Annotated in this window: 53 protein-coding genes; 18 read left to right on the top strand and 35 right to left on the bottom strand. The window is 44.5% G+C overall.

What is annotated here, in order from left to right:
* Nucleotides 1-160: 160 nt before the first annotated feature.
* Nucleotides 161-1,630 carry a sodium-dependent transporter gene (locus tag HW45_RS22760; protein ID WP_038229986.1) on the top strand — a complete coding sequence of 490 codons (1,470 nt, stop codon included), beginning with the start codon at nt 161-163 and terminating at the stop codon, nt 1,628-1,630.
* 1 nt (nt 1,631) lies between these two features.
* Nucleotides 1,632-1,724: a MetS family NSS transporter small subunit gene (locus HW45_RS29380; RefSeq protein WP_006075081.1), complete on the top strand. Its 93-nt coding sequence runs from the start codon at nt 1,632-1,634 to the stop codon at nt 1,722-1,724.
* A gap of 63 nt (nt 1,725-1,787) precedes the next feature.
* Here HW45_RS29380 and HW45_RS28475 read toward each other — a convergent pair whose 3' ends face one another.
* From HW45_RS28475 to yceD, 15 genes are all read right to left on the bottom strand, one after another.
* Complete coding sequence (locus tag HW45_RS28475) at nt 1,788-2,333, bottom strand: hypothetical protein (protein WP_051868304.1); 546 nt, start codon at nt 2,331-2,333, stop codon at nt 1,788-1,790.
* Between the two features lie 207 nt (nt 2,334-2,540).
* On the bottom strand, nt 2,541-3,974 hold the full coding sequence (ptsG, locus tag HW45_RS22750; protein WP_038229985.1) for a PTS glucose transporter subunit IIBC: 1,434 nt from the start codon (nt 3,972-3,974) through the stop codon (nt 2,541-2,543).
* A gap of 454 nt (nt 3,975-4,428) precedes the next feature.
* Nucleotides 4,429-5,196, bottom strand: coding sequence for a TatD family hydrolase (locus HW45_RS22745; protein WP_038229984.1), 768 nt, complete (start codon nt 5,194-5,196; stop codon nt 4,429-4,431).
* Between the two features lie 91 nt (nt 5,197-5,287).
* Nucleotides 5,288-6,244 (bottom strand): DNA polymerase III subunit delta', encoded by a 957-nt coding sequence (gene holB / locus HW45_RS22740; protein ID WP_038229982.1) that lies wholly within the window; start codon nt 6,242-6,244, stop codon nt 5,288-5,290.
* 3 nt (nt 6,245-6,247) lie between these two features.
* Entirely contained in the window at nt 6,248-6,886 is a 639-nt protein-coding gene (tmk, locus tag HW45_RS22735) for a dTMP kinase (protein ID WP_038229980.1), read from the bottom strand.
* Nucleotides 6,883-7,899, bottom strand: a complete 1,017-nt coding sequence (gene mltG / locus HW45_RS22730; protein ID WP_038229979.1) for an endolytic transglycosylase MltG — start codon at nt 7,897-7,899, stop codon at nt 6,883-6,885. The genes tmk and mltG overlap by 4 nt, the downstream gene beginning before the upstream one ends.
* Entirely contained in the window at nt 7,896-8,699 is an 804-nt protein-coding gene (gene pabC, locus HW45_RS22725) for an aminodeoxychorismate lyase (RefSeq protein ID WP_038229977.1), read from the bottom strand. Before pabC ends, mltG begins: the two co-directional genes overlap by 4 nt.
* Nucleotides 8,700-8,780: 81 nt before the next feature.
* Entirely contained in the window at nt 8,781-10,022 is a 1,242-nt protein-coding gene (gene fabF / locus HW45_RS22720; protein ID WP_006075090.1) for a beta-ketoacyl-ACP synthase II, read from the bottom strand.
* A 94-nt stretch (nt 10,023-10,116) separates the two neighbouring features.
* On the bottom strand, nt 10,117-10,350 hold the full coding sequence (gene acpP, locus HW45_RS22715) for an acyl carrier protein (RefSeq protein WP_004406112.1): 234 nt from the start codon (nt 10,348-10,350) through the stop codon (nt 10,117-10,119).
* Between the two features lie 162 nt (nt 10,351-10,512).
* Entirely contained in the window at nt 10,513-11,247 is a 735-nt protein-coding gene (fabG, locus tag HW45_RS22710; protein ID WP_038230175.1) for a 3-oxoacyl-ACP reductase FabG, read from the bottom strand.
* Between the two features lie 16 nt (nt 11,248-11,263).
* Nucleotides 11,264-12,187 carry an ACP S-malonyltransferase gene (gene fabD, locus HW45_RS22705; RefSeq protein WP_038229975.1) on the bottom strand — a complete coding sequence of 308 codons (924 nt, stop codon included), beginning with the start codon at nt 12,185-12,187 and terminating at the stop codon, nt 11,264-11,266.
* A 56-nt stretch (nt 12,188-12,243) separates the two neighbouring features.
* Nucleotides 12,244-13,194 (bottom strand): beta-ketoacyl-ACP synthase III, encoded by a 951-nt coding sequence (locus tag HW45_RS22700; protein ID WP_038229973.1) that lies wholly within the window; start codon nt 13,192-13,194, stop codon nt 12,244-12,246.
* A 5-nt stretch (nt 13,195-13,199) separates the two neighbouring features.
* A complete protein-coding gene (plsX, locus tag HW45_RS22695) occupies nt 13,200-14,225 on the bottom strand; it encodes a phosphate acyltransferase PlsX (RefSeq protein ID WP_031493498.1) in 1,026 nt (341 codons plus the stop codon).
* A gap of 9 nt (nt 14,226-14,234) precedes the next feature.
* On the bottom strand, nt 14,235-14,405 hold the full coding sequence (rpmF, locus tag HW45_RS22690; RefSeq protein WP_031493499.1) for a 50S ribosomal protein L32: 171 nt from the start codon (nt 14,403-14,405) through the stop codon (nt 14,235-14,237).
* A gap of 43 nt (nt 14,406-14,448) precedes the next feature.
* The gene (yceD, locus tag HW45_RS22685; protein WP_031493500.1) at nt 14,449-14,976 is read right to left on the bottom strand and encodes a 23S rRNA accumulation protein YceD; all 528 of its coding nucleotides are present in this window, start codon (nt 14,974-14,976) and stop codon (nt 14,449-14,451) included.
* A 135-nt stretch (nt 14,977-15,111) separates the two neighbouring features.
* On the opposite strand from yceD, the gene HW45_RS22680 reads away from it, so the two are divergent.
* Nucleotides 15,112-15,696, top strand: a complete 585-nt coding sequence (locus HW45_RS22680) for a Maf family protein (protein ID WP_038229972.1) — start codon at nt 15,112-15,114, stop codon at nt 15,694-15,696.
* Between the two features lie 57 nt (nt 15,697-15,753).
* On the opposite strand, the gene rluC is transcribed toward HW45_RS22680, so the two are convergent.
* Entirely contained in the window at nt 15,754-16,701 is a 948-nt protein-coding gene (gene rluC, locus HW45_RS22675) for a 23S rRNA pseudouridine(955/2504/2580) synthase RluC (protein ID WP_006075500.1), read from the bottom strand.
* A gap of 617 nt (nt 16,702-17,318) precedes the next feature.
* On the opposite strand from rluC, the gene rne reads away from it, so the two are divergent.
* Complete coding sequence (gene rne, locus HW45_RS22670) at nt 17,319-20,282, top strand: ribonuclease E (RefSeq protein ID WP_038230174.1); 2,964 nt, start codon at nt 17,319-17,321, stop codon at nt 20,280-20,282.
* A 327-nt stretch (nt 20,283-20,609) separates the two neighbouring features.
* Nucleotides 20,610-22,169, top strand: coding sequence for a SulP family inorganic anion transporter (locus HW45_RS22665; protein WP_038229971.1), 1,560 nt, complete (start codon nt 20,610-20,612; stop codon nt 22,167-22,169).
* A 38-nt stretch (nt 22,170-22,207) separates the two neighbouring features.
* On the opposite strand, the gene HW45_RS22660 is transcribed toward HW45_RS22665, so the two are convergent.
* Nucleotides 22,208-22,492, bottom strand: coding sequence for a YeaC family protein (locus HW45_RS22660; protein WP_038229970.1), 285 nt, complete (start codon nt 22,490-22,492; stop codon nt 22,208-22,210).
* Nucleotides 22,493-22,634: 142 nt separating this feature from the next.
* On the opposite strand from HW45_RS22660, the gene HW45_RS22655 reads away from it, so the two are divergent.
* Entirely contained in the window at nt 22,635-23,450 is an 816-nt protein-coding gene (locus HW45_RS22655) for a DUF2989 domain-containing protein (RefSeq protein ID WP_038229969.1), read from the top strand.
* 83 nt (nt 23,451-23,533) lie between these two features.
* On the opposite strand, the gene msrB is transcribed toward HW45_RS22655, so the two are convergent.
* Nucleotides 23,534-23,935 (bottom strand): peptide-methionine (R)-S-oxide reductase MsrB, encoded by a 402-nt coding sequence (gene msrB / locus HW45_RS22650; protein ID WP_038230172.1) that lies wholly within the window; start codon nt 23,933-23,935, stop codon nt 23,534-23,536.
* A 362-nt stretch (nt 23,936-24,297) separates the two neighbouring features.
* Between msrB and gap the strand changes: the two genes are divergently transcribed.
* From gap to HW45_RS22620, 6 genes are all read left to right on the top strand, one after another.
* Nucleotides 24,298-25,293: a type I glyceraldehyde-3-phosphate dehydrogenase gene (gene gap / locus HW45_RS22645; protein ID WP_004748683.1), complete on the top strand. Its 996-nt coding sequence runs from the start codon at nt 24,298-24,300 to the stop codon at nt 25,291-25,293.
* Between the two features lie 144 nt (nt 25,294-25,437).
* The gene (locus HW45_RS22640) at nt 25,438-26,322 is read left to right on the top strand and encodes a D-hexose-6-phosphate mutarotase (protein WP_038229968.1); all 885 of its coding nucleotides are present in this window, start codon (nt 25,438-25,440) and stop codon (nt 26,320-26,322) included.
* 70 nt (nt 26,323-26,392) lie between these two features.
* Nucleotides 26,393-27,205 carry a 23S rRNA (guanine(745)-N(1))-methyltransferase gene (gene rlmA / locus HW45_RS22635; RefSeq protein ID WP_038229966.1) on the top strand — a complete coding sequence of 271 codons (813 nt, stop codon included), beginning with the start codon at nt 26,393-26,395 and terminating at the stop codon, nt 27,203-27,205.
* A gap of 104 nt (nt 27,206-27,309) precedes the next feature.
* Nucleotides 27,310-28,260, top strand: a complete 951-nt coding sequence (locus HW45_RS22630) for a ChaN family lipoprotein (RefSeq protein WP_038229964.1) — start codon at nt 27,310-27,312, stop codon at nt 28,258-28,260.
* 142 nt (nt 28,261-28,402) lie between these two features.
* Entirely contained in the window at nt 28,403-28,768 is a 366-nt protein-coding gene (locus tag HW45_RS22625; protein WP_038229962.1) for a hypothetical protein, read from the top strand.
* Nucleotides 28,769-28,859: 91 nt separating this feature from the next.
* A complete protein-coding gene (locus HW45_RS22620) occupies nt 28,860-30,734 on the top strand; it encodes a BCCT family transporter (protein ID WP_038229960.1) in 1,875 nt (624 codons plus the stop codon).
* 37 nt (nt 30,735-30,771) lie between these two features.
* Here the strand turns inward: HW45_RS22620 and HW45_RS22615 are convergent, their stop codons facing one another.
* Nucleotides 30,772-31,209 carry a YcgN family cysteine cluster protein gene (locus HW45_RS22615; RefSeq protein ID WP_038229959.1) on the bottom strand — a complete coding sequence of 146 codons (438 nt, stop codon included), beginning with the start codon at nt 31,207-31,209 and terminating at the stop codon, nt 30,772-30,774.
* 159 nt (nt 31,210-31,368) lie between these two features.
* Here HW45_RS22615 and HW45_RS29070 point away from each other — a divergent pair, with 159 nt between their 5' ends.
* The gene (locus HW45_RS29070; RefSeq protein ID WP_081875882.1) at nt 31,369-31,617 is read left to right on the top strand and encodes a YkgJ family cysteine cluster protein; all 249 of its coding nucleotides are present in this window, start codon (nt 31,369-31,371) and stop codon (nt 31,615-31,617) included.
* Between the two features lie 65 nt (nt 31,618-31,682).
* Nucleotides 31,683-32,390 (top strand): aquaporin Z, encoded by a 708-nt coding sequence (aqpZ, locus tag HW45_RS22610; RefSeq protein WP_327196426.1) that lies wholly within the window; start codon nt 31,683-31,685, stop codon nt 32,388-32,390.
* Nucleotides 32,391-32,460: 70 nt separating this feature from the next.
* On the opposite strand, the gene recR is transcribed toward aqpZ, so the two are convergent.
* The 6 genes from recR to HW45_RS22575 form a co-directional block, all read right to left on the bottom strand.
* Nucleotides 32,461-33,060 (bottom strand): recombination mediator RecR, encoded by a 600-nt coding sequence (gene recR, locus HW45_RS22605; RefSeq protein ID WP_038229955.1) that lies wholly within the window; start codon nt 33,058-33,060, stop codon nt 32,461-32,463.
* Nucleotides 33,061-33,082: 22 nt separating this feature from the next.
* On the bottom strand, nt 33,083-33,412 hold the full coding sequence (locus HW45_RS22600) for a YbaB/EbfC family nucleoid-associated protein (protein ID WP_006071316.1): 330 nt from the start codon (nt 33,410-33,412) through the stop codon (nt 33,083-33,085).
* Between the two features lie 110 nt (nt 33,413-33,522).
* Nucleotides 33,523-35,706, bottom strand: a complete 2,184-nt coding sequence (gene dnaX, locus HW45_RS22595; protein ID WP_038229953.1) for a DNA polymerase III subunit gamma/tau — start codon at nt 35,704-35,706, stop codon at nt 33,523-33,525.
* 13 nt (nt 35,707-35,719) lie between these two features.
* The gene (gene apt / locus HW45_RS22590) at nt 35,720-36,265 is read right to left on the bottom strand and encodes an adenine phosphoribosyltransferase (RefSeq protein WP_006071318.1); all 546 of its coding nucleotides are present in this window, start codon (nt 36,263-36,265) and stop codon (nt 35,720-35,722) included.
* A gap of 133 nt (nt 36,266-36,398) precedes the next feature.
* Nucleotides 36,399-36,806, bottom strand: coding sequence for a YbaN family protein (locus tag HW45_RS22585; RefSeq protein ID WP_235225528.1), 408 nt, complete (start codon nt 36,804-36,806; stop codon nt 36,399-36,401).
* A 280-nt stretch (nt 36,807-37,086) separates the two neighbouring features.
* Nucleotides 37,087-38,190 carry a response regulator gene (locus tag HW45_RS22575; RefSeq protein WP_038229949.1) on the bottom strand — a complete coding sequence of 368 codons (1,104 nt, stop codon included), beginning with the start codon at nt 38,188-38,190 and terminating at the stop codon, nt 37,087-37,089.
* A 354-nt stretch (nt 38,191-38,544) separates the two neighbouring features.
* Here HW45_RS22575 and HW45_RS22565 point away from each other — a divergent pair, with 354 nt between their 5' ends.
* Nucleotides 38,545-39,420, top strand: a complete 876-nt coding sequence (locus HW45_RS22565; protein ID WP_006071322.1) for a LysR family transcriptional regulator — start codon at nt 38,545-38,547, stop codon at nt 39,418-39,420.
* Between the two features lie 78 nt (nt 39,421-39,498).
* Here the strand turns inward: HW45_RS22565 and purF are convergent, their stop codons facing one another.
* From purF to fabB, 10 genes are all read right to left on the bottom strand, one after another.
* On the bottom strand, nt 39,499-41,007 hold the full coding sequence (gene purF / locus HW45_RS22560) for an amidophosphoribosyltransferase (protein WP_006071323.1): 1,509 nt from the start codon (nt 41,005-41,007) through the stop codon (nt 39,499-39,501).
* Between the two features lie 36 nt (nt 41,008-41,043).
* On the bottom strand, nt 41,044-41,532 hold the full coding sequence (locus tag HW45_RS22555; RefSeq protein WP_006071324.1) for a CvpA family protein: 489 nt from the start codon (nt 41,530-41,532) through the stop codon (nt 41,044-41,046).
* Nucleotides 41,533-41,593: 61 nt separating this feature from the next.
* Nucleotides 41,594-42,157, bottom strand: a complete 564-nt coding sequence (locus HW45_RS22550; RefSeq protein ID WP_038229946.1) for an SPOR domain-containing protein — start codon at nt 42,155-42,157, stop codon at nt 41,594-41,596.
* An 18-nt stretch (nt 42,158-42,175) separates the two neighbouring features.
* Nucleotides 42,176-43,456: a bifunctional tetrahydrofolate synthase/dihydrofolate synthase gene (gene folC / locus HW45_RS22545; RefSeq protein WP_038229945.1), complete on the bottom strand. Its 1,281-nt coding sequence runs from the start codon at nt 43,454-43,456 to the stop codon at nt 42,176-42,178.
* Nucleotides 43,457-43,498: 42 nt separating this feature from the next.
* A complete protein-coding gene (gene accD / locus HW45_RS22540; RefSeq protein ID WP_006071327.1) occupies nt 43,499-44,425 on the bottom strand; it encodes an acetyl-CoA carboxylase, carboxyltransferase subunit beta in 927 nt (308 codons plus the stop codon).
* 178 nt (nt 44,426-44,603) lie between these two features.
* On the bottom strand, nt 44,604-45,407 hold the full coding sequence (gene truA / locus HW45_RS22535) for a tRNA pseudouridine(38-40) synthase TruA (protein WP_038229944.1): 804 nt from the start codon (nt 45,405-45,407) through the stop codon (nt 44,604-44,606).
* A gap of 150 nt (nt 45,408-45,557) precedes the next feature.
* Nucleotides 45,558-49,712, bottom strand: a complete 4,155-nt coding sequence (locus HW45_RS22530; protein ID WP_038229941.1) for a FimV/HubP family polar landmark protein — start codon at nt 49,710-49,712, stop codon at nt 45,558-45,560.
* 196 nt (nt 49,713-49,908) lie between these two features.
* Complete coding sequence (locus HW45_RS22525; protein WP_038229939.1) at nt 49,909-50,922, bottom strand: aspartate-semialdehyde dehydrogenase; 1,014 nt, start codon at nt 50,920-50,922, stop codon at nt 49,909-49,911.
* Entirely contained in the window at nt 50,906-52,051 is a 1,146-nt protein-coding gene (locus HW45_RS22520; protein WP_038229936.1) for a 4-phosphoerythronate dehydrogenase, read from the bottom strand. Before HW45_RS22520 ends, HW45_RS22525 begins: the two co-directional genes overlap by 17 nt.
* A gap of 232 nt (nt 52,052-52,283) precedes the next feature.
* The gene (fabB, locus tag HW45_RS22515) at nt 52,284-53,495 is read right to left on the bottom strand and encodes a beta-ketoacyl-ACP synthase I (RefSeq protein ID WP_006071332.1); all 1,212 of its coding nucleotides are present in this window, start codon (nt 53,493-53,495) and stop codon (nt 52,284-52,286) included.
* Between the two features lie 175 nt (nt 53,496-53,670).
* Here fabB and mnmC point away from each other — a divergent pair, with 175 nt between their 5' ends.
* The 3 genes from mnmC to HW45_RS22500 all read left to right on the top strand — a co-directional run.
* A complete protein-coding gene (gene mnmC / locus HW45_RS22510; RefSeq protein ID WP_038229934.1) occupies nt 53,671-55,680 on the top strand; it encodes a bifunctional tRNA (5-methylaminomethyl-2-thiouridine)(34)-methyltransferase MnmD/FAD-dependent 5-carboxymethylaminomethyl-2-thiouridine(34) oxidoreductase MnmC in 2,010 nt (669 codons plus the stop codon).
* 179 nt (nt 55,681-55,859) lie between these two features.
* Nucleotides 55,860-56,921, top strand: a complete 1,062-nt coding sequence (locus tag HW45_RS22505; protein WP_051868302.1) for an ABC transporter substrate-binding protein — start codon at nt 55,860-55,862, stop codon at nt 56,919-56,921.
* 7 nt (nt 56,922-56,928) lie between these two features.
* A partial coding sequence (locus tag HW45_RS22500) for a hypothetical protein (RefSeq protein WP_160171231.1) occupies nt 56,929-57,671 on the top strand: 743 nt, incomplete at its 3' end.

The following is a 57,671-nucleotide window of genomic DNA, read 5'->3' as shown; positions in this document are numbered from 1 at the left end:
ATTTCAATCAATTTTTGTAGAATAATATTCAAAATAACAACCGATTTATAAAATATATTATTTGAAAATTTATCAATAAGCAGAAACTTACATTCCAGAATAATATTTGGATTTAAGTATAGATGAGGCCATGTAGAAGATTCACTAAAAGGAGTTAATTATGAAACGTGAACAGTGGGGATCTCGAGCGGGATTCATACTTGCAGCGGTAGGTTCAGCCATTGGACTTGGTAATATCTGGCGTTTCCCTTATATGGCTTATGAAAATGGCGGTGGCGCGTTCTTTATTCCCTATTTGTTCGCCATGATTACCGCTGGTATTCCCTTTATGATCTTAGAGTTCAGTATGGGTCAAAAGTATCGCGGTTCTGCGCCAGCAACCTTGGCTAAAATCAACAGCAAGTTTGAATGGCTGGGTTGGTTTCAAGTGGGTGTCGCCGCGACCATCGCCGTTTACTATGTAGCGGTTATTGGATGGGCTATTTCATACTTCGGTATGTCTTTCACGCAAAGTTGGGGAACCGATACCAATGCATTTTTCTTCAGTGAATACTTACAGCTTGGAGACAACTCTCCAAGTAACCTCGGTGCTATTCAATGGAAAATAGCAGGGTCGATGCTTATTGCTTGGGCCATTACATATGCGGCAATTGCAGGCGGCGTTAAATCTGGTATTGAGCGTGCAGCGAAAATCATGATGCCAGTACTGTTTATCATGGTATTACTGCTGATCGGTCGTATGATTTTCCTTCCAGGCGCACTGGATGGCGTCAACTATATGTTTGAACCTGACTTCAGCAAGATTTGGGATGTAAAAGTTTGGGCAGCCGCCTATGGGCAGATCTTCTTCACGTTGAGCATTGGCTTTGCCATCATGCTCGCCTACTCCAGTTACTTACCCGAGAAGTCAGATATCACCAATAATGCGTTTATGACCGTCCTTATTAACTGCGGCTTCTCAATCCTAGCAGGTATCATGATTTTCTCTGTTTTAGGCTATATGGCGCAAGAACAAGGTAAACCTTTGACTGAAGTCGTTACCGCAGGGGTTGGTCTTGCATTTGTAACTTTACCAGCAGCGATTAACTTACTACCAGCTCCATATATCCTAGGGCCACTTTTCTTCTTTGCACTTGTCATTGCAGGTTTAAGCTCACACATTTCTATTATGGAAGCAGTGACATCTGCCGTCATCGACAAGCTAAAGTGGCGTAGAAATAAAGCGGCAAGCGTTATCTGTGGTGCAGGCTTAGTTATCTCTATGGCCTTCGCCACTAATGGAGGTCTACTACTGCTTGACCTTGTCGACCATTTCGCAAATAACGTTGGTATCGTAGCAAGCTGCCTAATCGAAATTATCCTTATGGCTTGGTTGCTGAAAATTGCTGATGTACGAGACTATGTCAATCAAATATCTGACTTCACTATTGGTACTTGGTTCGACGTATGTCTTCGATTCATTACTCCTGTCATCCTAGCAATTATCGTCGCCACGAAGTTTAAGACTCTCTTTACCGAAGGCTACGGTGGTTACGACCAATCGGATCTGCTTTTGTTAGGATGGGGACTTATGGGGCTACTCGTTGTGGTCGGAATTGTGATTAATTTAACCAGTAAGAAAGAGGCTTAGTATGACAGTCAGCGCAATCTTTATGATGGTTTTAGGGCTTGGTATCACATGGGGTGGTGCATCCTACTGCATTAAGAAAGCCATGGATAAATAACCCAAAATTTCTTTTTAAACAAAAATGCCAGCATCTAAATGCTGGCATTTTTTTATGTTCAATTTAGAAGCTGTATCTAACACCGATACCCGCCCCAATACCTAACTTCAAATCACTATTATCAAACATCAGATTTGGAGTTAATTGAGCGTAAGCGTCCCAACTCCGTGCAAAAGGGAGCTCTACGCCGAGTGCCACGCGCGGTCCAAACTTATCAGAACGTTGAATTTGACCACCGACGCCAGCAAACCAGCTAAAAGGTACGTCTCCACCAAATTGTCCACGACTAAAGATATAGTCAGCAGCAACGCCATCGTTACCTACGGCAAAGTTAACGGTATTATTGATTTGACCAACAATACTTAATCCTTGGTCAAACCCCATCCCAATTTTGAAGCCCGAGTTCCCGCCGCTACTGCGAGATGAGCTTCTAGGCTGGTTAGATTTTTGACTGCTTTGTGCAGGCTTACTTGCCGCAGGAGCCGCAGTTTGGTTTTCTTCAACAATTTGCCATTGCTCTTCGCCGCCAGCAGTGTTGCTTGCAAATGTTGCGAATGACGAAATGGTAGCCATGGCGAATACCACTACCAAAGGAAATTTAATTTTCATAGGTTTGCTCTCTGATTGATCATGCCTGCTCTTCTGTTTAACTGAGAGCTTGTGTCTTCTGGCATGTAAGTTGGAATAACGGCATTCTAGAGAGGCAAGTTGTCCGAATGTCATGACGAGGAAAACAGAGAGCAAGAATTTCCACTCCATACGATCAAAAAAAGGGAAGCAAATGCTTCCCTTTTCAATTGTTATTGAACGTGTTGATTAGCCGTGGTTACGAATCCACTCGTCCATATCTGTTTTCAGGTTATCTGACTTAGTACCGAAGATAGCTTGAACACCACCAGATACTACAACCACACCTGCTGCACCAAGTTGCTTAAGCTTGTCTTGGTCGACGATTTCAGTGTCAGCTACCGCTACACGTAGACGAGTAATACATGCGTCTAAGCCTGTGATGTTAGCTTTACCACCGAATGCCGCAACTAGTTCACCAGCCATTTCGTTACCAGAAACTGCTGCAGTTGCATCTTCAGACTCGTCTTCACGACCTGGAGTCTTAAGGTCCATTGCAGTGATAACGGTACGGAATACAAAGTAGTAGATTGCCGCGTAAACTAGACCAACACCAATCATCAGACCCATCTTCTGAGCGTGGCCAGAAAGAACTAGGAAGTCGATTAGACCGTGTGAGAATGAAGTACCATGCACAAAGCCTAGAGTGTTAGCAACAACGTATGCAGAGCCAGCTAGTAGAGCATGGATTGCATATAGTACTGGAGCAACGAATAGGAATGAGAATTCGATTGGCTCAGTAATACCTGTTAGGAACGATGTTAGTGCTGCAGAAGCCATGATACCCATAACTTTTGCACGGTTCTCCGGTTTAGCACAGTGTGCAATAGCGATTGCAGCAGCTGGTAGACCGAACATCTTGAACATGTAACCACCCGCTAGCTGACCGAAGCCATTACCAGCAGCACGAGATGCATCGTCTGCAACTAGGTAACAAGTTAGTACGCCGTTTTGAGTTTCGCCCGCTGCGTTTACACAAGTACCTGCTTCGAAGAAGAATGGTACGTTCCAAACGTGGTGTAGACCGAATGGGATTAGAGAACGCTCAACAACACCGTAAATACCGAATGCTAGTTGTGGGTTTTGCTCAGCAGCCCAGTGAGAGAATGCACCGATTGCAGAGCCGATTGGTGGCCATACGATAGACAGTACGATACCTAGTGCGATTGCAGTGAAACCAGTGATGATTGGCACAGCACGCTTACCAGCGAAGAAGCCAAGGTATTCTGGAAGCTGAATTTTGAAGAAACGGTTGAATGCCCAAGCAGCCACACCACCGACGAGGATACCACCTAGTACACCTGTATCGATTTTTTCAACACCCATTACGCCAGCCATAACGCTTAACGTAGCAGTCATGATGCCGTAACCAACGATTGCAGCAAGACCTGCAACACCATCGTTGTTAGTGAAGCCTAGTGCAACACCCACAGCGAATAGAAGAGCCATTTGGCCAAATACCGAACCACCAGCTTGTTCCATTAGATTAGAAACAACATCTGGGATGAAGCCAAGGTTGGCAGCACCTACCCCAAGTAGAATACCTGCAACTGGTAGTACTGACACTGGTAGCATCAGAGACTTACCAACTTTTTGCAGGTTAGCAAAAAGGTTCTTAAACATGTTTATGCTCCTGATAAAGTTATTAGTTTATGGGCTCTAACGGCACACCCCCGTAGCCTTAAATGTTAGCACCCATAGAAAATGTAACCACGAATTGAATTATATTTTCTGCCTCTAAATATATATTGATGCTCCTCATGGTTTCTACACACTTACGAAATTTAGTTTCAAAACTACGTTTGGATCACAGTTCATCGGCCAAAATGTAATGCTTTACAATTAAATTAAGTAATTGTTTTTATTAATATTAATATTGTCATCAATTAATTTTACGCAGTGAATAAAATACACTCCTAAGTTATTTTACGTAACATAATTACAGTTTGTGCAGACTCACTACTTTTTCCTCAACAGATTTGGTGAACATTAACTTTTTTTGACTTTTTCAATTTTAGAAAACAAAAAAGACGCAATGTGCGCCTTTTTTAATCATTCTTAGTGGCAAACTTATTTTTTATCGCAAAAATAGATTGTGGTAGTTTTGGGTTGTTTTTTCACCGACTTCTTTAAGTGAGACCCCTTTTAACTGTGCTATGTATGCTGCAACTTCAACTACATAAGCCGGATGATTCTCTTTCCCTCGATGAGGAACTGGAGCTAGGTAAGGCGAATCCGTTTCAATAAGTAATCGCTCTAAAGGTAGCTGTTTTACCACCTCTTTAAGCTCTTTGGCTTGTCTAAAAGTGACAATCCCAGAGATAGAGATGTAGAAGCCTAACTCCATCGCTGCTTGAGCAAATGGCAAATCTTCTGTAAAACAATGTATGACACCACCACACTTGTCAGCTAAACCATTTTTCAGAATAGCTAAAGTGTCTTCACGTGCGTTTCTAGTATGAATAATCAGAGGCTTATTAACCTCAACCGCTACCTCGACCTGTTGCTCAAATCGGGCTTTCTGAAGGGCGGCTGTTTCCGGTTGATAGTGGTAATCCAGCCCTGTTTCACCAATAGCCACCACTCGGTTATGTGAGGCATATTGCTTAAACAGCTCAAGAGAAAAGTCACTCTCAACGTCTAATGGATGGACGCCACATGACGCCATAACCTCTGAATACGGTTCGATTAACTCCAACATCTTTGGAAAGGAACCTAATGTCACACCAACTGATAACAACTTCTCGACATTCGCTGCTTTCGCTTTCTGAATGACATCTTGAATGTCCAAATGGACATCGTCATAGTCGAGTTTGTCTAGGTGGCAGTGGGAATCTACAAACATAATTTTCTAACTTAAATTTGATAATGATTAACGAGCTTTCGCATTAGCCAACGCCGTTCAAAGTAATATAACGCAATGACTAATTCTAGACTTAGTTCAACCCATAAAGCCAATCAGCCACGAGTAATTCAATGTTAAGGCCAGGGAAGGAACGTAATTGCTCCCTCAGCGCCTGCAGCGACTGAGCATGCGTATATAGGCTTTCGTAACTGTACACTTCAGCAATTTGACTCGCTTCAGGTAAAGAGGTCTGAATATCAATACCTAAGGAAGATTTTTGAGCACAGCTAAGAAGTAACCATAACCAATTGAGCTGGGTAGAAAGCTCGCTACTATTCTTCGTTAACTTTGTAATAAATTCATTCGTATCTAAACCATCACTACGAATAAAACCGATGAAGGCTCCAATTAACGCTTGATACTCTTTGTCTTGTCCCGACTCTACAAACTGACGCGTCGAAATAGGTTCAAAATGGCAAAGTAGTGCCGAATGACGAGGAACGGACTTTCCTATCTCTTGGCTAACCCAGTCAATACACATTTGTTCGGAAGGCGATGAAACATGCCAAACTTCACAACGACTTCTGATCGTTGGCAGCAATAACTTGGTGTTCTCAGTCGACAAAATAAATAAACATTGCGACGGAGGCTCTTCGAGTGTTTTTAACAGCGCATTAGCGGCCGAGGCATTCATACGATCGGCTTGAGGAATAACAATAACTCGATAGTGACCAAACTGAGAAGACTCTAATGCCCACTTGTTTGCTTGTCGTATCTGCTCAACGGATAATGATTTCTTATCTTTCTCGGGAAGCACATAGTGAACATCAGGATGTCCACTAGCCTTAAGTAAATCGCAACAATGGCAGAAACCGCAAGGTTCAGACTTGTCGTTTTGACACATCAACCCTGCAACGTATCGTTCAATCATTGATTCCGGAGCTAAGCCTACCTTAGCTTGAATCAACATCGCTCCGGGCACGTGCTGGCGTTCAAGGTTATCCTTAAGCTTCGACCAAGTTGGTACTAACCATGGATAGACTTGCATAGATTACCCTTTTTGCTTTGCTAACCAAGTACGCACAGCTTGCTGGATCGAGTGCTGTACGTCTTCAATCTTCTGGCTCGCGTCAATAATGGCAACTGACTCATCATTAGTCGCCATTTCAAGATAGCGCTCACGGGTACGCTCAAAGAAACTAATGTCCATTTTTTCGATTCGGTCGAGTTCACCTCGTCCACGTGCACGCTCAAGACCTAGACGTGGGTCGATGTCCAGATACAAAGTAAAATCTGGCTTGAATTCACCAATGGCAATATGCTTTAGGGAAGTCATCACAGCCTGATCAATTTCACGACCACCGCCTTGGTATGCTTGCGAAGACATGTCATGTCTATCACCAATTACCCAAGCACCTTTTGCTAACGCCGGCTTGATCACTGTCTCTACCAACTGGATACGTGATGCATACATTAACAGTAACTCAGCGCGGTCTTGCAGCGGCTCGCCTTCATGTTCTTCTTTGACCAAGGCTCGCATTTTTTCTGCTAGGACAGTCCCTCCAGGTTCGCGTGTATTAACAATGTCCTGAATGCCAGCTGCATCCAACTCAGCTCGCAACGTACTGATCGCAGTGCTTTTCCCTGCACCTTCTAGTCCTTCAATAACGATAAATTTTGCTTGGCTCATTTTTTACTTCTTAATTGTCTTAAGTATTGTTGGACCGCTCTATTGTGGTCTCGTAGATTTTTAGAAAATACATGTCCACCTGTACCGCTCGCAACAAAGTACAAGTAATTACTATCTTCTGGATTTACTGCAGCTAGGATAGACGCTTTGCCTGGCATAGCAATTGGCGTAGGTGGCAAGCCATTGATGACATAAGTATTATATGGCGTTGCTTCTCGGAGATCTTTCTTTCTAATATTGCCATCATAACGATCGCCCATTCCGTAAATAACGGTAGGATCGGTTTGAAGTCGCATACGCTTATTGAGTCGATTCACGAAGACGGACGCCACTCGCTCTCTTTCTGATGGTACAGACGTTTCTTTTTCAATGATTGAAGCGAGTATTAGCGCCTCATAGCTATTCTTTAAAGGTAATTTGTCTTGTCGAGCGTCCCAACTCTGCTCTAGGATAATGTTCAGCTTTCGATGAGCACGCTTCAAGATGTCTAAATCGCTATCACCAACAGAATAATGATAGGTCTCAGCGAGAAAAAGCCCTTCTAGCTTTTCACGTTCAATACCCAATTGCTGCGCAATTTCAGCTTCTGTTAACATATCAGTCTCATGCTCAAGATATTCTGCTTGTTTGAACTGCTCTCGCCACTCTTTGAAAGTAGACCCTTCGATAAAAGTGATCGCGAGTTGATATTCTTTGCCATCAATGATTGCGTTGAGTGCTTGCTCAAACGTCATCCCAGGTAGGACTTCGAAGGTACCCACTTTTATTTGAGTCAAGTTCGGGTGAAAACGACGAACAAGAGATGCAAACTGAGTAGGCTTAATCCACTGGTCGTCTACAAATGTTGAGATAACCGTATTGAGATTATTACCACGCTCCACGGTAACAAGATGTGGTTGTTCAATATTCAACGGCTGAGCAATAAATTCGTTTACGCTCTGTTTAACATATAAAAAGCCACCTAAAGCAATTGCTCCTAAAACAACCACTGTAAACAAAAACTTCTTTATCACTGACCTAACTTCTCCTGAATACGTCTTGTCATGTTTCCAATAGGGAATTGAGCATCCTGAATTTTGGTTACGGGCGCAACCCCTAAAATACAATTGCTAACGAATATCTCATCTGCGGACATCAATGTGTTGAGCTTGAACGAGTCGATTAAGATTGGCAGCTCGTCTTGATTTACTACTCGTAAAACTTCTTCACGCATAACACCTTCTACTCCGGCCATATCAAGACTTGGCGTGTGAAGCACACCATCCTTAAACCAAAAGATATTTGCCATTGTGGTTTCGATTACGTTGCCGTTAATATCCAACACGATGCCGTCCATACGGTCACTATGTTCAACTTGTTCCTTTGCAAGGATTTGCTCCAGACGATTGTTATGCTTTAATCCCGCCAGCAACGGGTTTAACCCCAATGCGACATCGCAAAGTGACAGTTCAAGGCCGACCTGACGTAATTCGATATAACCAACAGGGAAATCGAACTGGCTTAGAGTAATCAAGGGGCCCCGATTTACGCTAGGGCTATAACCTCGCCCTCCTTCACCACGGCTTACATGTATTTTGATGCCGGCCAGTGCTTTGCGTGAAACAACTCGCTCAAGTTCAGCCTTCATCTGCTGCCAATCTACGGGTGCCATCTTCAGACGAAGTAGCGCCCGTTCCATTCGCTTCACATGCTGATCCCACAACTGCAGTTTGCCTGACTTAGTCAGAATCGTTGTAAAGCAACCGTCACCATATTGAAAACTTCTGTCCGTAACTGAAACATGGTCGACTTGATTTCCATCACGCCAAAACATAGTTCTTCCTTTAAAAACAAAACGGCTTAATGCTAAGCATCAAGCCGTTTGAATACAAGTGTCTTGTACGATTACCGCGGGTTACATCTTTTTGAAAATCAATGAACCGTTAGTACCGCCAAATCCAAATGAGTTACAAAGTGCATATTCCATGTCAACTTTGCGTGCAGTATGTGGAACTAGGTCTACATCGCACTCAGGGTCTGGATTATCTAGGTTAATCGTTGGTGGGACAATTTGATCTACCAAAGACATTATAGTGATGATCGCTTCCGCTGAACCAGCTGCGCCTAGTAAGTGGCCTGTCATCGATTTTGTCGATGATACTAGCACTTTCTTCGCACCTTCTTCGCCAAGAGCGCGTTTAATGCCTTTGATCTCAGCTACGTCACCAGCTGGTGTTGAGGTACCGTGAGCGTTCACATAACCGATTTGTTCACCAGTAATGCCTGCATCACGAAGTGCAGCTTCCATAGCCAAAGCGCCGCCAGAACCATCTTCACTTGGTGAAGTCATATGGTAAGCGTCGCCACTCATACCAAAACCAACAAGCTCGGCATAAATTTTCGCACCACGTGCTTTAGCATGCTCATACTCTTCAAGAACGATCATGCCTGCACCGTCACCCAGTACGAAGCCATCGCGGTCAACATCCCAAGGACGTGACGCTTTTTGTGGTTCATCGTTACGGGTAGATAGCGCTTTAGCTGCACCAAAACCCGCCATACCAAGTGGAGTTGAAGCTTTTTCTGCACCACCCGCTACCATTGCTTCAGCGTCACCATACGCAATCATACGTGCAGCATGACCGATATTGTGAAGGCCAGTCGTACATGCAGTAGAGATTGCGATGTTAGGACCACGAAGACCAGCAAGAATAGAAAGTTGGCCAGCAACCATGTTTACGATAGTCGAAGGTACAAAGAAAGGGCTTACACGACGAGGGCCTTTCGTTACCAACGCTTGATGTCCCGCTTCGATTAGGTCAAGACCACCAATACCAGAACCAATAGCTACACCGACACGGTGTTGGTTTTCTGGTGTGACTTCTAGACCAGAGTCTTTGAGAGCGTGCATGCCTGCTACGATGCCGTATTGGATAAACAAATCCATTTTCTTAGCATCTTTTTTAGACACGTATTCACTACCATCAAAGTCTTTTACTAAGCCAGCGAAACGAGTTGAAAAATCGGTTGTATCGAAATGTTCAATATTTACGATACCACTCTTACCCTCCAAAAGGGCTTTCCATGAAGATTCTACGGTGTTGCCTACCGGTGACAACATACCCATGCCAGTGACAACAACACGACGCTTGGACACGATTTTATTCTCCGGGATATTTGTGATTCTATTTGAAAGGATAGAAGACGTTTAAAAAAACACAGGCGGCCAGAAGGCCGCCTGGAAAGAGATATTACTGAGCGCTGTTTACGTAGTCGATAGCAGCTTGAACAGTAGTGATCTTCTCAGCTTCTTCATCAGGAATCTCAGTGTCGAATTCCTCTTCTAGAGCCATTACTAGCTCAACTGTATCTAGAGAATCTGCACCTAGATCGTCAACGAAAGAAGCTTCGTTCTTAACTTCTGCTTCGTCTACACCTAGCTGTTCAACAATGATTTTCTTTACGCGTTCTTCGATGTTGCTCATTTTTCTTTTCCTTTACAGATTTCGCTTTATGCGATGTTTCCGTAGTTTATTCGAACTATTGAAAGTTGCAAGGGGGTCCTTGCTGGTCAAACCACAATTTTAGCGAATTTAACCGAAATTCAGCACATTTTTGACTTAAATCATGCACAAATGTTGCACAGATCAAACCATGTACATGCCACCATTTACGTGAAGTGTCTCACCTGTGATGTATGCCGCTTCTGGCGATGCAAGGAATGCAACAGCAGATGCAATTTCACGAGGGTCACCTAAACGACCAGCAGGTACGTTGGCTAGTGTAGCAGCTCGTTGCTCATCATTCAGTGCTTTTGTCATATCTGTTTCGATAAAACCTGGTGCAACTGTGTTCACGGTCACACCGCGAGATGCAACTTCACGTGCCATTGACTTAGTAAAACCAATTACGCCTGCTTTCGCTGCCGCGTAGTTCGTTTGACCTGCGTTACCCATAGTACCAACAACAGAACCTACGTTGATGATGCGACCTTGACGCTTCTTCATCATACCGCGTAGTACTGCTTTAGACAGACGGAAGATAGACGTTAGGTTAGTGTCCATGATATCTGTCCACTCGTCGTCCTTCATACGCATAAGAAGGTTGTCGCGTGTGATACCAGCGTTGTTTACAAGAATGTCGATCGCACCAAAATCAGCGTTGATCTGCTTTAGTACTGCTTCGATTGAGTCGGTATCTGTCACGTTTAGTGCCAAACCTTTACCATTCTCACCTAAATACTCGCTGATCGCCGCAGCACCACTTTCAGATGTTGCTGTACCGATTACTGTTGCACCGCGCTCTACCAATAGCTCAGCAATTGAGCGACCGATACCACGGCTAGCACCTGTTACTAAGGCAATTTTGCCTTCAAGGTTCATCATTATCGCGTTCCTTTTATTTTACCGCTTCAAGTGACGCAGCATCGTTAACTGCTGCAGCACTCAATGTCTTAACGATTCGCTTCGTTAGACCTGTTAGTACTTTACCAGGACCAAGTTCCAGCAATTTCTCTACGCCTTGTTCGCTCATTTTCTCAACACCTTCAGTCCAACGAACTGGACTGTAAAGTTGACGAACTAATGCATCTTTGATTTTCGCAGGGTCAGTTTCAGCGGCAACATCAACATTGTTAATCACTGATATTTCTGGCGTATTAAATTCAAGCGCGTCTAGAGCAACTGCGAGTTTATCGGCAGCAGGCTTCATCAGTGCGCAGTGAGATGGTACTGACACAGGTAAAGGCAGAGCACGTTTTGCACCTGCTTCTTTACAAAGTGCACCAGCACGTTCTACTGCCGCTTTATTACCGGCGATAACTACTTGACCTGGAGAATTAAAGTTAACTGGAGAAACAACTTCACCTTGAGCAGCTTCTTCGCAAGCCTTCGCAATAGACTCATCATCAAGACCGATGATTGCATACATTGCACCAACACCAGCTGGTACTGCTTCTTGCATTAATTGACCGCGAAGCTCAACCAGTTTGATCGCTTCTTTAAAATCGATAACACCAGCACAAACTAATGCAGAGTACTCACCAAGACTGTGACCAGCCAAAAGAGCAGGCTGTTCTAGTCCTTGCTCCTGCCATACACGCCAAATAGCAACTGAAGAGGCTAGCAATGCTGGCTGTGTACGGTGAGTTTGGTTTAGATCTTCAGCAGGGCCATTCTGAACAAGTGCCCATAAGTCATAACCTAGCGCTTCGGATGCTTCAGCAAATGTTGCTTTAACTACATCATATTGCTCGCCAAGTTCTGCAAGCATTCCAACTGTTTGTGAACCCTGACCAGGGAACACGATTGCAAAATTACTCATCGTTATTTCCTTAAACAACGCAATCTAAATTAGTATTGGTTTGGATTTTGCTGGGATTAGAAGCGAACAAGCGCCGATCCCCAAGTAAATCCACCACCAAAGGCTTCTAGCAACAGATTTTGTCCACGTTTAATGCGGCCATCACGCACTGCTTCATCTAGTGCAGTAGGAACTGTTGCCGCAGAGGTATTACCGTGACGATCAAGGGTAACCACCACTTGATCCATCGACATACCAAGCTTTTTAGCTGTTGCTGAAATAATTCGATAGTTCGCTTGATGCGGAACAAGCCAGTCTAGTTCTGACTTATCCATATCATTTGCCGCTAATGTGTCTTTGACCAGCTTTGACAATTGTGTCACCGCAACCTTAAAGACTTCATTGCCTGACATATTTAGCCATTTATCCAGTTCACCACCGCGTACTGGCATCTCAAGACTTAACAAGTCTCCAAATCGACCATCAGCGTATAGGTGAGTAGAAATAATGCCAGGTTCTTCGCTAGCACCCAGTACGACTGCGCCTGCAGCGTCGCCGAACAGAATAATAGTAGAACGATCAATATCTTCAACTGTCTTCGATAAGCAATCAGAGCCGATAACTAAAACATTTTTAGCCATACCAGAGCGAATATGCTGATCGGCGACTGAGAGTGCATAAACGAAACCAGTACATGCTGCCGCCATATCAAATGCGGGACAACCTTTAATACCAAGTTTTGCTTGAACTTGACATGCGGATGATGGGAAAGCATGGCTACTGCTGGTCGTTGCTACGATAATGAGATCAATGTCATCTTTATCGATACCAGCCATTTCGATAGCTTTTATCGAAGCTTCGTAGCCCATATCTGCAACAGTTTCGTCTTCTGCGGCAATTCGTCGCTCTTTGATACCTGTGCGAGTTACGATCCATTCATCTGTCGTATCTACCATTTTCTCTAGATCCGCGTTAGTACGGACCTGAGATGGCAGGTAGCTGCCTGTACCTAAAATTTTGCTATACATGAAGACTAATACTGCCTCTCGAGTAACACTGCTTCTAGACGATCGCTGATTTGGTTCGGGACTTGGCGTTTAACCTCGTGAACCGCTTCGCCTATTGCATGAACAAGTGCTGAAATATCAGCACTTCCGTGGCTTTTTATGACAATGCCGCGCAATCCTAACAAACTTGCCCCGTTATACTGGTCGGGGTTCAGTGTTTTCACCTCAGTTATGAGATCGGAAAACAATATTCTTGCTATCCATCCTTTCCATGTAGAGGCGGTTAGTTTTGCTTTTAGTTTATCTAAAATGAGTTGAGCCGTTCCTTCGCACGCTTTCAACGCTGTGTTTCCAACAAATCCATCGCAAACAACAACATCAGCAGCGTCGTGTAACAACTCATTACCTTCGACGAAACCAATATAGTTTATAGATTGCGTTTGGGTAAGCATTTCAGCGCAACGTTTCACAAGATCGTTGCCTTTTATTTCTTCAGCGCCAATATTTAGAATGGCAACTTTTGGTTTTCTGCCCAAATGCTGTTCTGCTAGTGCACTGCCCATGACCGCAAACTGAAAGAGAGAATCTGCATCGACCGATGCATTGGCACCTAAGTCGAGCATCCAGGTCTTGCTGCCCGATACCGTCGGCAACGCAGTGACTAAAGCAGGCCTATCAATACCTGGTAATAGTTTCAGTCTGAAGCGAGATAACGCCATTAATGCGCCAGTATTACCGCTGCTTACGCAAGCATCAGCGTTTTCTGACTCAACGAGATCAATCGCAATACGCATTGAGGTATCGTGACTGTTTCTAAGCGCAAAGGAAGGCTTTTCTGAATTCGAGATGACTCGGTCACTATGCATTACCTCTAAACGGGTACTGCGTTGGTAACCTAGTTGATTGAGTTGTGTATTTATCGACGGTTCGTCGCCGACAAGAACCACTTTTAGCTCTGGGAAAAGCGACAGTGCCTGCACGGCGGCAGGCACTGTTACGGAAGGACCGAAATCCCCGCCCATTGCATCAAGTGCAACGGTTATATTATGCAAAGGTCAACCTTACTTGTTGATAACCTTTTTGCCACGGTAGTAACCGTCAGCAGTCACATTGTGACGTAGGTGAGTTTCACCTGAAGTTGCGTCTACAGATAGTGCAGCTGAAGTTAGCGCATCATGTGAACGACGCATGCCACGCATAGAACGTGACTTCTTGCTTTTTTGTACGGCCATGGACCCTACTCCTATGTTAGTAATTTAAACGTCAGTAACTGTGTTACTCACGCTTTAAGCTCTTTAAAACATCAAATGGATTTGGCTTATCTTCTGGAACCTCTTCCGGAATATCTCCAAAAACCATGTTGTTTGAGTCAACGCTACAATCTGCTATATCGTGCATTGCGACTTGAGGCAGGTTTAAGATGAACTCGTCTTCAACTAATTGTATGAGATCGACCTCACCGTACTCATTAAGATCTACCAAATCGTAATCTTCCGGTGCATCCTCTTCACTTTTCTCACTATAGTAAGGAGTGTAAGTGAATTGGACTTCACACAGGTGTGTGAAAATCTCATTACAACGCTGACATTCCAAATCAACTTCGATGTTAGCTTTACCAGAGATAACAACGAGTCGCTGTTCATCATGCCCAAAGGACAATGTCACTTCAGCATCGCGTTTTACGCTACTAACTGACTCGCTCAGACGCTTAAAAAGACTTACTTGGATGATGCCATCAAAGTCCAATCTTTTCTGTGCTGTCTTACCCGGGTCAACAGTTCGCGGTATTTTTACCTTTTGCATAGGGCGCGAATATTATCTTCCAAAACGGATTTAGTCAAAGAAAAAGGCTAAAAAGTTGTACTTTTTTTGCCTACAGATTAAGAATCTAACATTATGTCTAGAATCTGCAATTATGATAAGAAAAACTGTCCAAAAATGAAAACAATTCGACTCATTTTAGCCTCAACGTCTCCGTACCGTGCGGAGCTTCTATCCAAATTAGGTTTAGACTTTGAAGCTATTGCACCAAACGTTGAAGAAACAGCACAAGAGCACGAAACGGCAACGGAGCTGGTTCAGCGGCTTGCATTGGAAAAAGCGAGTGCCTTAAAAAACGAAAAAGACGCTGTCATTATCGGCAGCGATCAAGTTTGCGTCATCGATGGCAAAATTATTGGCAAACCGTTGACTCGCAGCAATGCGATACACCAGCTCCAGCAGCAAAGTGGAAAAACTGTTCGGTTCTATACTGGACTGGCAGTCTACAACACCAAGACTCAGCAATCGGAGACCGTTATTGATACTTTTGATGTGACGTTTCGAAAATTAACGACCACTCAAATCGAGCGTTATGTCGATATGGAGCAACCACTATACTGTGCTGGAAGTTTTAAGAGCGAAGGGCTCGGTATCACGTTATTTAGTCAACTCGATGGTAAAGATCCAAATACTTTAGTCGGACTACCTCTCATTGACCTTGTCACTCTATTAGCGAAACAAGGCATTTCTCCACTCGCTTAAAGACAAAAACGGAGTGCATCTGGATCGAAGCACTCCGCTCTAGTTATAGCTTTTAGGTTATACGCCTGCTTTTAGCTTTTTAATCGCTTGCTGCAACTTTGGTTCCATCTCAGCATGTATTTCCATTTTTTCATCATTCGCTGGATGCATGAAGACAATGTTTGCGGCATGCAGGAACAAACGGTCTAGACCTACTTTCGCTGTATAAGCATCAAATCGGCGGTCACCATAGCGATCATCCCATGCTATCGGATGGCCCGTGTATTGAGTGTGAACTCGAATTTGGTGGGTACGCCCGGTAATTGGGCTTGCTTGAATCAACGTTGCCTGCTCAAAAGACTCCAGTACCTTAAAGCGAGTTTCTGAAGGTTTTCCATTAGGGTTAACTCTAACAATACTATTCACTTCATTCTTTAGCAGCGGCGCTTTTACTACTCGGCAACTAGGCTTCCATTTCCCCATTACTAGGGCAAAGTAATACTTTTGCACCGTCTTCTCACGAAACTGTGCTTGCAAATGACGCAAAGCAGACCGTTTCTTCGCAACCAAAAGAATACCCGAAGTATCGCGATCTATGCGGTGTACTAATTCTAAGAAGCGCGCTTGTGGACGTAACGCCCTTAAAGCTTCAATCGCACCAAACTTCAAACCACTTCCACCATGAACCGCAATTCCAGATGGCTTGTTTAAGATGAGCATGTGGTCGTCTTCATAAATAATTTGCGACTCAAGCTCTGCCACTTTATTCAACTTTGTGCTGATCGGCGCTTCTTCTTGCTTCTCTTCTATTGTGACAGGAGGTATACGGACGCTATCCCCTGCTTGAAGCTTGTATTCTGCTTTGACACGCTTTTTGTTTACCCGTACCTCACCCTTGCGCACGATTCGGTACACAACACTCTTAGGAATGTTTTTCAATTGGTTGCGCAAAAAGTTATCGATGCGCTGACCAGCCATATCGTCGTCAATATCGACAAATTGGACTTTAGTTCTAATTTCACTCATTTCGCTATTATAACATTCAAAGCTGCAAGAAAATAACGCTTTCTATTGGTAATTTTGTCGATGAGATAGTGGAAAAACCATCAACAACACGCTCTCAGCCATTGTCTGAACAAGCTGTGGATAGAAATCAACCAGTTTGAACCAGCTTTTACGCGCCCTGAGATATTATTGCTTAAAATCAGCACATTAAACGTACATTGCCTAGGAATAATCAGAATTTTTTCTGTGGTTTATACTAAAGCTGATTGCTGATAATTCGCTGCGCTGCTATAGTTCACAGCTGCAATAGGTAATTAAAATCGATTTATGATTTGTCGATATTATCTTTGAGCAATTTTAACTATGAGTAGAACGCTTAGTTTTGAGACGCAGCAACTGGCATAAGACGTTGATCGCTAAGACTTCCTTGTCACCTACTCACGTAATCGTGTTGAGTATCACCGCCACATATGCGGAGCACACAGCGAAAGTCCTGTGTGAAGACTGTAGTGCCCAAGAGCATCCCTTCCAGCCGGGAGGCTGCATTTTACAAAGCCATGGGATCCGGCACCACGACTTACGAAAACTGTGACAAGAGCAATGATGAAAACAAAGAAAATACAACGAGAATTTCTGTAATGAAAAGAATGTTAATCAACGCAACTCAAAAAGAAGAGTTGCGTGTCGCTTTGGTCGATGGCCAGCGACTATTCGATCTTGATATCGAAAGTCCAGGTCACGAATCTAAAAAAGCGAATATCTACAAAGGACGTATCACTCGAGTTGAGCCTAGCCTAGAGGCCGCTTTTGTTGACTACGGTGCCGAACGCCACGGTTTCCTCCCTCTCAAAGAAATTGCACGCGAATACTTCCCTGAAGGCTACACCTACCAAGGTCGCCCAAGCATCAAAGATGTCTTGAGTGAAGGCCAAGAAGTGATCGTGCAAGTTGAGAAAGAAGAACGCGGTAGCAAAGGTGCTGCATTGACAACCTTCATCTCTCTAGCAGGTAGCTACTTAGTACTAATGCCTAACAACCCTCGCGCTGGCGGTATTTCTCGTCGCATTGAAGGTGAAGAGCGTACAGAACTAAAAGCCGCCCTTAGCACTCTAGAACTACCACAAGGTATGGGCCTAATCGTTCGTACCGCGGGCGTAGGCAAAAGTGCCGAAGAGCTTGAGTGGGATTTGCGTTTCCTACTAAACAACTGGGAAAACATTAAGGGTGCAGCAGACCAAAACCCTGCTCCGTTCTTAATCCATCAAGAAAGTAACGTTATCGTTCGTGCACTTCGTGACTACCTACGTCGCGATATCGGCGAGATCTTGATTGATAGCAACACCATCTACGAGCGTGCTCGCCAGCACATTCAATTGGTTCGCCCAGACTTTGTGAACCGAGTGAAAAAATACGAAGGTGAAGTACCGCTATTTAGTCACTATCAGATTGAAAGCCAGATCGAGTCAGCGTTCCAGCGTGAAGTGAGGCTTCCATCTGGTGGTTCTATTGTTATTGACCCAACTGAGGCACTTACGTCTATCGATATCAACTCTGCCCGCGCTACCAAAGGCAGCGATATCGAAGAAACTGCACTGAATACTAACCTTGAAGCAGCAGATGAAATTGCTCGTCAGCTACGTCTTCGCGACCTAGGTGGCTTAGTTGTTATCGACTTTATTGATATGACACCTGTACGTCACCAACGTGAGGTTGAGAACCGTCTGCGCGAGGCAGTACGAATTGATCGTGCCCGTGTTCAAATAGGTCGTATTTCTCGTTTTGGTCTACTAGAAATGTCTCGTCAACGCTTGAGCCCATCTTTGGCTGAAGCAAGTCATCACATTTGCCCACGTTGTACTGGTACTGGTGTGGTACGTGATAACGAGTCATTAGCGCTATCAGTACTTCGTCTCATCGAAGAAGAAGCCTTGAAAGACAACACGTCTCAAGCTCTTGCCATCGTGCCAGTGCCAATTGCTTCTTACCTACTAAACGAAAAACGTCGCTCCATTAACCACATTGAGCGCGTACAAGAAGTTAAGATCACTATTGTTCCTGATTCTGATATGGAAACGCCTCATTTTGAGGTAATTCGTGTTCGTGAAGGTGAAGAACAAGACCTGTTGTCATACTTGCTACCTAAAAAGCTAGAAGCACTCAAAGAGGCTGAAGCTAAGGAAGCCGAAGTCGAAGCTAAGCCGCGTAAGATTGAGCAACCTGCACTGCAAGGTTTTGCGACACCTACTCAAAACGCCCCGACTCCAGCGCCTAAGCCAAGTAAGCCAGCTAAGGTAGAAGTGAAGAAAGAAGAGAAGCAGCCTGGTCTGATGTCTCGTATCCTTTCTGCTATTGGTTCACTTTTCTCTTCAAATGAAGAGCCTAAGAAAGAACCAGAGAAGCAAGAAGAAGCACCTAAGAATCGCAACGGCAGACAGCGTCGGAATCGAAACAACGATCAACGTCGCCGTAATAGTAAAGATTCTCGCGATAATGATCGTAACAAGAATCGCCGTAACAAACCTGCTCGTGACGAAGAGAAAGAGTCTAACGACAATGCTCAAGAGTCACGCAAACAGCAAAATCGTCGCGGTAAGCAGCAAGATCGTCGTAATAAAAAGCGCGATGAAGCAGCCGGCAAATCAAAAGTAGAAGAGCAAGGTCAACAAATCGCAGCTGATGTTCAAGCTGAGAAAAAAGCACCTCGTTCTGAAGAAAAAGCGGCGAAAGTTAAAGAGCGCCGTCAGCGTCGTAAGCTTTCTAAGCAAGTGCGCGTAAAAGATCAAAAAGCACAACAAGAAGAGCAAGCGACTCAGGTTGCGTCTGTTGAGACAGCTCAAACTGCGGTAGAAAAGCCTCAAGTACCTGAAGCGGCAACAGAAGCTCCAGCGAAAGAGGAAGGCAAACAACGTCGTAACCGTCGTTCTCCTCGTCACTTACGTGCAAGTGGTCAACGTCGTCGTCGTGGTCGTGATCGTCGCCCTAACCCATTCCGCCTACGTAAGGGTGGTGTAGCTTCTCCTGAAATGGCGATGGGTAAAGTAATGCCGAGCTATGGCATTGTGAAACCTAAGGCGAAAGCGAAACCTGAAGCGGAAGTTAAAGAGCTAGTCACAACCACAGGTGTTGCTATGCCTGAGATGGCAATGGGTAAGGTTATCGTAATGCGTAAGCCTGAAGCTATTGAAGCACCTGTTGTAACAGAACCAAAAGCTGAGCAAACGGTCGTTGAAGCAGTAGTTGAACCAGTTCAAGTTGTTGCTGAACCAGTTGCAGAAGCTGCACCAGCAATCGTTGAGCCTGCTACAGAAGCTGTTGTTGAAACCGAACCTATGGTTGAAGTCTCGGTAGCTGAAAATTCAGTGGTTGAAGAGCAACCTACTATCGTGGAACCTACTCCAGTAAGCCTTGTTGCAGAGAAAGCAGTTGTTAGCTTCAAGGGCCACGCGAGTGCACCAATGGCTAAAGCTGAGGGCAAGCAAGAACTTGGTGAAATTATCATCAACGCAGCACCTATTAAAGCTGAGCGTTACCAACAGAAGGGTGCAGGCAGCCAAGTAGCAACTAACTCTGCGTCAGCAGTAATGACAAAACCTAACTACTAATACGTAGAAAGGAAAACTTTAAAAGGCTGCGAATATCGCAGCCTTTTTTATTATTCGGGAAACGTTGGCGAAAATCGTAGGCATAAAGATGCCACTTAGCATCGAAACACTTTCTTTCAATATTGAAGTTTTGTTCACATTTCGGTAGCATGCCGAGCTTTGATTATTTCATCAACAATGCGCCATATCTATGTCATATAGAAAATGGATAATGACGACGAATCATTTTCACCTATGCTATTCATATAGTAATTCTACACTTTGAACGTCTCAATTTGCGCTGGATGAAATCCATATAAATCCAACAACATAAGTAAGCACAATTACATGTTTGAATTTCCACAGTTTTCCAAGCACTCGGTAAAAAACGATGTTCTATCCGGCCTTACCGTTGCATTGGCATTAGTGCCAGAAGCGGTTGCTTTTGCGTTCGTTGCCGGTGTTGACCCAATGGTTGGCCTATACGCCGCCTTTATCGTCGGTTTAGTCACTTCTATCTTCGGTGGCCGTCCTGGCATGATCTCTGGCGCTACAGGCGCAATGGCTGTAGTAATGGTCAGTCTAGTAGCGACTCACGGAGTACAATATCTCTTTGCCGCTATTATGCTTGCAGGCCTACTACAAATCAGTGCAGGTTTATTTAAATTGGGGAAATTCATTCGCATGGTACCCCACCCTGTTATGATCGGCTTCGTTAACGGCCTTGCGATCGTTATCTTCTTGGCACAGCTTGGACAATTTAAAGCTCCTGACCTTTCAGGTGCCTTAACTTGGCTACCTCAAGATCAAATGATGCTGATGCTTGGATTAGTTGCGTTGACTATGGGTATTATTCACTTTCTACCTAAACTAACTACCGCTGTTCCATCATCGTTAGTTGCTATCGTGACTGTTACCTTATTGGTTCAGGGTCTTGGTTTGGATACACGCACCGTTGTCGATTTTCTGCGTTCTATGTCAGGTGATATGAACGCAACGTTGGCGGGCTCTCTTCCAGAGTTCTCCATCCCAGCGGTTCCATTGACGCTTGAAACCCTACAGATCATTCTGCCATACGCTATTATTTTGGCGGCAATCGGCTTAATCGAGTCACTATTAACACTGACCGTGCTTGATGAAATGACCAATACACGTGGTCAATCTAACCGTGAATGTGTAGGTCAGGGTCTAGCAAACGTAACCTGTTCGGTGTTTGGCGCGATGGGTGGTTGTGCCATGATCGGTCAGTCAATGATCAACGTAAACTCTGGTGGTCGTGGCCGCTTGTCAGGTATCGTTGCAGCCGTTGCACTACTAATGTTTATTCTTTTTGCAGCTGCACTTATCGAAATGATTCCGTTAGCCGCACTAGTAGGCGTAATGTTTATGGTTGTGATTGGGACGTTCGAATGGGCGACCTTTAAGCTTGCGCGCCGTGTACCTAAACAAGATTTCTTTGTTATTGTGCTGGTTACGGTAGTTACCGTTCTTACTGACCTTGCCGTAGCGGTTGCTGTGGGTGTTGTTGTCTCTGCGCTTATGTTCGCTTGGGAACACGCGAAACACATCTACGCGAGTAGCAGCGTCAATGCTGAAGGCTCTAAAGAGTACCAAATTAACGGACCTATCTTCTTCGGCTCTGCAGCGAACTTCCTAGAGTTGTTTGACGCTAAGAACGACCCAGCAGATGTCATCGTTGATTTTGCTAACTCGCGTGTTACAGACCACTCAGCTATTGAAGCTATTGAGACGTTAGCGGAACGTTATGCAGCAGTGGGTAAAACGCTTCACTTGAGACACTTAAGTCCAGACTGCCGCGCACTGTTACAAAAGGCGGGCAGCTTAGTCGAGATCAATGTGAAAGAAGATCCGAGCTACAAAGTTGCAACTGATGTACTTGCTGGATAACAGAAAGCAAAATAAAAAAGGGGCTCATCGCCCCTTTTTTATTCATTACTCACTTTAACTCTCATTATGTCTTGCTGTTCTGCACCGAACTGTTTTTTTAGCTCTGCTTTGCTTTTAAAGCTAATTTCGCCCCCTGCGGCGACCGACATATGCTGAGGGTCTACGTTATGCTTCGATTGATAAAGCATTACCGCTTGCATACAAGAGTCTCTTTGGTCTTGAGATAATCTACTACCTTCTGGCCAGCGACCAGTTTCAGTGGCATACAGAAGTCTCTCATAAACATCCGGAGTCATGGCTTCTAAGAGTTGTTCTACGTCCATACTGAACCTTCTTTTTGCTTGAACTTTCAGACCCGCTAAATTTCGGTTCTGAGAGGTTAATTCGTTACTCGAACCATAACGTGATGATACACTGAGTCAAGTTGAGTACGACAAATCAGTGTAATTGATCACAAGTAGTAGAATGAAATTACCTTATCTCCTATCCGCCTTAGTAGCCACTTCACTTTTATCCGGCTGTTTTGAAACTCGCAAGAACACAGATCAGCTCTGCGAAAACGAGCCCAGTTTGAACTGTTCTTCATTAAATATAAACGATGGTCAATGCCGAATCGCGAGAACAGACCTTATTTGGCATCGTTATGAGATGCTTGACAGCCCTAGTGAAAATAATCAAATCAAGGACTATCACCTGCTCAAGGAATATCGAAAGTGTCTAGAGTTAGCGTCACAAATTCAGCCAATTGAACAGGCCGACCTCAAGGCAAAAAGATTTAACGCCCTGATGTATTCGATAGAAGAACAAGAACGAATCACACGAGATTTAGCGAGTTCAACTTCGCCCGAAACACTCTATTTTCTTTGGAGCGAAACGGGAAACCAAGCAGCAAAACGTCGCTTTTTAGCCATGGAAAATACCGGTGTACTTGACACCTCTTCCATGCAATATGCTCTCGCCACCTATTATATTTCACGAGATAAGCAAAAAACCTATCAACTATTAAATCGCTCTCTAGAGCTTTCGGCAGGTGGAAAACACGTCAACAAAGAAGTGATTAAGTCTTTAGCAAGCGTGACTCAAAACCTAGACCTCCCAAAGCAATCCTATCTTTGGGCAATGGTTGGCAAAGAGTTTGACATCCCCATCGCTTCAGACAACGAACTCAGATTGCTTTTTGGGTTAACGGAAGAAGACTATCGCTCTCTCAACGAGCAGGCAAAAACTGTCGCGAAAGCCATTGATAACGGAAGCTATACGAGAGACTTGGTGCTTCAGTAGTTTACTAAATTATTGGAAATAAAAACGGGCTCCACAATGGCGCCCGTTTTTATCTCTACAAAATGAAAGAATGGTACATAGAATCAGTCAGATACATCACTACTTTCACTTTTGTTGAAAATTAACGACACGGAATTGACACAGTACCTTTGCCCCGTTGTTTTAGGACCATCTTCAAAAACATGCCCTAAATGGCTATCACATGCCTTACATCTAATCTCGATTCGCTGCATACCATGACTTAGATCTTCTAAAAATCGAATGGCTTTTTGATCGACCGGTGCATCAAAACTAGGCCAGCCACAGCCTGAATCATACTTGCTTTCAGAATGAAAAAGTGGCGCTTCACAGCAAGTACAATGGTATAAGCCAGTATCACGGTTGTGTAGTAGAGTACCACTAAAAGGTGCTTCAGTACCCTGCTGTCGGCACACACGGTACTGTTCATCATTTAGGGTCTCACGCCAGTAATCATCGGGCTTCATCGCGTTTTTATTTTCACCACTCACGACCTTTACACTCCCTTTTTTATTGTCTACATTTTATACACGCTATATATCATACGTATAGCAAACTTGGTTGTAGCACATTGTTGTCAATTTCCAACCAAGCTGTATCAGTTATGTTAACTTACCTTGCTTACAAGGTTAAATACATAACTAAAACTATTACAGAGTCTCTGTCAAAGTTCAAAAAAACGTCATTTAATACCGAATGTTAAGAAAAGCGACACTTTTTTTTGACTTTAAACAAATTAATTCCGATTATCTATTGAAGTTAGTGACTGGATTCTGTAATTTTACTACCAGTTATCTTTAAACAGAAATTAAGTTGTGGAGCAACTATAATGACTATCAAAGTAGGTATTAACGGTTTTGGCCGTATCGGTCGTTTCGTATTTCGTGCAGCGCAAGAGCGCAACGACATCGAAGTAGTAGGTATCAACGATCTAATCGACGTTGAGTACATGGCATACATGCTTAAGTACGATTCAACTCACGGCCGTTTCAACGGTACTGTTGAAGTTGAAGGCGGTAACCTAATCGTTAACGGCAAAACTGTACGTGTAACTGCAGAGCGCAACCCAGAAGATCTAAAATGGGATGCTATCGATGTTGACGTAGTAGCAGAAGCAACTGGTCTTTTCCTAACTGACGAGACTGCACGTAAGCACATCACTGCTGGCGCGAAGAAAGTTGTTCTAACTGGTCCTTCTAAAGACGCTACTCCAATGTTCGTAATGGGCGTTAACCAAGACACTTACGCTGGTCAAGATATCGTTTCTAACGCTTCTTGTACTACTAACTGTCTAGCGCCTATCGCTAAAGTTCTTAACGACGAGTTCGGTATCGAATCTGGTCTTATGACTACAGTTCACGCTACTACAGCTACTCAAAAAACTGTAGACGGTCCTTCTGCTAAAGACTGGCGCGGTGGTCGTGGTGCTTCTCAGAACATCATCCCATCTTCAACTGGTGCTGCTAAAGCTGTAGGCGTTGTTCTTCCAGAACTAAACGGCAAACTAACTGGTATGGCTTTCCGCGTACCAACTGCTAACGTTTCTGTAGTTGACCTAACTGTTAACCTTAAGAACGGTGCATCTTACGAAGCTATCTGTGCAGCTATGAAAGCAGCATCTGAAGGCGCTCTTAAAGGTGTTCTAGGTTACACTGAAGACCAAGTTGTTTCTCAAGACTTCATCGGTGAAGTTCAAACTTCAGTATTCGATGCTAAAGCTGGTATCGCTCTAACTGACAACTTCGTTAAAGTTGTATCTTGGTACGACAACGAAATCGGTTACTCAAACAAAGTTCTAGACCTAATCGCTCACATCTCTAAGTAATGTAAGCTTTTAGCTGAATATTTGTATTAAGGCGACTCATTGGGTCGCCTTTTTTGTATCTGTTTCTGGGTTCAATATCACCTGGGAATGTCAAACATTACCCTCCCCTAGGAACCAGAAACTCTCACCTAGGAGTTACTATCTATGGACTTGTCTACGCTACCAGCTTTAACTGTACTTTCTGACTGCGTAACGACTGCTAAGCTAGGCGACAATACGATCGTTCGCATCAACCACCCTAAGGCAACGGCTGCGATTTCCCTTCATGGTGGTCATATCATCTCGTTTAAGCCCTCCAATCAAGAAGAGTTGATTTGGATGAGCAAAGACGCAGTCTACGATAACAAAGCTGCACTACGAGGTGGTATCCCTATTTGCTGGCCCTGGTTTGGTCGCGTTGCCGCCCCTGCTCATGGGTTTGCGCGCAACAGCGCTTGGACGCTAATCGAGCACCGTGAAAGCGACGCTGGTGTTATTGTAAGCTTGGGGTTATCTGACAATGACCAAACTCGCGAAATTTGGCCACACAGCTTCCAACTCGTTTTAAACGTAGAAGTATCTGAAACACTCACTGCTACTCTCAATGTTACCAACACCGACTCGGCTGCATGGAAGTTCTCAGGTGCACTGCATACTTACCTAAACATCGGTGACATTCATAACATGGAAGTAACCGGGATGGGTCCAACTTATATTGACGGCCTACAAGAAGGTAAAGTGTGTCAAGGCGGCGAAATCCTGTCTCTAACCGACACTATCGATCGTGTTTACACCGAGCCAAGCAAAGAAATTGTGCTTCACGATAATGCATTCAATCGACAACTCTCCATCGTTAATGACGGTGACAATTCTGCAGTCCTTTGGAATCCTTGGGAAGCAGGCGCGAAGTCGATGGGCGACATGAACGATGATGGCTACTTAACTATGTTCTGTATAGAGTCGACATTACACGCTAAGACACTAGAAGCGGGGCAAGAACTTAATCCTGGTGACACTTACCAGCTCGCAACCACTCTTTCGGTAAAGTAAATCGCCCGAGCTAATTGCTTCCAACCCATGATATGGTTAGACTTACGAAAATTTTCGTCGAGTCTAACCTATGTCCTATCAATGCCCGCTCTGTCATCAATCGTTGTCCCTCAATGAGCGTAGTTTTCGCTGTGAAAACAACCACCAGTTCGACTTGGCAAAAGAAGGTTATGTCAATCTCATGCCTGTGCAACACAAGCGCTCAAAAGATCCTGGCGACAATAAAGAAATGATGCAGGCACGACGTACTTTTCTAGAGCACGACCTATACACACCTATGCGTCAACAAGTTGCGGAGACTCTAGCCAATCTCTTAAACCAAGGCACGGTTCTCGATATCGGCTGTGGAGAAGGTTATTACACTAGCTTTTTTCAGCAATACCTAGCAGAAAGGAACAAAAAGTTAGATTTTCATGGACTGGATATTTCCAAAGTGGCGGTTCGATACGGCGCAAAACGCTATCCAAACGTCAACTTTTGTGTTGCCTCAAGTCATAAGCTGCCCTTCTCTGAAAACAGTCTAGCTGCGGTGGTTCGAATTTACGCACCTTGTAAACACGATGAGTTACTTCGCTGTATTGAAGATCAAGGTATCATGCTGACCGTAACGCCAGGTAGTCACCATCTATATGAACTTAGGGCGTTGATCTATCAAGATGTTCGTTTACATGATGAAACGGCCGAGCAAATTGAAGGCTTCGAACTTTTGTCTGAATCTAAACTAGACTATGAAATGAACCTTAGTGGACAACAAGCGTATGACTTGTTGCAAATGACACCATTTGCTTGGAAAGCGACAGACGAAGTAAGGTCGAACCTCAAGTCACAACAAGAGTTTCAATGTAACGCCGACTTCTTGATTCGAGCCTACCGTAAAATGTAATGAGATTTATTTTCAATTAGATTGAGTCCACGTTCAATCTCTATTACCATTACGGTTCCAAGATAGCCTTCCGATGAAGGCTATTTTTATAGAGAGAACAGACTATGAAAGCATTACCCATTCTCATATCACTCGCCCTTCTATCGGGTTGCACCACGACAAAAAACTCACCTGAATACCCAGCTACAAAACCGGAAAGTATCACTTCATTTTACGATTACCAATTGGCCAGCCCTACTGGTGAATCAATCAGCCTGAGCGCTTTACCGGAGGCGATATTGGATGCCAATGTTATCCTAGTCGGGGAATGGCATACCCATGCGGGCATTCACCGATTTCAAACCGATCTTCTGAAAGAACTCATCAACAACAATCCGAACACCGCGCTTTCTATGGAACAGTTTACCCGTGACAAACAGCCTGTGGTTGATGACTATCTCGCTTCACAAATTGGTGAGCAGATCTTAATTAAACAAGGAGGAGCTTGGCCAAATTACGAAAGCGACTACCGCCCACTCGTTGAATTAGCCAAGGATTCAGATATCGACATCATTGCCAGCAACGCACCAAAATCAATCGTCCGCTGTATTGGGCGTCAAGGGGTTGGCTACTTAGATAAACTGGATGAACAAGAACGTTCTCTAGTCGCAGCAACGATAGACACGTCAAGTTCACCATACAAAGAAAAATTCATGTCCTCTATGCATCACGGTGACATTGAACAAACGAAGAAACAATATGCTGCTCAACTCGCCTGGGATGCGACTATGGCAGAAAGTATTGTTAACTATATGGCAGCACATCCTAACTCTCAGGTCATGCACATCGCAGGTAAATTTCATACCGAGCAAGCATTAGGAACCGCTGCGCAGATCCAGCAATTGAACCCTGACTTGAGTATCGTCGTGATTACGCCAGTGAATGACATTGCTAGTGCGAGCAATGACTACCAATTGGAAGTACTACCACCACCAGAACGTTACGTTAAAAACGAGAACCGAATGAAGGCGTATAAGAGCTTAAAAATACGTAACGACTCTCTGGTTTGTAAATAACTCATCAACACAAGTTATGATTGGCGCACAAATTGCTTAGTCCATGTTAATAGCATCGATCAATCTCTCATTTATAGAAGCTTTTATAAAGTTTTTGCCACATTTGACGATGTATTGATTGATAGCGCTAATGGAGATAGTTATGCAAAGCGTCAATTCAAACCTAATGAGCCAGACAAACGCACCTGTTGCGACGGCCACTAAGACAGTAGCAGAAGGTGCCACTGCTAACGGCAACACTTTGCCTACAGGCAACGGAGATAGTGTATCCATCTCACCTCAAGCTAAAGCAATGCTTGAAAAGGAAGTGAGCGAAGGCGCTACTAAAGAGAATATCTCAAAAGGCGATAACGATAGCGTAGGTAAGTCGGTCACCTCCTTTGCTCACGGTGCGTTAGGTATGGACCATCCAGATGACTTAGAGAAACAAGAAGATAGTTCCTACTCTGCCGGTCAGTATGTCTCCGCAGCTGTGACCATTGGTGCTTTGATATTGGCTTTGGCTTAACATCATTTATCCTAACGACAAATAATCCTGTTTGAGGTGGAAACCACATTCACTTGATAATCGATCATCTTTAACTGCATGATCACAATTTATGAATCGACACTTCAAGCTGATTGATAAGCCAACTTTCTTTGGCGCAATCACATTGCTCCTGAGCGTTATCATTCCCCTGATAATGTTCCCTGAACAAGGTGCAAAAATCATCGGGCAAGCTAAGCTCATTATGACCGATAAGTTTGGCTTCCTGTATCTAGCCCTTGGCCTCGCTGCCCTCTTTTTTATGATATTCATCATTTTTAGCGATATCGGCCAAATTAAACTAGGCGAACCTGACGAGGCACCAGAATTTGCAACGTCTTCTTGGGCTGCCATGCTGTTTTGCGGCGGTATCGGTGCCAGTATTCTCTACTGGGGCTGCATTGAATGGGCTTATTATTATCAAGCGCCACCATTTCAACTAGAAGCGGGAAGTGAAGAAGCGGTTCGCTGGGCGGCAACATATGGTATTTTCCACTGGGGACCTATTGCATGGGCCATCTATCTGATCCCTGCGCTACCGATCGCTTATTTTTTCTATGTACGTAAGCAACCTGCCCTGAAAGTATCCAGCGCATTGATTCCTGTCATCGGCGAGAAACACACCAATGGTGCACTCGGTAAACTGATTGATGTGCTTTTCATCTTTGGCCTATTAGGTGGTGCGGCGACGACATTAGGACTTGCAGCCCCGCTTATCAGCGAGGGCTTGAGTGTCTTATTCGGGCTACCGCAAAACACCTATTCACAAATCGGCGTATTAGCTATCTGTACCGCAATTTTCGCCTACTCTTCGTTTGCGGGGATGGAAAAAGGCATTAAGATCCTCAGTAACATCAACTTCTGGGGTGCAATGCTGCTTCTTGCTCTAGTGTTGGTTTTGGGTCCAACTATTTTTATTCTTGAGACGGGTCTAGATTCCATCGGTCGAATGATGTCTAACTTCTTTGTGATGGCGACATGGGCGGAACCATTTGGTGGCTACGGTACATTTGACAACACTCACTTCCCACAAGATTGGACTATTTTCTACTGGGCATGGTGGTTAGTGTTCGCGCCAAGTATGGGCTTGTTTGTTGCACGCATTTCCCGCGGTCGCACAATTAAACAGATGGTCGCAGGTTCATTGTTCTTTGGTTCATGTGGTTGCTTCCTATTTTTCATCATCTTAGGAAACTACGGCCTATCGCTACAATTATCTGGACAGCTTGATATTGTCGCAATTTTAAACGAGTTTGGTGCAACAAAAGCCATCTTCTCTATGTTGTCAGAGCTACCATTTGCTTGGTTTATCATCCTTTTGTTTACACTGCTGTGTATCATCTTTACAGCAACAACATTCGACTCGATCTCCTACATCTTGGCGTCTGTGGTTCAAAAAGACGTAACGCAGGAGCCAATGCGCTGGAACCGCTTATTTTGGGCCTTCACTTTGAGCTTTATGCCTGCTGTTCTCATGTTCTTAGGTGGTTTGAGCACACTACAAACTGCAGCAATCGTCGGCGGCCTGCCTCTACTCGGTATTGCAGTTATGTTGATGATCTCAGCGGTAAAAGCCACCACGTTGGATATTCGTCACCAAGAAGATTATGTAGAGCCAACCATTAACATTGAAGAACTGCCAGAGTTTGATCCTTGGTCAAATGAAGGGGTTGCACTAGCTAATTTTGAAAAGTGTCGTGACGCTGCACAAATTGCCGCAGATGAAGAGCGAACTGCGCTGCATGCTCTGTTCAAAGTTAAGAAAAAGATTCGCGCTTATGCATTAGAGCATGCCGATGACACCAGTAAAGCGATCCCACAGGAATTGTTGGATGATTTAGAGGCGAAGCTTCAATTACTCACAGATGCTCAGAACGCGAAAGAGCAGTCCTCACAAGCTGCACAAGATGCGAGAATGAGGTTTACTGAGGTTTGTTCCGCAAGCTAATAACAACAAAAAAGCAGGCTCTAAGCCTGCTTTTTTGTTAACGATTCGGGTGATTGATGATGTGGTCTTCCCAGTCCACCACGTCAATTTCATACACGACTTTATTGCGAACACTTTCCCCTGCCGCGTGCATAGCGGACTTAGAGCCTGTGATCAATGGGTGCCATTCTGGAAGGGGTTTTCCTTCTGATAAAACACGGTATGAACACGTTTCCGGGAGCCAATTAAACTCGTGGATTTTTTCACGGGTTAGCTTTAAACATTCTTCACCCGATTGGAATCGATTTGGATAATCCTTACACGAACAAGTTTTGCTGTTCAGCCAACTACAAGCCACATTAGTGTAATAGACCTCATCCGAGTCCTCATCCATAAGTTTGTGTAGGCAACACTTACCACAACCATCACACAATGATTCCCATTGCTGTTCACTCATTTGCTCTAATGGTGTTGTTTTCCAAAATGGACTGGTCATGTGGCATTACCTTCTAAATCTATGGAGGCGTTTTATACCGCTAGTCGATACAAACTGCAAGTACTCTGTTCGCTCTAGATGCTGTAGCTGTTATTCAATTATGTACAACACCTTTATTTTTGGTAAACTCAGCGCCCTTCAATTTTAAGGCTGCAAAAGATGGATTGTCGATTAGGTTGTGGGGCATGTTGTATCGCCCCAAGTATTTCTTCCCCTATTCCAGGAATGCCAAACGGCAAACCCAGCGGCGTTCGCTGCATACAACTTGATGAGCGCAATCTTTGTAAGTTGTTTGGTCAGCCAGAACGGCCAAAAGTGTGTCATGCTTTTAAAGCCTGTCCAGACGTGTGTAGCGATACTAATGCTAAAGCATTGGCAAACATCCTAGAGCTTGAACGAATTACCTAATATCTGCCCCCAAACTGGCAGTATCAAACCAGTAAGCTATGTTGTTAAGACGCACAACATTAAGAATGGTGTTTTTTATGAACAGATATTTGGCTGAGGTATTTGGTACATTTTGGCTAGTACTCGGAGGTTGCGGTTCCGCAGTATTAGCGGCGGCATTTCCAGATGTAGGTATTGGCTTATTAGGTGTGGCGTTTGCCTTTGGTTTGACTGTGCTCACAATGGCATTTGCTATTGGCCACATTTCTGGCTGCCATTTAAATCCAGCCGTTAGTATCGGCCTTTGGGCCGGTGGTCGCTTCGACGCCAAAGAGCTACTTCCCTATATTGTTGCTCAAGTCATCGGTGGCTTACTTGCCGGTGGCGTGCTCTATATTATAGCCTCCGGACAAGCCGGATTTAACGCCGTCGCGTCTGGCTTTGCCTCTAATGGTTATGGAGAACACTCCCCCGGGAAGTACTCGTTAACCGCGGCCTTGGTCTGCGAAGTCGTCATGACAGCAATGTTCTTACTGGTCATCATGGGAGCTACTGACAAAAGAGCACCTCAGGGCTTCGCCCCTATTGCAATTGGCTTGTGTTTGACTTTGATTCACCTAATCAGTATTCCAGTAACCAACACGTCAGTAAATCCAGCGCGCAGCACAGGGGTCGCGCTTTACGTTGGCGATTGGGCTGTCGCACAATTGTGGTTGTTCTGGTTGGCACCTATTGTTGGCGCAATCATTGGGGCTTGGGTGTATCGCTCATTGCTAAGCAATGATAGCGACTAAAACTAATTTTTGAACATAAAAAAGGCGCTAAATGCGCCTTTTCACTATCAATCTTATTTAGCAATCTACTTTAGATTTTTTGTCTGCCCAACAGAGAGTGAGACAACGTCGTTCCATCGACCAGTTCTAACTCTCCGCCCACCGGAACGCCATGAGCGATACGACTTGCTGATACCTTGTGCTCATGACACAGTTCAGCAATGTAGTGCGCGGTTGCTTCACCTTCCACTGTTGGGTTAGTCGCTAAAATGACTTCACCGATGTCGCCTTGGCGCAGTCTATAATCGAGAACATCCAATCCAATATCGCTAGGACCGATGCCATCTAATGGCGACAAGTGTCCCATTAGCACAAAATAGCGACCCGAGAATTGCCCTGTAGCTTCTACAGCAGCAATATCAGCAGGACTCTCTACCACACAAAGTTGGCCATTCTCTTTACGCTTAGGATTGCTACAGATATGACAAACTTCTTCTTCGGTAAAGGTACGGCATTCCTGACAGTGACCAATTTCGGTCATCGCACTTGAAAGTGCATCCGCCAGCTGAAGGCCGCCTTTTCTATCGCGCTGTAACAAATGAAAGGCCATGCGTTGTGCTGACTTGGGGCCAACCCCAGGTAGACATCGCAAGGCCTCCATCAAATGCTCCAGCATATGGCTAGTACGCATTAATTGTTCTCTAATCCTTCAATTAGAAAGGCATTTTCATGCCTGGTGGTAGCTGCATTCCACCAGTTACTGAAGCCATTTTCTCTTTTTGAGTTTCCTCTACACGACGAGCAGCGTCATTGAACGCCGCTGCAATCAAGTCTTCTAGCATCTCTTTGTCGTCTTCCATAAGGCTTTCATCGATTTCAACACGACGAGTGCTGTGGCTACCTGTGATGGTTACTTTAACAAGGCCAGCACCAGACTCACCTGTTACTTCCATGTTAGCGATTTCTTCTTGAAGCTTTTGCATCTGCTCTTGCATTTGCTGGGCTTGCTTCATCAGGTTGCCCATACCACCTTTACCAAACATAGGGTTCTCTCGGTTTATTCATGTTTCAACTAATAACATGGGGACGCATTCATAGATTGCAACCCCGCTTCCTAGCTGTTTACCTCGAGCAAACAACCGGGAAAGTAACTTTATAAAGGCCGAATACTCTCTTCGTCTAGCTCTGCCGCAAACCTTGTAACAATAAACTGAATGTTAGGATCCGCTTGCAAGCTCTTGGCCGCATCAGAAAGCTTGCCTTGATATAACTGCTCTCGAAGTTCGAGTGGTGTCGTCCCCTCCTCGGAGAGCTCTACCGACAAATGACACTCTTCTCCCAATAAGACATTAAGCCCTGCAAGTAGTTCTGACTGATTTTTGTCAGAATTTAGATGCGCATGCGTAGCACGCAGTCCCAGTTGAATGGATGAACCATCTTTTTTGAAGACTGAATTAAGCGCTAATTGTTGCACCAGTTTGCCAATATCAAGACATTCAATCAGTTCAGCCCAAGTGTCTTGCTGAGCAGCTTCTTGCGTGAGTCGCTGCGCCATTTCTGGCGTTTTGATATGTTCAAGAGCCTTTTTAAGCGTAGACGGTTTGACGACTGGCTTCACTTCTTGAGCAACAACATTACCTGTTGGCCGCCATCGATAAGGCTCGTTATCTTTAACCTGCTCGGTATTTGATTTAGCGGCATCTAAACCATTTGACGCACTTGGCGTGCGACCTTGGGTTCTCTGAGCAACGCGCTCTAATACAGAGGCAGATTCAGATGACGCTTTAGGCTTTTTTACAGGAGAGTTTCCTGAATTCGCTTGACCTTGAGAAGCCGATTGTCGTTTCGAACGTAATTGATGACGCAATCCACCCGCAGGTCTTGCAGGCTCGCTGGCAGGTGCTGAACGCTGCACCTCACCGCGAACAGCATCATTAGCTCCAGTACTTGGAGTGGGCTGGATTTGCGCAGGAGATGTTTGCGAATACTGCTCTTGACTTGATGGAGGTGCTTGCCATTCACTTTGCGCGCTTGGTCGATGTTCGGCCTGTACTGGCTGGTTACCCATCGGCATAGTTGAAGTATCAATATACGCTTCACGCGTACTATCAAACTGTGGCGTCGGTGTGGCATAAGTTTGAGCGTTCGTGTCACTCGACACCTGTTGTGTTGCCATGCTTTGTGAAGATGACAAGGCAGGCTTAGCCACTGCACTTTGATTCGCAACAGTGATTTCATTGGCGCTGAGCTGAGTGCTCGGTCTAAATGCCAACATACGCAGTAGCGTCATCTCAACGGCGACACGTTGCGATGGAGCGAAGGGCAGATCTTGTCGGCCTTTCAGAGCAATTTGATAGTACAGCTGTACATCAGTTGCTTGTAGTACACGCGCAAGGTGCTGAATTTTTTCGCTGTCGGCAATTGCGGCATCGATACTAGATGGTAATGCCTGGGCCATCGCGATTCTATGTAGCTGCAATGCGAGCTCAGAAAGCAATGTATCCCAATCCACACCATTTTCCGCCAAGTGCTCAAGCTTGGTCATAACTTGATGTGCATCACCCGTAGTCAATGATTCCAGTATTTGAATCGCTTGAGCCGTATCTAGCGTACCCAACATCTGACTGACTACTGGTGTCGATACATTGCCATTTCCTAGCGCGATCGCTTGATCGGTCAAGCTCAATGCATCACGCATACTGCCGTCAGCAGCATGAGCAAGCAGAGCAAGCGCTCGGTTTTCAGACTGAACTTGTTCCTTCTCAAGAATATGCTCTAGCTGTTGCTGGATATTCTCGACAGTGATCGGCTTGAGGTGGAACTGCAAGCAGCGCGACAGAATGGTCATCGGCAGCTTTTGAGGATCCGTCGTCGCCAGTAAGAACTTCACATACTCTGGTGGCTCTTCAAGCGTTTTAAGCAACGCATTGAAGCTATGACGCGAAAGCATATGTACTTCATCGATCAGGTAAACCTTAAAGCGGTTTCTCGCTGGCTTATATTGAACGTTATCTAGAAGCTCGCGAGTATCTTCAACCTTTGTACGAGACGCCGCATCAATCTCAAGTAAGTCAACGCTTCGGCCTTCATCAATCTCGATACAAGTCGAACATGTACCACAAGGTGTCGAGGTGATGCCTGTTTCACAGTTTAAACCTTTTGCGAACAAGCGACCGATGGACGTCTTACCCACACCACGTGTTCCACTGAACAAATAAGCATGATGCAATCTGTTCTGGTCTAGTGCATTCTCAAGTGCAGTTAGGACATGGGTTTGTCCAACTACCTCTGAAAATTTTCTTGGTCGCCATTTCCTAGCTAACGCGAGATAACTCATCAAGGTGTCCTAATTAGTGACCTTCAAATTCACACAAGCTATATACTTCAATACCTAGTGCTTCTAAGCGCTTATCTCCACCAATTTCTGGCAGATTGATTACAAATGCAGCGTGAGATACTTCACCACCTAGTTGGCGAATAAGTTTCGTTGTAGCTTCAATCGTACCACCAGTTGCTAACAGGTCATCAACCATCAGTACTTTATCACCTTCCACAATCGCGTCTGTGTGGATTTCTAGAGTATCAGTGCCATATTCAAGTTCATATGATTGTGCGACAGTTTCACGTGGCAGCTTACCTGGCTTACGAACTGGAACAAATCCCAGACCTAGCTCAAGTGCTAGAGGTGCACCAAACAAAAAGCCACGAGCTTCAGTACCAACAATTTTAGTGAAGCCCTGATCTTTGTATTTGTCTACAAGCATCTCTATCGTTGCTTTGTAAGCTGCTGCGTCTTCCATAAGACTCGTTACATCACGAAATAGAATGCCTGGCTTTGGGTAATCTGGAATGCTTTTGATGCTTGCTTTGATCTGGGAGATTTTATCGATTGTCATAGTATTGGTCTCTGGAAAGGTCTTTATATGCCTGACGATCAGAGTACGCTGTCGCGAATAGTCACGAGTACGTTCATTCTGTAGGTATAAATTAAAACGCCCACATTAAGCGTGGGCACACAACCTTCACATGTTAGTGATTTTCATCGTGGTCGGCAACGGGCTGTTTCACAGGAATTCGCAAAAAGAAGGTAAAAACACCGATAAACAGAATAAACAGCACAACTTTTAACCATACAGGTTGGACAACCAATATGGAGATGGCAAAACTCAAAACAATGAAGATTGCGCCTTTGGTTCTGACCGAACGTTTAATGCAGCGATCGTTTTCCCAGTCAGAGATGATGGGACCAAGTTTACGATGAGAAAGTAACCAATCATGAAATTGAGGGCTACCTCGAAAAAAACTCGCACTGGCAAGAAGTAGGAAAGGTGTGGTTGGTAGAAGCGGAAGTACGATGCCTACCACACCCAATATTACTGAAGTAACGCCTAACGTATTCCAAAAGAAACGTTTAACTGGACTTATTGTATTGGTCAAAAACCCGCATATCCGTTCATAACTCTAATCCACGTCAGAGTAGCGGGAAGCGTTGGAATTAGCAATGCGGCAATGAAGCCTAAAAAGTAAAAAATGTTATATGGTTCTTTGAATTCTGTATCAGACATGACTTTGCTCTTGGGTATAGTTGTTTTAGACATCAAAATGGGAAGCTTTCGCCTCCCATTTTTGTTAACACTTTGACTATATCTCAATTACATTCAATCAAAAACAGACTAACTGTGTGGTTATTTTTGAAGAGCGCTTCAGCTACACTGTTTTAGCTCGGCAGAGCAAGTTTTACCTCCCAGCTGAAGCTACTTGAACCGACTCGACTTAAGGACAACTTCCCCCCTTCTAAAACAGCAAGGTCTTTAGTCATAAAATTACTTAAACAGTTCTCACCCAAACGATTTGACCCGGAGATGTTGAAATGAGCTTGAGAATTCTCCCAACGACAATCCAATCCAGCCGGCAAGACAGATATGGTGCCCTCCGATAAGTCAATCACTCCAAACACAGCCTCGACAGGATATGCAGCGCACGAGCATTGCATACCTTTTTCTATATTTCGCGCAAGATCTTTAAGGTCGACACTGTTGTGATGCAAACGGCGCACATAATCATCAAACAGTGTCCGTACCAACAACGTACTAGCCACGCCACCATGGTCACTTGATGAAGCATCGACCAGATAGAATGCCATCTGACCGCTCATAAGCCATGTGTAATCGAACACGAGAGGTAATGTGTTGGCCGATTGCAAAAGCCGGTAACTACTTCTCCACGCCCCTAACGCAGAATCTTTTTCAGGTAACAGTGCCGTGAGTAGCTCTCTCGCTGCATTAGGATTTTGCTGAAGATATTGTAGGTGCCAATGGAGTTCTTGTTCTTCTTGCGAACCGTCTTCTTCTGACTCTTCAATACGAAACCATCGACTGACAAAGTCAGATTGCTCACAACTACTTGAACTCTCCTCTAAGACGACATTAATAGATTCCGTAAGATGTTTATAATCACCAATAGGTTTGGTTAAGAAGTCTTTCACTCCCATACGTAACGCTTTAGCAACGTCCGCCATGTCACCCGTCGCCGAAATTACAATAACCGGTAGTGACGGGTACTCTACGCGCACCTCTTCGGTGAACTCCATGCCAGTAAGAAGTGGCATAGCTAAATCACAAAGCACTAAGTCCGGCTCAGTGATACTAAGTAGTTTTAAAGCCTCTAATCCATCCCCAGCTTCTGTTACTTGGTGGCCCGTTGCCTCAAGAAAGTTTCGGGTAACGGTTCGAAATACGGGATCATCATCAACAACCATAATCCGCGCACTGTGTTGCTGATGAGGTATAGCCACAGCAGCCCGACTGTCGGTATTAGACATAAAATTACGCCTCACAAAATTTATTGAGCTTGTTGTTATTATTTTTTGGTTTACATTAAACCTCGTACCGTAGGACACGTTACAATAATGCATTTATATGTATATGCAGGCAGCAGAACAAACTGCTCCTGAGTATTTTAACTGTAGGCAGAAATTCGTTTTTATACAAATGTACCCTTGGGAGAGTTTTTTTAATACAATAGCTAAAGTTGAAAAAATCAAACAACCCTTTGATATCAAGTTAGTTTGCTTGAGAGCACTTGTGTTATTTAGCAACAACGCTTGAAATTAACCACGCCAGCTTGACAAGGTGTAAGCTATACTAAAAGCCAATTAATACAAATAGTTGAATATATGAAACTTGACGATTTAAATCTGTTCCGACTTGTTGTGGAAAATGGGAGTTATACAGCAACTTCTCGTAAGACAATGATCCCTGTTGCAACAATTACTCGACGTATACAGGCTCTAGAGGATTCTTTGAATCTTCGTTTACTGAATCGTCACGCGCGAAAACTGTCTTTAACTGAAGCGGGTGAACGCTTCTATAATGAGTGCTCTCCTCTTCTCCAGCGTCTTACTAGCACTACCGAAGATATCGCAGATGAATGCAAAGGTGCGTCTGGTAAACTAAAAATATCGTCACCTTCTAATTTGACTAAGCGCATGATGATGCCGATGTTCAACGACTTTATGTCTAAATACCCTGACATCAGCCTTGAGCTAACGATGAGCAATCATGCCGATCAACTAGACCCAACGGAATGGGACGTTATTTTCCGCGTCGGTCCTCAACGCGATTCAAGTTTAATCGCTCGTAAGATCAGTACAGTCAAAGATATCCTTGTTGCGCATCCTGACTATCTGTCATTAAACGGCGAGCCTAAGCATGCTGAAGAATTATCAACACACCGCCTATTAAAAGGCGCACCGTTAATTAAATGGCAACTGAAAAATACCAGTGGCGAGTCCATTATTAACAACACGAAAGGCCGTTTCGAAGCCAATAGCTTAAATGTGGTTCGCAGAGCATGTTCTGCGGGTTTGGGTATTACCTTGATGCCCGATGTCATGCTAAAAGAGTACATAAACAACGGCGAACTAGTTCGAGTGCTACCAGAGTGGAGTGCCAACCCTCGCGATATTTATATGCTTTATAACCATAAAGATCATCTTCCTGAAAAAGTCCGTCTGTTCATCGACTTTGTTATCGATTACTCACTTCATTGATCGTTCAGTAGCAACGGCTTCAAAATTTAGACACAAAAAAACCAGAGCTTGCTCTGGTTTTTTCTTTTCATCGTTCGCTTATTCGTTATGCAGTTCTAGATTTGCTAGATCCGCTTGGATATCACGTTGCGTCTTTGCATCATCGCTACGTAGCGAGTCAAGGAAGTCAAGATACGTTTGGTCAATATCGCCAGTTACATATTCGCCGTTGAATACAGACGCCTCAAACAATTTCACATCTGGGTTTCCAAGACCAACAGCTTCAATTAGGTCAGGAATGGTTTGATAAATCAGTGCGTCCGCACCAATTTGCTTACAGATAGCATCGTTGTCACGGCCGTGAGCAATCAGCTCATTGGCACTAGGCATATCAATACCATAAACGTTAGGGAAGCGGACTTCCGGTGCAGCAGAAACCATGAATACTTTGTTAGCACCCGAGTCACGTGCCATCTCAATGATTTGCTCTGACGTTGTACCGCGAACAATAGAGTCATCCACCAACAGAACGTTCTTACCTTTAAATTCTGAGCGAATGGCATTAAGTTTACGGCGAACCGACTTCTTACGCTGCTGCTGCCCAGGCATAATGAAGGTACGACCTACATAACGGTTTTTAACAAAACCTTGGCGGTATGGCTTATCGATAGCCTGAGCGATTTGCAAAGCGATATCACATGATGTTTCAGGGATTGGGATAACCACATCAATGTCTAGATCCGAGTATTCTTGCTGAATGCGCTCACCCAACTTCTTACCCATTTCAACACGTGCGCTGTAAACAGAAATCTTGTCAATGAATGAATCAGGACGAGCAAAGTAGACAAACTCAAAAATACATGGGTTTAGGCTTGGATTGTCAGCACATTGACGAGTGAAGAGCTCACCGTCAAACGTTACATAAATCGCTTCACCAGGAGCAACATCGCGAACAAAGTCAAAGCCTACTGCATCAAGAGCTACTGACTCAGAAGCCACCATGTACTCGGTTTTGCCTTCAACATCACGTTTGCCTAAACATAGCGGCCGGATACCGTTTGGGTCACGAAATGCAATCATACCGTGACCGATGATCATAGCAGCTACTGCGTAAGCCCCTTTGATAGTGCGATGCACATTAGTAACAGCTCTGAAGACATCATCAGATGTTACATTGCCTTTTACTGTATCAATTTCATGAGCTAGAACATTCAGCAATACTTCAGAATCGGACGTAGTGTTCACATGACGGCGGTCTTTTTCAAACAGCTTCTCACGAACTTCGTGAGCATTAGTCAAGTTACCATTGTGAGCCAGTGTGATTCCGAACGGTGAGTTTACGTAGAAAGGTTGAGCTTCTGAAGCGCTTGAGCTGCCTGCTGTAGGGTAACGAACATGTCCAATACCAACACAACCCTGGAGGCGTTGCATATGCTTCGCTTCAAATACGTCTTTTACTAGACCATTCGCCTTACGCAGACGAAAACGATTGCTTTCTATGGTAACAATACCAGCGGCATCTTGGCCACGGTGCTGTAAAACGGTCAAAGCGTCATAGATAGACTGATTCACAGGCGTTGAGCCAACGATTCCAACAATACCACACATGTCCTAATCCTCGATTTGCGACATTAGCTGGCGCCATTAGGCGCCAGACAGGAAACTAGAAGTTGCTTCGATGTGTTCAAAAAACGGCTGTATCACAAGTTTAAATTGCGGAACAAGTTGGGAAGACTCCCACCATTCACTGCTATTTAGTGTCGTGAAGGTATCAACAAAGAACAATACCGCAGAAACAATTAACACACCTCTAAGCGCGCCAAATACGATACCTAATACTCTGTCAGTACCCGATAGACCCGTTTTTTGCACTAACTGCCCTAAAACATAATTAATTAACGCCCCAACAATCAGTGTGGCAACAAATAGGGCAGCAATTGCGGCGCCATTTCGGAACATCTCATCTTCGATATTGGTAAAGTACACCGCAAGTTTTGCGTAGTACTGGCTGGCAATAAAAAATGCGCCGAACCATATCACTAAAGACATTGCCTCTTTGGCAAATCCGCGAACTAAACTGATTAAAGCTGAAAGCCCAATCACACCCAAAATGACAAAATCTAACCAATTCATGAATTCTTCATCTCAAGTTGGCGCGCATTTTAACAGAAAAATCCGCGACGCAAACGTTTTCTTATGGATTTAGTGGTTTAAATTTGAGCAATTGACCTTTTGAACCGGTAATTTTCTCCAATTCTAGCAATTGCTTCTCAAGTTTACTTTTTGAAACATCTGGACCTATGATGACACGCGTAAAGGTGGCTTCCTGTTTTACATGTGCTTGATAGCCGCGTTTTTGTAGGTCGGCAACAAGACCGCGAGCATTATCTGCATTCTTAAGAGCCATAAGCTGAATAATCCATGCACTATCAGCATACTCATTACGCTCAGGCACTTCTTTCACTGCAACATCCACGACATCACGCTTATCTTGTTCGGCCTGCTGCTCAGGTGTTGCAGCCAGCTCTTCCCCTACTGTTGCTTGAACAGGCGAGTCAGGTAACACCGATGTGTCTTCTTCTGGCTCTAGTACCTCAAAGCTTTCTACTTGAGCGCTGATTTCAGGCTTAAGCGGAATACTGGCAAACTCTTCTTTGTAATGAAGCTTTTTACCATCAAGTAGGTCAGGCAAAATGATGACACCAACTGCGACCAATACTATGGTACCCACCAAGCGGCTTTGAAATTTACTCGCCATTGATACTCCTTAATTACTTTATTGCTCTTGAGCGTCTAACTTCTCACAATGCTCAAGAACTTCGCCAACGGTATGGAAGGATCCTACGACCAAAATCATATCGTCTGACTTTGCTTCACTTTTCGCGGCTTGATATGCACTTACTGGGTTGTCATATCGCTTTAGAGCATTGCCAGACATTAAATGCTGGCACAGTTCGTCTGCACTCGCCGCTCTTGGCCCTGATAATGACGCCGGATACCAATCTTCAGTTAATGGGTTTAACACTCGAATGGTCTCTTCGATATCCTTATCATGCAACATGCCAATCACGACTTTAAATCTGCGATTTGGGTAATGCTTAGAAAGCTGTGCAACCAGATACTCTGCTGAATGAGGGTTATGAGCTACATCGAGAATGGTTACTGGCGATTCGGTAAGCATCTGCATACGACCCGGAAGACGCGCTTGCTTAAGTCCATTCACGATATTAACGTCGGAAATGTCCAATTCTGCCGCCCCTAAAGCCATCAACGCAGTGTTGGCGTTCATTAGTGGCAAGACTGGTACGGGCAAGTCCTCAAGCATGAATGTGCCATGTTGCCATGCCCATGTGTGTTCAGACGTCAGTTTGTAGTCAAATTGAATACCCGTTTGGTAGAAATTCGCCTTAATATCATCAGCATGCGCAGGCACAGTTGCAGGTGGTTTTGGTTGGCCACATATTGCTGGCTTCCCAGATCTAAAGATTCCTGCTTTCTCGAACCCAATGACATTGATGTCGTCACCCAGCCAATCAACATGATCTACTGCAAGGCTAGTAATGACCGAAACGTCGTGATCAACCACATTGGTTGCATCAAGACGCCCACCTAGGCCCACTTCCAGTAAAACCACTTCCACTTTGTTTGCCTGAAACTGTCGCAATGCGGCAAGCGTGGCGTACTCGAAAAAGCTAAGGCTGACTTCGCCACGTAGCTTTTCGATATAGTCAAACGCACGAGTGTGTGATTCATCAGGAAGATCGCTACCATTAACGCGAACACGCTCGTTGTAACGAATAAGGTGTGGGGAACTATAAACACCGACTGAATAACCTGCATCTAGCAAGATTGCTTCCATAAGCGCGCAGGTAGAGCCTTTACCGTTAGTGCCAGCGACGGTAATGACTGTTGGGGCAGGTTTGGTCAATTGACCTTTTTGGGCGACTACCGAAACTCGATCTAAACCTAGGTCGATAGCACTAGTATGAATACTATTTAAGTAATCAAGCCACACCTGTAAAGAAGATGTGGCTTGTGGAATGGATTGTGAACTCATTTAGCCGTCAATATCTTAACGTTTGATAACTTAGTGAGTACTTTACCCTTTTTCGTCCGCTTCTGGTACTTCATATGTAGGTTCTTCTGGAGAATCTTCAACAGAGACCACTAAAGGAGACGCTTTATTTGTCATTTTAGCAAGTAGGCTACCTACGCGTTGACGCATTTCACGGCGGTCAACAATCATATCAATCGCACCGTGCTCAAGTAAAAACTCACTACGTTGGAAACCTTCTGGTAAGTCTTCACGAACCGTTTGCTCGATAACACGACGACCAGCAAAACCGATCAATGCTTTTGGTTCACCGATATTGATATCACCCAGCATTGCTAAACTCGCCGATACACCACCCATAGTTGGGTCGGTCATAACAGAAACGAACGGTAGACCTTTTTGAGATAGGCGCTCAAGTGCAGCACTGGTTTTCGCCATTTGCATTAGAGACATTAGTGCCTCTTGCATACGAGCACCGCCACTGGCAGAGAAACACACTAAACCACAGTTGTTTTCTATAGCCGCTTCTACTGCACGCACAAAACGAGCACCAACCACAGAGCCCATAGAGCCCCCCATGAAGGAGAACTCAAATGCACATGCGATGACTGGGTTACCCAGTAGTTCACCTTGCATGACAACGAGTGCATCTTTCTCACCACTATTTTTTTGAGCAGCAGAGATACGCTCTTTATAGCGCTTTGAATCTTTAAACTTCAGCTTGTCTTGTGGTTCAAGCTCAGTACCAAGTTCAACGCGATTACCTTCATCTAGGAATGTTTCTAGACGACGACGCGCTTTCATTCGCATATGGTGGTCACACTTAGGACACACCTCTAGATTACGCTCTAATTCAGCATGATAAAGTACTTGCTCACAGGAAGTACATTTAGTCCAGATACCTTCTGGGATAGACGCTTTGCGCGAGCTAACGATGTTGCTTTTTTCTAAAATTTTTTCAAGCCAACTCATGGAAGACCTTTTCTCTTGTGACCCCCGCCTAATGGCGAGAGATTGAAATTCTAATTAATGCCGTTGGATTAAACCATATTACAGGCTAACTGTAGATAAAAAACTGGTTGTACCTATCCTTGTGACATTGCCATAAATATTTGTAACGCCGAAAGTCTCTACTGATTTTCGAGTACAATTACCAACCAGAGTTCAAATCATTCGGCAAAAATAGTGGACCAATTGGTGCTTCTGGGAGCTGGTACTCACTTGGATAATCCACATCGACCAAATACAGGCCTTCAGCTTTTGCCGTTGCGCCAGCTAGCTTGCGATCTTTCTGCTGCAATAGCCATTCAATCCACTCTGGTGGCTGCTCACCTTTACCCACCACAATCAGGCTGCCAGTGATATTACGCACCATATGATGAACAAAGGCATTCGCTTTGATATCAATCACAACATACGGTCCATGACGAGAAACATTGAGGTGCATGATGTTACGCCATGGGCTTCGAGACTGACAGTGAACCGCTCTAAATGAGGTAAAGTCGTTTTCGCCCAGCAAATATTGACCTGCTTGGTGCATTTTTTCTGCATCAAGTTCGCCATGATAATGACTAATACCAGAAGACAAAATGCCAGGTCGCAATGCGTGGTTAAAGATCACATAACGATAGCGTCGAGCGGTCGCCGAAAAACGAGCATGAAACTCTTCAGGGACTTCTTTTGCCCAACGCACAGCGATATCCTTAGGAAGATTCGCATTCACGCCCATGGTCCAGGCAGCTGGCTTACGAATGACAGAAGACTCAAAATGAACCACTTGCCCAGTGCCATGCACACCAGCATCTGTTCGACCAGCACACTGTACTTCTACCGGTTGATTTGCAACGATCGATAGCGCTTTCTCCAGTTCTTCTTGCACACTGGAGACGTCTCTTTGTCTTTGCCAACCGTAGTAGTTTGCACCGTTATATTCGATACCTAATGCAACTTTCATCGTTTTCTCTGTCTATCTGTCAATTTTCAAAGGGGGCAAAGTATATACCCAACTCATAAAGGTATAAACCCGCAGGTGGTGAATCCTTTGTCATCAAAGCGTAAAAGCAAAAACGGCGGTCATTCAACCGCCGTTTTACATCACTTTTACTTACTGGTATTCGGAAAGCTTAGCCAGCAAGGCCTTTGCTTCTGATTGAATATTGCCACTACCTTCTAGTAGCGCTTTCTCAAGTAATTTCACCGCACCCTCGAAATCGTTCATTTCGATGTAGATCTTGGCAAGGTCGAGGTTACCTGCGGCTTCGGAATCCGAATCAACATCGACTTCGGTAATTGGACCAATGACATCAGGGAACTCATCCAATCCCACATCCAACTTCAACTCTTCTTCCTCATCACTGGAAGCATTATCGTCGACCTGTGCCATCAGCTCATCAATCGTCATAAATTGATCTGCGCTGTCCTCAAAGTCGGCAACAGGGTCTTGGGAAGCCCAATCCTCTTCACTGGCATCAGCTAAAGAACCAGCATGAGTATTGTTCCAAATTTCCTGTTCTTCATCTGGGATTTGGTGATCGATCGATGCTCGCTGCTCGTCAGTCAATGAGAAACCATTCCAGTCTTCACCACCTTCTTGGTCTGGAGAATCTTGCAGCATCACACCCAAATCCATCCCAGCACTATCCGCCGTTGTTTGGTCAACAGGGCTAATATTTGAGAACGCTTGCTCGCCCTCTTGCAGCAACTCCCCAAGCTGACCTTCTTGCTCTATAGCTGACATGTCTACCATAGAAAAAGCATCTGCTAGAGCATCAATTTCTGAGTGATCTAATGTTTCACCTACCATGTCTTGCTCAACTGCAAAACTCGGCTCTCGTTCAGAAGCGGACGACGCCATATCCTCCGCAGCTTGTGACTCATCGTATTCCGGTAGATCCTCTAGCGAAATAGCGCCATCGGTGAACTCATCCTGAGCCGAAGGCTCATGAACAAGCTCAGGCTCTGCTTGCGCGCTATCCGCATACGCGTCCTCTTCGGTGTAATCAGGAAAATCAAACTCTTCAATCGGTTCTCGTTCCGGCACCGTTTGAGTAGCATCTGATTGAGGGGCAGTTTCAATGTCACTCTCTGTGTTGTGGGCAACCTCTACCTCTTCTGGCAATTCAATGTCATGAAGTACAGCTTCAATCTCCGCTTCGCTAACATCGCTAGGCTCAGACGCCTCTTGCTCTATTGGTTGTCCTGCCAACACATCAGCAAGCGCATCTTCTTCGCTATACTCAGGCAGTTCATCATCGGCCATAGCAAAATCGGCAGCCAGTTCCGAATCCGGCTGCAAGGTATCCTCAGCGTCACCCTCTGCATCGGCGAAAGCATTTTCTTCGTTATATTCACTTTGCAAAGCTTTGGCTAAAAAGTCATCGTCAGACTCTTGCTCTTGAGATGATTCCGCCACTTCGGCTTCTAGCGCAGTTGATGGAGTATTCTCATCATCTATCAACCAATCATCATCTTGAGGAATTCCAAACTCATTCGCCATCAAAGCTTCAAGTTCTTTCTGTTCTTGCGAATCATCACGCGGCACTGTGTCCGACTCTCCTACCCCTTCAATTTCAGGAGAGAAGTCGAACTCATCTTCAAATGCAGTACTCGCATTGTCACTGGCTGACGTTTGTTGCTGATGCGCCTCGTGATGTCGCTCGTTCTCTTGCGAAACTTCGCTTTCAAAACTTGACGATAACGACGGTTCAGCAATGCCTTGTTCATCTGAAATAGAATCAACGTCAGGAACATTATTATCTAAGTCATCTAATGTTGATGGCTCTTCCACTTGAGATTGTGCTTCGCCGGCAGGATCTTGCGAAGATGAAGACAGACCCATCGAATCTAGCTCTTCCATATTGACTTGCTCAGCCTCAGCAGTAGCTGGTAGCAACTCAGCATCTAATGCCAGATCGAGGTCATCCTCTAAGCGCTGCTCTTCAGTTACATTTTGCGCTGCGACAGCCGTACTCTCTTCGACCAACCTATCTACATCTGCACTTTCTTCTACATCAGTACTTTCTGCCACAGCCATTACGTCGTCATTCTCAGGCTGTTGTGCTAGTGGAGATTCGGCTTCTACTGTTGAAGACTCAAAGTTTGATGGCTCAAGGTCAGAAAGTTCAAGTTTGCTGTCTTCGATCTCACTATCTAAATCAATATCTGCGCCGATTAGGTCGTCAGAGGCAAACGGGTCAAGATCAACAGCTTGTTTCTCATCAGAGGCTGAATCGCCTAACGTACTTTCAAACAGTAACTCATCAAGTAAGTCGGTATTGTTTTCATCAAGCTCTAAGTCTTCATCTGCCAGTAAAGTGACGTCATCTAGGTCTAAATTCTCGGAAGATTCAAACTCCTTGTCAGTGGCTTCTTTCTCATCAGCATCGACTATTTCATCGAGCATTAGATCAGAATCATCCAAATCAGACAGCTCAAAATCCTCGTCCAGCATATCGTCTAGAAGCGTGATTTCTTCGTCTTGTGCCAGTTCAGAGATATTAGACTGTGGCGCTTCAGGCGTTGCGTCTATTTGTGAGAACTGGGCAAAAAGGTCATCAATATCGGCATTGTCAACAGGTTCATCTGCTTGCTCTGGTGTCATCTCTGATGCGGTTTCATTATCCGTCTCAATATCAAGATCATCCAGATTGAAGTCACCATCACTTTCTAGATCAAAGCTATCACCCGCAAGTAACTCGTCCATGTCCGCTTGATTTAGTGAGTTTTCAGGTTCCTCCGAATCAAGGTCAGCCATTTCAGTACTAGACGTGCCGTTAAAATCAGCGAATAGATCGTCGAGCTCTTGTTGAGAAACAGGCTCTGAATCTGTATCAGACAAGTTTAAATCGAGGTCATCTTCTCCATCTGGAACTGCAACATCGTTGAGTGCACGTTCCATTTCTTCAAGACCTAATGCCTTTTCACCATCTTTAACGCTGATGCCGTTATTACTCGCGTCAAGATCAACAAAACCGATATCCAGTTCACCATCTTCATCGATACTGGCAAACGGGTCTTCTTCATCATCGTCTAAATTGAAATCAAGATCGCTATCATTCAAATCGGCGAAGATATCATCTTCTGGCTGTTGCTCTACCTCTAATTGGCTACTGTCATCATCTTCCTCAATCCCGGCAAGCAGGTCATCCGAGAACGGGTTATCATCATCCAGAGCATCAACCGCAACAGCTGCAGTAGCAACACCGGCAGTCGCTACCGCAACATCAGAAGACGGGGTTGAGATATTGGCTTCTTGATTACTAGCATTCTGCGTCTTTTGCTTACGAGATCGTAAAACCATCATTACCAACAAGCCGATCAGCAATGCAGGAACAAATGCTAATAAGGCAACAAACCAAGGCTTAGCTAACCAAGTATCCAACTTGCTCGGCGCAAGCCTTGCCATCTCTGCTTGCTTGCGTTTCTCTTCACTGAGCTGTCGCTCAACCTCTGTACGAATACGCTCTTCGTTGCTAACTTCAGTTTTTAGAACTTCCACTTCATTTTGGACTTCTGACAACATCAACCTCAATTGATGATTACGCTCTTCTAGGGAAAGCAATTCACTTTCTGAACGCGTCAACTCTTCCTGAAGCTTTTGAGTTAGCTCTTGTGCTGGCGGCTTAATCTCACCCGACTCAATTAAGCCTTTCGCCGCTGGGATAACTTGCTCTAAACCTTTCTGAGGTTTGATGTCCGAAACTTTTTCGTTCGTGACTTGCGAAGGAACTGATTTGGTTGTCGCCGAAGTTTCAACCGTTGGTTTCACATCAGTCGGTTTTACCTCAGGTTTTGATTCAGCGACCACCTTGGCCTGTCTCTGTGTCGCTGTTGAATTGAGTTTATTTTGATGGGCAGCAAGTACGGCTAAGGCTTCTTGTAAATCGACACGATTGATTTGAGCGTCAGACGGGATGCGTAGCTCGCTGTTAGGTACCAGCTTATGAATATTGTTTTGCTCAAATACAGCAGGGTTGAGTTGATAAAAGGCGTAAATCGTTTGTTGTACGGTAGCGTCTGCTGGTTTAAATCGACTTGCAATCGACCAAAGAGTTTCGTCGACTTTAGTGGGCCCATAATAGCGAGCAGGCGTTTCAGAATCTGGAGTAACTTGATTACGAATTGGCTGTGAAAACTGTGGCGCAGCCAGAGCTTCACCGTTAGGACCAGTTAATCGAATAGTATCAGCGCTGATAGAAAAAGAAGTCGTCGCTCCTGCTAGTGCAAGTGTCACCAGCAAAGGCTTTAAAAAATGATGCATGGAAGGCTCAGCTGTCTGCGATAAAAAATACAAATCTAATCTTGGTACTATATCGGATAATCACTGCAAAACTATAGCTCAGCCTTGAAAAAACATGATTCAAGCATGATATTCGTACCAATTTTGTCACACTATACAGAACAAAGGCCTCTAACAAGAGGCCTTTAATTATCAACTTAAATTGAACGTAACGAGTTTAGAAGTAATCACGAATTAACACTTCTGCGATTTGCACCGCATTCGTCGCAGCGCCTTTACGGACGTTGTCTGCCACTACCCAAAGGTTGACACCGCTGTGGTGACTGATGTCATTGCGAATACGACCAACCATAACGTGGTCTTTGCCACCCGCATCACGAACTTGAGTTGGCATATCTTCACCATGGAATACTTCAATACCGTCCGTTTGTTCTAACAGTTGCGTCACTTCTTCCGCTGAAATTGGTGCACGAGTTTCTAAGTGTACCGCCTCAGCATGGCCGTAGAATACTGGAACTCGAACACACGTTGGGTTCACCATGATGCTCGCATCATTGAAAATCTTCTGAGTTTCCCACACCATTTTCATTTCTTCTTTGGTGTAGCCGTTGTCCATAAACTGGTCAATCTGTGGAATACAGTTAAATGCGATTTGCTGGCTAAATGCTTTATTTTCAACCGGTTTGCCATTTAGTAGCATTGCGGTTTGACCCGCTAGCTCATCAATACCTGTTTTACCCGCGCCAGACACTGACTGATACGTCGTGACATTAATACGGTCAATACCTACTGCGTCATGAATAGGCTTCAATGCAACCAACATTTGAATAGTTGAACAGTTTGGGTTAGCGATAATGTTACGGTTACGGAACTCAGCAATCGTTTCTGGATTAACTTCCGGGACAACCAAAGGAACATCATACTCATAGCGGAAGTTTGAGGAGTTATCGATAACGACTACACCCTCATCAGCTGCAATTGGTGCCCACTTAGCTGATTGCTCACCACCAGCAGAGAACAGTGCGATGTGAACCTGAGACCAATCAAAGTTTTCTACATTCTCTACTCGAACGGTTTTACCATTAATGCGATAAGTTTTACCTTCACTACGCTCGCTAGCCAGCAAGTAAATGTCACCCATTGGAAATTCGCGTTCTTGAAGCACTTCCACCATAGTTTCACCTACAGCGCCGGTTGCTCCAAATACAGCAATATTAAATTGTTGGCTCATTGGTTACCTCGATTTGAAATCCTAGTTCTGCTAAAGGTGCTAAATTGCATGAATCGCTACCCTTAACAAGGATGGCGCCATATTCACGCCTATCCCAATAATTTTTGCGCATTTTATCAAAGCCGCCTTCATTGTGAATTTCACGGCGGAAAATTGCGTCGTCTTTGCGTACATCATAGATGATTTGAGTCATGCTATGCAGTGTCGCTTCATTCCACTCTCTATCTAATGTAATTTGTGGAATGGGTGCAATAGGTAATAAAGCATCTGGGTTAGCACGTTCAGATAGCTGCAAAAATTCACAATAGCTATTGAAGATCATCGTGGTACCGCGAGCTTTGCCCTCTAAACCATAGCCTGCAATATGAGGGGTCGCGAACGTTAACAGAGGAAGCAGGTCGAAATCAACTACTGGTTCAAACTCAAACACGTCAAGAACAGCAGTAAACCCATCGTTCTTAAGTAGTCGCTGCTTTAGAGCAGCATTATCCACCACAGGACCTCGTGCTGCATTTATTAAGATTTGGTCAGATCTAAAATTGTTTAAACGCGCTTCATCGATTAAATGGTGAGTGGGAAATTCACCATCTCGTGTGATTGGCGTGTGCATAGTGATGACATCAGATTGCTCTAATAGTACATCTAGGTCGGTAAATTCACGGCTGTCGCCTTGTTGCTGCTTAAGAGGGTCGTTGAGCAGAACCTTAATACCAATACCTTGTAAACATTTTTGGAGATAGCTTCCGACTTGACCACAGCCAACAATGCCCACTGTTTTATCAAAAATAGAGAAGCCTTGTTGCTGAGCAATAACCATCAAGCTACTGATCACGTATTCCGCAACGCCAACCTTATTGCAACCTGGCGCAGCAGTGAAAAAGATACCACGCTGTTGCAACAATGCTTGATTAACATGATCCATGCCTGCTGTTGCTGTACCGACAAATTTCAATTTGTTCGCTTTTTCTAACAACGATTCATTCACTTTTGTGATCGAACGTATCATCAGCGCATCAACGTCAATAAGGTCGTGAGCAGTTAGCTCACGTCCTGGTTTCGCTATCACTTCACCTAGCTGCTCGAACAATTCGACAGCATAAGGCATTGCTTCATCAACAATAATCTTCATTGTTTTGTCCAAAGGGTGTTGTCCTTACCTAGGCGTGAATTGTGCAAGATCTTCACCACAGTGTCGAGAGAACTCTTTTCAAATTCCCTAGATAGAAAAATGCCCAGCCAATAATGGCTGGGCAATATCCAGAACAAAAGGATTTTAACCCGCTCTCCAGGAGTTAAAACTTGCGTCTGCGACCAATTTTCACTGGTCAGCTCTGGAAATCATAATAACTGATTATCCAGTCTTAGCCTTGATACTTTTTCAATACTAGCGTTGCGTTAGTACCGCCAAAGCCAAAGCTGTTTGACATCACTGTATTCAGTTCTTGTTCACGAGTTTCAGTAACAATATCTAGGCCTTGGGCTGCTTCATCCAGTTCTTCAACGTTGATGCTTGGTGCAATAAAGCTGTGATGTAGCATTAGCGCAGAATAAATTGCTTCATGAACACCAGCTGCTCCCAATGCGTGACCTGTCATTGCTTTTGTCGCTGAGATTGCAGGGCTATTGCCGCCGAATACTTCTTGAATAGCGCCCAGTTCTTTTACGTCGCCAACAGGAGTTGATGTTCCGTGAGTGTTTACATAATCAATCACTTCTACATCTTGCATCGCCATCTTCATACAACGAACCGCACCTTCGCCAGATGGTGCTACCATGTCGTAGCCATCAGAAGTTGCACCGTAACCTACGATTTCACCGTAGATAGTCGCGCCACGAGCTAGAGCATGCTCGAGCTCCTCGACAACAACCATACCGCCACCACCAGAGATAACAAAACCGTCACGGTTTGCATCGTAAGTGCGAGAGGCTTTTTCTGGTGTTTCGTTGTATTTAGTAGATAGTGCGCCCATAGCATCAAACATCATAGTTTGAGTCCAATCAAGCTCTTCACCACCACCAGCAAATACGATGTCCTGTTTACCAAGTTGAATCAGTTCCATCGCATGGCCGATACAGTGTGCCGACGTCGCACATGCAGAACTCATCGTGTAGTTCACACCACGGATTTTAAATGGAGTCGCCAAACATGCAGAAACAGTTGAAGACATAGTACGAGGTACCATGTAAGGACCAACACGCTTCACGCCTTTTTCGCGAATAGTGTCTACCGCTAGTGTTTGGTTTAGTGCTGACGCACCACCAGAACCAGCAACAATACCCGTGCGGTCATTTGATACTTGGTCTTCTGTTAGACCCGCATCAGCAATTGCCTGTTCCATAGACAGATAAGCGTACGCCGCAGCATCACCCATAAAGCGCATTTTTTTACGATCAATGTGCTCAGCTGGGTTGATTTTCAGGTCGCCCCACACTTGAGAACGAAGGCCCATCTCTTTGAACTGCTCAGAGGCGTTAATACCAGAACGGCCTGCTTTTAGAGACGCTAAAACTTCTTCTACGTTGTTACCGATGCTCGAAACAATACCCATACCGGTAATTACGACTCGTTTCATGTGACTTTCCTATAAATTCAAAAACTGCTAAATGATAACGAAGATACAGGATATAAGTGGTCAGCTTTCCCATAAATTCGTACAATCCGCACCAATAAATGCTATCGATGCCCTAATAACTGTAGTTGTGATAACTTTCTAGTAACGGGTATAACACAAGTTAAGTGTCAATATTATGACTTCCATCACTCACGCTCAACTCGACTGGAATGAGTCGGGTACTCCAGTTTCAGACCAATTTGACGATGTTTACTTCTCTAATGTCAATGGGTTAGAAGAAACACGTTACGTTTTTTTGAAACAAAATCGCCTTCCGGAGCGTTGGCAGGATTTCGAACAACGACGTTTTGTCATTGCTGAAACCGGATTTGGTACCGGCCTCAATTTCCTTGCAGTGTGGCAATGGTTCGAACAGTTCCGAATGAGCAATCCGGATTCGACACTTCAAGAACTGCATTTTATTAGCTTTGAGAAATACCCTCTCTCAAAAACCGATCTAGAAAAAGCGCATCAAGCATGGCCGGAGTTAGCTCCTTATGCCGAACAGTTGCAAGCACATTACCCTATGGCTGTACCGGAATGTCATCGCATTGTCTTAGCGGATGGCGCGATAACGCTAGATCTCTGGTTTGGCGATATAAAAGACTGCATGCCGCTAGTACCCACACCAAACGAAGGTATAGTAGATTGTTGGTTCTTAGATGGTTTTGCGCCAAGTAAGAACCCAGAGATGTGGAATCAAGAGCTGTTTAACGGCATGGTTAAGCTCGGTAAACAAGATTGTACTTGTGCAACGTTCACGGCAGCAGGTTTTGTTCGAAGAGGTTTAATCGAAGCTGGTTTCGATATGCGTAAAGCCAAAGGTTTTGGCACAAAGCGTGACATGATTGTCGGTCAAATCGCGCAGAAAATGCCATTCACAAACTATCACTCACTGTATTATCGACCAAATCTAAATACACCAGAACAAGTAGCCATCATTGGTGGCGGTATTGCCAGTGCTTGCCTAACAAAAGCGTTAGCAAATCGAGGAATTCACAGTCAACTATTTTGCAAAGACAGTGAACCTGCTCAAGGTGCATCCGGAAACAAACAAGGTGCGGTTTACCCACTTCTTAACGGCGAACACAAAGGCGTATCGAGAGTGTTTGCTCCAGCATTTATTTATGCCCGCCAGTTTGCGGAGCAAGCAGCAACCACAATCCCTTACGACCACGACTGGTGCGGTGTCACGCAACTGATGTGGGACGAAAAATCTGCTACTAAACTCGAACGTATGTTGTCAGGAGGCTTTCCGACAGCGCTTATCCATAAGTTGGATGCAGAACAAACCTCAGAGACCATCGGCCTCCCTTCGCCGCATGCGAGCATTCACTACCCTCTCGGAGGTTGGTTATGTCCATTCCAGCTCACTCAAGGTCTAATCCAAAGTAGTGTAAACGATGGAAAAAGTAGTGCTTACTTTAATTTAGAAGTAGCTGAGCTAAAACAAGGGCAGGACGGAAAGTGGCAAGTCATCCTCGTTGACGGCACTATCCATCAAACTCACTTCGACACAGTTATCGTTGCTAATGGCCATAAATTCAGTGCTATAAAACAAACAGAGAAACTGCATCTTACGGCGGTAAAAGGACAAGTCAGCCATATTCAGACGACAGATAAGCTCAAATCGCTAAAGTCGGTGCTATGTTATGACGGTTACATGACGCCAAACAATCCACAAACAGGCACCCATTGCATCGGCGCAAGCTACGATCGAAAACACATCGATAACCAATTTGATCAACAAGCTCAGTTCGAAAATGCAGAAAAACTCAGACACTGTATTCAAGACGTCGAATGGGTAAATGAGGTAGACACCTCAGATAACCAGTCACGACAGGGGATTCGCACCGTAAGTCGAGATCACTTACCCTTCGTTGGTCAAGTGTGTGATTTTGATAAGCTGGATGCCTCCTATTCGGAGGACGACAACACGTTAACTGAACTTCCGAATTATGGCGGCTTATATTGTATGCTCGGTTTAGGCTCTAGAGGACTGAGTTCTGCGCCACTTTTGGCTGAGCTATTAGCCTCTGAGATTTGCGGTGATCCTCTTCCGCTACCCGTGGATGTTTTATCACAACTGCATCCCGCTAGGGCTTGGGCAAAACGAATCATAAAATCAAAACCTTTATCCCTATAAGCAAACCCACATCAGCCACGCCCTACCTCGTGGCTGATGCCTTTCATTTCTGCTATCTCAAAACCAAAAAAGCGTTCAAGAAATGAGAAACTCGAATAATCTGCAACAAATTCAAACCAATCCATTCGACTTAATGTGATCTAAATCCCATAATTTTCTCTAACACAGGGAGTGTTAGTATGATTTGGAGATCCATTTGGTTGATATGCTGCTTGCTTATCATTCATAGCCCGTTCGCGTTGAGTGCGAACCAGAACATCACGACAAGAGTTCTATTCGTTAACCCAGGCTTTGCCGAAGAGAGCTTCTGGGGAGACGTTGACGGCTACGCTCAAGCAGCGGCATCCTCACTGGGCTTAACCTTGGAGATACTTCACGGCAATAGAGACCACATTCTGACACAACAGTTGCTTGCAGAACGGATGCAAGTTTTACCCAAGCCCGACTATGTCGTTCTCGTTAACGAAAAAAGCAACGGCCTTGCATTATTGAACATGCTATCTGAATCAAATTGCTTTGTTTCTTTCGTACTTAACGACCTTTCCCCTTCAAACAAACAAACGCTGCGAACCGATCCAATATGGAATACGCGGCTTATGCCTGGCGTATTTCCCAATAACTTTAATATCGGATATCTCACTGCCAAAGATCTGTATCAAAAAGGAAAGGATAAACAAGGCGCCTTCGTAATCCTGTCAGGAGATAAAAACACTCCAGCCTCAAACAATCGCGAAGCAGGAGCTATGGCATTTGTGATGCAGCAAGAGCACACCACGATTGCGCAGCGAGTGTACGGAGATTGGCGAGAGGATCTGGCTTATGAACAAACCAAGGTCCTGCTTAAACGTCATCCAAAAGTCCGTTACATCTGGACCGCCAACGATCACATGGCATTTGGTGCTCAAAAAGCAATTAGCGAAGCGGGACGCAGTATAGGCAACGACGTATTTATTAGCACTATCAACACCTCACAGGCAGTACTATCGGAGCTGAAAGATGGGCATATTACTTCATTGGGCGGTGGACACTTCACTGCGGTCGGCTTGCAAATGGTTAAGATTCACCATCACCAGAAAGACCAGCGTTGGCCACAAAGAACCAAATTCAATCTATTCCAGATCATTCGTTACCCCTCTGAGCTTTTCTCTACGCTTGAGAACAAAGCATGGAACAACATAGACTTCGAAAATATCGACATTTTTGCCAACCCAATCGACCCTTTTGTTGTCAAAAGCGAGTGAACGATAGATGCAACGCTTCAATGCTATGTCCATCCGCAACAAAATTATCACTATTTTGATTATCGTTACGGGAGCTCTGGCGCTTTTAAACGTAAGCATTCAAGCCTATGTCGACTATCGACAGGAAATACACAATGTGAACAAACATACTCGAGTCCATGTACACTCGCTCACCTATCCCATTGCAGAGTCGCTATGGGATTTAGACCTCTCTCAACTTCAACAGCTTATGCTGAGCATTAGTGAGGATGATTACATTCGCAACATTCGTCTAACAGGTGTCGATGGTACCTATTTGGACGCTAATTTATCACCAAACATCAAAACCAACCCCTCAATACTGGAACTGCGATATAACGGTCGCTACCTCGGCAACATCTCTTACATGATTGACGATGAAATTATTCAAGAAGAAGTGATATCTAAGCTCGCATTAGGACTTTTACTTAACATTATCGAAGCCGTTATTATTCTGGTCGTTATTCTCTATATTGTTCGCAAGCTTATAACGACGCCACTTTTGGATCTATATCGCCTTTCGAAAGATATTAGTCCTAGAACCTCAAGCAAAGTGAAACTACCGCAAGATTTAACAGAGCGTACAGATGAACTATCCTATGTCGCTCACGCTTTACAAAACCTAAACAATACTTCTCGTAATGCGATTGCAGCACAGAAAAAAACTGAACGTCAGCTATTGCAGCATCAGAACCAACTTAAACATTCTATTGAAGTAACTATTCACCCGCG

The sequence above is a fragment of the Vibrio sp. ER1A genome (assembly GCF_000733315.1).
GTDB classification, from domain to species: Bacteria; Pseudomonadota; Gammaproteobacteria; order Enterobacterales; family Vibrionaceae; genus Vibrio; species Vibrio mediterranei.
Note: the sequence above shows the minus strand (reverse complement) of the source record. Positions and strands in the feature narration are given on the sequence as shown.

Excerpts from the sequence above, each read along its gene's own strand:
- msrB (WP_038230172.1), bottom strand. The coding sequence starts at position 23,935 with ATGAAGCCCGATGATTACTGGCGTGAGACCCTAAATGATGAACAGTAC.
- HW45_RS22700 (WP_038229973.1), bottom strand. The coding sequence starts at position 13,194 with ATGTATAGCAAAATTTTAGGTACAGGCAGCTACCTGCCATCTCAGGTC.
- truA (WP_038229944.1), bottom strand. The coding sequence starts at position 45,407 with ATGAAAGTTGCATTAGGTATCGAATATAACGGTGCAAACTACTACGGT.
- aqpZ (WP_327196426.1), top strand. The coding sequence starts at position 31,683 with ATGGTGTTTTTTATGAACAGATATTTGGCTGAGGTATTTGGTACATTT.
- HW45_RS29070 (WP_081875882.1), top strand. The coding sequence starts at position 31,369 with ATGGATTGTCGATTAGGTTGTGGGGCATGTTGTATCGCCCCAAGTATT.
- HW45_RS22630 (WP_038229964.1), top strand. The coding sequence starts at position 27,310 with ATGAAAGCATTACCCATTCTCATATCACTCGCCCTTCTATCGGGTTGC.
- rne (WP_038230174.1), top strand. The coding sequence starts at position 17,319 with ATGAAAAGAATGTTAATCAACGCAACTCAAAAAGAAGAGTTGCGTGTC.
- mnmC (WP_038229934.1), top strand. The coding sequence starts at position 53,671 with ATGACTTCCATCACTCACGCTCAACTCGACTGGAATGAGTCGGGTACT.
- HW45_RS22745 (WP_038229984.1), bottom strand. The coding sequence starts at position 5,196 with ATGTTTGTAGATTCCCACTGCCACCTAGACAAACTCGACTATGACGAT.
- dnaX (WP_038229953.1), bottom strand. The coding sequence starts at position 35,706 with ATGAGTTATCTCGCGTTAGCTAGGAAATGGCGACCAAGAAAATTTTCA.
- HW45_RS22760 (WP_038229986.1), top strand. The coding sequence starts at position 161 with ATGAAACGTGAACAGTGGGGATCTCGAGCGGGATTCATACTTGCAGCG.
- HW45_RS22600 (WP_006071316.1), bottom strand. The coding sequence starts at position 33,412 with ATGTTTGGTAAAGGTGGTATGGGCAACCTGATGAAGCAAGCCCAGCAA.
- folC (WP_038229945.1), bottom strand. The coding sequence starts at position 43,456 with ATGAGTTCACAATCCATTCCACAAGCCACATCTTCTTTACAGGTGTGG.
- holB (WP_038229982.1), bottom strand. The coding sequence starts at position 6,244 with ATGCAAGTCTATCCATGGTTAGTACCAACTTGGTCGAAGCTTAAGGAT.
- HW45_RS29380 (WP_006075081.1), top strand. The coding sequence starts at position 1,632 with ATGACAGTCAGCGCAATCTTTATGATGGTTTTAGGGCTTGGTATCACA.
- rluC (WP_006075500.1), bottom strand. The coding sequence starts at position 16,701 with ATGAGTGAAATTAGAACTAAAGTCCAATTTGTCGATATTGACGACGAT.
- gap (WP_004748683.1), top strand. The coding sequence starts at position 24,298 with ATGACTATCAAAGTAGGTATTAACGGTTTTGGCCGTATCGGTCGTTTC.
- fabD (WP_038229975.1), bottom strand. The coding sequence starts at position 12,187 with ATGAGTAATTTTGCAATCGTGTTCCCTGGTCAGGGTTCACAAACAGTT.
- HW45_RS22660 (WP_038229970.1), bottom strand. The coding sequence starts at position 22,492 with ATGGACGTAGAACAACTCTTAGAAGCCATGACTCCGGATGTTTATGAG.
- recR (WP_038229955.1), bottom strand. The coding sequence starts at position 33,060 with ATGCGTACTAGCCATATGCTGGAGCATTTGATGGAGGCCTTGCGATGT.
- HW45_RS22530 (WP_038229941.1), bottom strand. The coding sequence starts at position 49,712 with ATGCATCATTTTTTAAAGCCTTTGCTGGTGACACTTGCACTAGCAGGA.
- pabC (WP_038229977.1), bottom strand. The coding sequence starts at position 8,699 with ATGTTTTGGCGTGATGGAAATCAAGTCGACCATGTTTCAGTTACGGAC.
- accD (WP_006071327.1), bottom strand. The coding sequence starts at position 44,425 with ATGAGTTGGCTTGAAAAAATTTTAGAAAAAAGCAACATCGTTAGCTCG.
- purF (WP_006071323.1), bottom strand. The coding sequence starts at position 41,007 with ATGTGTGGTATTGTTGGAATCGTTGGCTCAACGCCTGTGAATCAGTCT.
- fabB (WP_006071332.1), bottom strand. The coding sequence starts at position 53,495 with ATGAAACGAGTCGTAATTACCGGTATGGGTATTGTTTCGAGCATCGGT.
- HW45_RS22575 (WP_038229949.1), bottom strand. The coding sequence starts at position 38,190 with ATGTCTAATACCGACAGTCGGGCTGCTGTGGCTATACCTCATCAGCAA.
- HW45_RS22555 (WP_006071324.1), bottom strand. The coding sequence starts at position 41,532 with ATGAATTGGTTAGATTTTGTCATTTTGGGTGTGATTGGGCTTTCAGCT.
- HW45_RS22615 (WP_038229959.1), bottom strand. The coding sequence starts at position 31,209 with ATGACCAGTCCATTTTGGAAAACAACACCATTAGAGCAAATGAGTGAA.
- HW45_RS22525 (WP_038229939.1), bottom strand. The coding sequence starts at position 50,922 with ATGAGCCAACAATTTAATATTGCTGTATTTGGAGCAACCGGCGCTGTA.
- HW45_RS22550 (WP_038229946.1), bottom strand. The coding sequence starts at position 42,157 with ATGGCGAGTAAATTTCAAAGCCGCTTGGTGGGTACCATAGTATTGGTC.
- tmk (WP_038229980.1), bottom strand. The coding sequence starts at position 6,886 with ATGAGCCAAGCAAAATTTATCGTTATTGAAGGACTAGAAGGTGCAGGG.
- apt (WP_006071318.1), bottom strand. The coding sequence starts at position 36,265 with ATGACAATCGATAAAATCTCCCAGATCAAAGCAAGCATCAAAAGCATT.
- rlmA (WP_038229966.1), top strand. The coding sequence starts at position 26,393 with ATGTCCTATCAATGCCCGCTCTGTCATCAATCGTTGTCCCTCAATGAG.
- HW45_RS22640 (WP_038229968.1), top strand. The coding sequence starts at position 25,438 with ATGGACTTGTCTACGCTACCAGCTTTAACTGTACTTTCTGACTGCGTA.
- fabG (WP_038230175.1), bottom strand. The coding sequence starts at position 11,247 with ATGAACCTTGAAGGCAAAATTGCCTTAGTAACAGGTGCTAGCCGTGGT.
- HW45_RS22665 (WP_038229971.1), top strand. The coding sequence starts at position 20,610 with ATGTTTGAATTTCCACAGTTTTCCAAGCACTCGGTAAAAAACGATGTT.
- acpP (WP_004406112.1), bottom strand. The coding sequence starts at position 10,350 with ATGAGCAACATCGAAGAACGCGTAAAGAAAATCATTGTTGAACAGCTA.
- yceD (WP_031493500.1), bottom strand. The coding sequence starts at position 14,976 with ATGCAAAAGGTAAAAATACCGCGAACTGTTGACCCGGGTAAGACAGCA.
- HW45_RS22620 (WP_038229960.1), top strand. The coding sequence starts at position 28,860 with ATGAATCGACACTTCAAGCTGATTGATAAGCCAACTTTCTTTGGCGCA.
- ptsG (WP_038229985.1), bottom strand. The coding sequence starts at position 3,974 with ATGTTTAAGAACCTTTTTGCTAACCTGCAAAAAGTTGGTAAGTCTCTG.
- HW45_RS22680 (WP_038229972.1), top strand. The coding sequence starts at position 15,112 with ATGAAAACAATTCGACTCATTTTAGCCTCAACGTCTCCGTACCGTGCG.
- HW45_RS22520 (WP_038229936.1), bottom strand. The coding sequence starts at position 52,051 with ATGAAGATTATTGTTGATGAAGCAATGCCTTATGCTGTCGAATTGTTC.
- HW45_RS22625 (WP_038229962.1), top strand. The coding sequence starts at position 28,403 with ATGCAAAGCGTCAATTCAAACCTAATGAGCCAGACAAACGCACCTGTT.
- rpmF (WP_031493499.1), bottom strand. The coding sequence starts at position 14,405 with ATGGCCGTACAAAAAAGCAAGAAGTCACGTTCTATGCGTGGCATGCGT.
- HW45_RS22655 (WP_038229969.1), top strand. The coding sequence starts at position 22,635 with ATGAAATTACCTTATCTCCTATCCGCCTTAGTAGCCACTTCACTTTTA.
- HW45_RS22505 (WP_051868302.1), top strand. The coding sequence starts at position 55,860 with ATGATTTGGAGATCCATTTGGTTGATATGCTGCTTGCTTATCATTCAT.
- HW45_RS28475 (WP_051868304.1), bottom strand. The coding sequence starts at position 2,333 with ATGAAAATTAAATTTCCTTTGGTAGTGGTATTCGCCATGGCTACCATT.
- HW45_RS22565 (WP_006071322.1), top strand. The coding sequence starts at position 38,545 with ATGAAACTTGACGATTTAAATCTGTTCCGACTTGTTGTGGAAAATGGG.